This window comes from Streptomyces flavidovirens DSM 40150, from assembly GCF_000429085.1.
Lineage (GTDB): Bacteria > Actinomycetota > Actinomycetes > Streptomycetales > Streptomycetaceae > Streptomyces > Streptomyces flavidovirens.
Map to the genome: position 1 here is coordinate 227,809 of NZ_AUBE01000003.1, position 57,671 is coordinate 285,479.

General features: G+C 71.1%; 48 protein-coding genes and 1 pseudogene (2 of these 49 only partly in view). 21 read left to right on the forward strand and 28 right to left on the reverse strand.

The features are described 5' to 3' along the window. The 5 genes and pseudogenes from G412_RS0106295 to G412_RS0106315 all read left to right on the forward strand — a co-directional run. Window positions 1-405: the 3' end of a glycoside hydrolase family 13 protein gene (locus tag G412_RS0106295; RefSeq protein ID WP_028811321.1), read on the forward strand. Its footprint begins 1,275 nt before the window's first position; 405 of the gene's 1,680 nt are visible here — the last part of the coding sequence; the start codon falls outside the window, past its left edge; it ends in the stop codon at window positions 403-405. Further along, window positions 390-1,427 (forward strand): LacI family DNA-binding transcriptional regulator, encoded by a 1,038-nt coding sequence (locus tag G412_RS0106300; RefSeq protein WP_028811322.1) that lies wholly within the window; start codon window positions 390-392, stop codon window positions 1,425-1,427. The genes G412_RS0106295 and G412_RS0106300 overlap by 16 nt, the downstream gene beginning before the upstream one ends. 410 nt (window positions 1,428-1,837) lie before the next feature. Beyond that, window positions 1,838-3,220: pseudogene (locus G412_RS33520) on the forward strand (alpha-amylase); the annotation flags it as partial. 151 nt (window positions 3,221-3,371) lie between these two features. Further along, window positions 3,372-8,693, forward strand: coding sequence for a pullulanase-type alpha-1,6-glucosidase (gene pulA, locus G412_RS0106310; protein ID WP_028811323.1), 5,322 nt, complete (start codon window positions 3,372-3,374; stop codon window positions 8,691-8,693). A gap of 197 nt (window positions 8,694-8,890) precedes the next feature. Then, window positions 8,891-9,604 (forward strand): DUF4230 domain-containing protein, encoded by a 714-nt coding sequence (locus G412_RS0106315; RefSeq protein ID WP_028811324.1) that lies wholly within the window; start codon window positions 8,891-8,893, stop codon window positions 9,602-9,604. Here G412_RS0106315 and G412_RS0106320 read toward each other — a convergent pair. The 5 genes from G412_RS0106320 to G412_RS0106340 form a co-directional block, all read right to left on the reverse strand. Next, the gene (locus G412_RS0106320; RefSeq protein WP_028811325.1) at window positions 9,577-10,329 is read right to left on the reverse strand and encodes a TetR/AcrR family transcriptional regulator; all 753 of its coding nucleotides are present in this window, start codon (window positions 10,327-10,329) and stop codon (window positions 9,577-9,579) included. The genes G412_RS0106315 and G412_RS0106320 overlap by 28 nt on opposite strands. Before the next feature lie 26 nt (window positions 10,330-10,355). Then, the gene (locus G412_RS0106325) at window positions 10,356-11,429 is read right to left on the reverse strand and encodes a PDR/VanB family oxidoreductase (RefSeq protein ID WP_028811326.1); all 1,074 of its coding nucleotides are present in this window, start codon (window positions 11,427-11,429) and stop codon (window positions 10,356-10,358) included. 1 nt (window position 11,430) lies between these two features. Then, complete coding sequence (locus tag G412_RS0106330) at window positions 11,431-12,348, reverse strand: metal-dependent hydrolase (RefSeq protein ID WP_028811327.1); 918 nt, start codon at window positions 12,346-12,348, stop codon at window positions 11,431-11,433. Between the two features lie 193 nt (window positions 12,349-12,541). Beyond that, window positions 12,542-14,488 carry a hypothetical protein gene (locus tag G412_RS0106335; protein ID WP_028811328.1) on the reverse strand — a complete coding sequence of 649 codons (1,947 nt, stop codon included), beginning with the start codon at window positions 14,486-14,488 and terminating at the stop codon, window positions 12,542-12,544. Between the two features lie 159 nt (window positions 14,489-14,647). Then, window positions 14,648-17,821 (reverse strand): alpha-N-acetylglucosaminidase, encoded by a 3,174-nt coding sequence (locus tag G412_RS0106340; protein ID WP_028811329.1) that lies wholly within the window; start codon window positions 17,819-17,821, stop codon window positions 14,648-14,650. Between the two features lie 165 nt (window positions 17,822-17,986). On the opposite strand from G412_RS0106340, the gene G412_RS0106345 reads away from it, so the two are divergent. Further along, window positions 17,987-18,454: a hypothetical protein gene (locus G412_RS0106345; RefSeq protein ID WP_051338173.1), complete on the forward strand. Its 468-nt coding sequence runs from the start codon at window positions 17,987-17,989 to the stop codon at window positions 18,452-18,454. Window positions 18,455-18,518: 64 nt separating this feature from the next. Here G412_RS0106345 and G412_RS0106350 read toward each other — a convergent pair whose 3' ends face one another. From G412_RS0106350 to G412_RS0106360, 3 genes are all read right to left on the reverse strand, one after another. After that, window positions 18,519-20,006 carry a DUF1996 domain-containing protein gene (locus G412_RS0106350; RefSeq protein ID WP_028811331.1) on the reverse strand — a complete coding sequence of 496 codons (1,488 nt, stop codon included), beginning with the start codon at window positions 20,004-20,006 and terminating at the stop codon, window positions 18,519-18,521. Between the two features lie 164 nt (window positions 20,007-20,170). Beyond that, window positions 20,171-20,509, reverse strand: coding sequence for a glyoxalase superfamily protein (locus tag G412_RS0106355; protein WP_028811332.1), 339 nt, complete (start codon window positions 20,507-20,509; stop codon window positions 20,171-20,173). A gap of 40 nt (window positions 20,510-20,549) precedes the next feature. Continuing rightward, window positions 20,550-21,047 (reverse strand): carboxymuconolactone decarboxylase family protein, encoded by a 498-nt coding sequence (locus G412_RS0106360; protein ID WP_051338188.1) that lies wholly within the window; start codon window positions 21,045-21,047, stop codon window positions 20,550-20,552. Between the two features lie 132 nt (window positions 21,048-21,179). Between G412_RS0106360 and G412_RS0106365 the strand changes: the two genes are divergently transcribed. The 4 genes from G412_RS0106365 (at window position 21,180) to G412_RS0106380 (ending at window position 25,434) form a co-directional block, all read left to right on the forward strand. Further along, window positions 21,180-21,638, forward strand: coding sequence for a MarR family winged helix-turn-helix transcriptional regulator (locus G412_RS0106365; RefSeq protein WP_037647888.1), 459 nt, complete (start codon window positions 21,180-21,182; stop codon window positions 21,636-21,638). Window positions 21,639-21,994: 356 nt separating this feature from the next. After that, complete coding sequence (locus G412_RS0106370; RefSeq protein WP_167546445.1) at window positions 21,995-22,567, forward strand: hypothetical protein; 573 nt, start codon at window positions 21,995-21,997, stop codon at window positions 22,565-22,567. Window positions 22,568-22,666: 99 nt separating this feature from the next. Continuing rightward, window positions 22,667-24,124: a PepSY-associated TM helix domain-containing protein gene (locus G412_RS0106375; RefSeq protein ID WP_028811336.1), complete on the forward strand. Its 1,458-nt coding sequence runs from the start codon at window positions 22,667-22,669 to the stop codon at window positions 24,122-24,124. Between the two features lie 203 nt (window positions 24,125-24,327). Next, window positions 24,328-25,434, forward strand: coding sequence for a mechanosensitive ion channel family protein (locus G412_RS0106380; RefSeq protein ID WP_028811337.1), 1,107 nt, complete (start codon window positions 24,328-24,330; stop codon window positions 25,432-25,434). A gap of 95 nt (window positions 25,435-25,529) precedes the next feature. Here the strand turns inward: G412_RS0106380 and glnII are convergent, their stop codons facing one another. Next, window positions 25,530-26,549, reverse strand: coding sequence for a glutamine synthetase (gene glnII / locus G412_RS0106385; protein WP_028811338.1), 1,020 nt, complete (start codon window positions 26,547-26,549; stop codon window positions 25,530-25,532). Between the two features lie 204 nt (window positions 26,550-26,753). Between glnII and G412_RS0106390 the strand changes: the two genes are divergently transcribed. Further along, on the forward strand, window positions 26,754-27,653 hold the full coding sequence (locus G412_RS0106390) for a Gfo/Idh/MocA family protein (protein ID WP_028811339.1): 900 nt from the start codon (window positions 26,754-26,756) through the stop codon (window positions 27,651-27,653). Between the two features lie 79 nt (window positions 27,654-27,732). Here the strand turns inward: G412_RS0106390 and G412_RS0106395 are convergent, their stop codons facing one another. Beyond that, a complete protein-coding gene (locus G412_RS0106395) occupies window positions 27,733-28,401 on the reverse strand; it encodes an RlpA-like double-psi beta-barrel domain-containing protein (protein WP_028811340.1) in 669 nt (222 codons plus the stop codon). Between the two features lie 110 nt (window positions 28,402-28,511). After that, window positions 28,512-29,939, reverse strand: a complete 1,428-nt coding sequence (gene pdxR / locus G412_RS0106400) for a MocR-like pyridoxine biosynthesis transcription factor PdxR (protein ID WP_028811341.1) — start codon at window positions 29,937-29,939, stop codon at window positions 28,512-28,514. Between the two features lie 47 nt (window positions 29,940-29,986). On the opposite strand from pdxR, the gene G412_RS0106405 reads away from it, so the two are divergent. Then, window positions 29,987-30,475 carry a carboxymuconolactone decarboxylase family protein gene (locus tag G412_RS0106405; RefSeq protein WP_028811342.1) on the forward strand — a complete coding sequence of 163 codons (489 nt, stop codon included), beginning with the start codon at window positions 29,987-29,989 and terminating at the stop codon, window positions 30,473-30,475. A gap of 28 nt (window positions 30,476-30,503) precedes the next feature. On the opposite strand, the gene G412_RS33525 is transcribed toward G412_RS0106405, so the two are convergent. Together G412_RS33525 and G412_RS0106415 are read right to left on the reverse strand one after the other, a co-directional pair. Continuing rightward, window positions 30,504-31,139, reverse strand: a complete 636-nt coding sequence (locus G412_RS33525) for a hypothetical protein (protein WP_157839066.1) — start codon at window positions 31,137-31,139, stop codon at window positions 30,504-30,506. Window positions 31,140-31,222: 83 nt separating this feature from the next. Beyond that, the gene (locus tag G412_RS0106415) at window positions 31,223-31,582 is read right to left on the reverse strand and encodes an arsenate reductase family protein (protein ID WP_028811343.1); all 360 of its coding nucleotides are present in this window, start codon (window positions 31,580-31,582) and stop codon (window positions 31,223-31,225) included. A gap of 119 nt (window positions 31,583-31,701) precedes the next feature. On the opposite strand from G412_RS0106415, the gene G412_RS0106420 reads away from it, so the two are divergent. Further along, complete coding sequence (locus tag G412_RS0106420) at window positions 31,702-31,968, forward strand: hypothetical protein (RefSeq protein WP_028811344.1); 267 nt, start codon at window positions 31,702-31,704, stop codon at window positions 31,966-31,968. 84 nt (window positions 31,969-32,052) lie between these two features. Here G412_RS0106420 and glnA read toward each other — a convergent pair whose 3' ends face one another. After that, window positions 32,053-33,462, reverse strand: a complete 1,410-nt coding sequence (gene glnA, locus G412_RS0106425) for a type I glutamate--ammonia ligase (protein ID WP_028811345.1) — start codon at window positions 33,460-33,462, stop codon at window positions 32,053-32,055. Window positions 33,463-33,671: 209 nt separating this feature from the next. Here glnA and G412_RS0106430 point away from each other — a divergent pair, with 209 nt between their 5' ends. Then, the gene (locus G412_RS0106430) at window positions 33,672-34,139 is read left to right on the forward strand and encodes an RDD family protein (protein WP_037647890.1); all 468 of its coding nucleotides are present in this window, start codon (window positions 33,672-33,674) and stop codon (window positions 34,137-34,139) included. Window positions 34,140-34,240: 101 nt separating this feature from the next. Here G412_RS0106430 and G412_RS0106435 read toward each other — a convergent pair whose 3' ends face one another. From G412_RS0106435 to lipB, 4 genes are all read right to left on the reverse strand, one after another. Next, window positions 34,241-34,945: a DUF4191 domain-containing protein gene (locus tag G412_RS0106435; protein WP_028811347.1), complete on the reverse strand. Its 705-nt coding sequence runs from the start codon at window positions 34,943-34,945 to the stop codon at window positions 34,241-34,243. Window positions 34,946-34,955: 10 nt separating this feature from the next. Continuing rightward, entirely contained in the window at window positions 34,956-35,168 is a 213-nt protein-coding gene (locus G412_RS0106440) for an SCO2195 family GlnR-regulated protein (RefSeq protein WP_028811348.1), read from the reverse strand. Window positions 35,169-35,412: 244 nt separating this feature from the next. Beyond that, on the reverse strand, window positions 35,413-36,378 hold the full coding sequence (lipA, locus tag G412_RS0106445; protein WP_028811349.1) for a lipoyl synthase: 966 nt from the start codon (window positions 36,376-36,378) through the stop codon (window positions 35,413-35,415). 109 nt (window positions 36,379-36,487) lie between these two features. Continuing rightward, window positions 36,488-37,291 carry a lipoyl(octanoyl) transferase LipB gene (lipB, locus tag G412_RS0106450; RefSeq protein WP_028811350.1) on the reverse strand — a complete coding sequence of 268 codons (804 nt, stop codon included), beginning with the start codon at window positions 37,289-37,291 and terminating at the stop codon, window positions 36,488-36,490. A gap of 234 nt (window positions 37,292-37,525) precedes the next feature. Between lipB and G412_RS0106455 the strand changes: the two genes are divergently transcribed. Continuing rightward, window positions 37,526-39,043 carry an NsdA family TPR-like regulatory protein gene (locus tag G412_RS0106455; protein ID WP_028811351.1) on the forward strand — a complete coding sequence of 506 codons (1,518 nt, stop codon included), beginning with the start codon at window positions 37,526-37,528 and terminating at the stop codon, window positions 39,041-39,043. A gap of 301 nt (window positions 39,044-39,344) precedes the next feature. On the opposite strand, the gene G412_RS0106460 is transcribed toward G412_RS0106455, so the two are convergent. Then, entirely contained in the window at window positions 39,345-40,664 is a 1,320-nt protein-coding gene (locus G412_RS0106460; RefSeq protein WP_028811352.1) for an NAD(P)/FAD-dependent oxidoreductase, read from the reverse strand. A gap of 208 nt (window positions 40,665-40,872) precedes the next feature. Continuing rightward, window positions 40,873-41,778, reverse strand: coding sequence for a TIGR01777 family oxidoreductase (locus G412_RS0106465; RefSeq protein ID WP_028811353.1), 906 nt, complete (start codon window positions 41,776-41,778; stop codon window positions 40,873-40,875). 47 nt (window positions 41,779-41,825) lie between these two features. Between G412_RS0106465 and G412_RS0106470 the strand changes: the two genes are divergently transcribed. After that, window positions 41,826-42,353 (forward strand): GNAT family N-acetyltransferase, encoded by a 528-nt coding sequence (locus G412_RS0106470; protein WP_028811354.1) that lies wholly within the window; start codon window positions 41,826-41,828, stop codon window positions 42,351-42,353. Between the two features lie 75 nt (window positions 42,354-42,428). Further along, window positions 42,429-43,577 carry a PP2C family protein-serine/threonine phosphatase gene (locus G412_RS33530; RefSeq protein ID WP_051338175.1) on the forward strand — a complete coding sequence of 383 codons (1,149 nt, stop codon included), beginning with the start codon at window positions 42,429-42,431 and terminating at the stop codon, window positions 43,575-43,577. Between the two features lie 65 nt (window positions 43,578-43,642). On the opposite strand, the gene G412_RS0106480 is transcribed toward G412_RS33530, so the two are convergent. Further along, entirely contained in the window at window positions 43,643-44,161 is a 519-nt protein-coding gene (locus G412_RS0106480) for a DUF4240 domain-containing protein (RefSeq protein ID WP_028811355.1), read from the reverse strand. 162 nt (window positions 44,162-44,323) lie between these two features. Between G412_RS0106480 and G412_RS0106485 the strand changes: the two genes are divergently transcribed. Continuing rightward, window positions 44,324-45,250 carry an SDR family oxidoreductase gene (locus G412_RS0106485; RefSeq protein ID WP_028811356.1) on the forward strand — a complete coding sequence of 309 codons (927 nt, stop codon included), beginning with the start codon at window positions 44,324-44,326 and terminating at the stop codon, window positions 45,248-45,250. A gap of 43 nt (window positions 45,251-45,293) precedes the next feature. On the opposite strand, the gene G412_RS0106490 is transcribed toward G412_RS0106485, so the two are convergent. Then, window positions 45,294-45,560 (reverse strand): hypothetical protein, encoded by a 267-nt coding sequence (locus G412_RS0106490; protein ID WP_028811357.1) that lies wholly within the window; start codon window positions 45,558-45,560, stop codon window positions 45,294-45,296. A 26-nt stretch (window positions 45,561-45,586) separates the two neighbouring features. Beyond that, on the reverse strand, window positions 45,587-46,405 hold the full coding sequence (locus G412_RS0106495) for a phytanoyl-CoA dioxygenase family protein (RefSeq protein WP_028811358.1): 819 nt from the start codon (window positions 46,403-46,405) through the stop codon (window positions 45,587-45,589). Between the two features lie 70 nt (window positions 46,406-46,475). Here G412_RS0106495 and G412_RS0106500 point away from each other — a divergent pair, with 70 nt between their 5' ends. Beyond that, window positions 46,476-47,246, forward strand: a complete 771-nt coding sequence (locus tag G412_RS0106500) for a helix-turn-helix domain-containing protein (RefSeq protein WP_028811359.1) — start codon at window positions 46,476-46,478, stop codon at window positions 47,244-47,246. Here the strand turns inward: G412_RS0106500 and G412_RS0106505 are convergent. The 3 genes from G412_RS0106505 to G412_RS0106515 form a co-directional block, all read right to left on the reverse strand. After that, complete coding sequence (locus tag G412_RS0106505) at window positions 47,243-48,214, reverse strand: helix-turn-helix transcriptional regulator (RefSeq protein ID WP_028811360.1); 972 nt, start codon at window positions 48,212-48,214, stop codon at window positions 47,243-47,245. The genes G412_RS0106500 and G412_RS0106505 overlap by 4 nt on opposite strands. Window positions 48,215-48,640: 426 nt before the next feature. Next, window positions 48,641-51,310 (reverse strand): pyruvate dehydrogenase (acetyl-transferring), homodimeric type, encoded by a 2,670-nt coding sequence (aceE, locus tag G412_RS0106510; protein WP_028811361.1) that lies wholly within the window; start codon window positions 51,308-51,310, stop codon window positions 48,641-48,643. A 250-nt stretch (window positions 51,311-51,560) separates the two neighbouring features. Further along, window positions 51,561-52,208 (reverse strand): GntR family transcriptional regulator, encoded by a 648-nt coding sequence (locus tag G412_RS0106515; RefSeq protein ID WP_028811362.1) that lies wholly within the window; start codon window positions 52,206-52,208, stop codon window positions 51,561-51,563. 203 nt (window positions 52,209-52,411) lie between these two features. Between G412_RS0106515 and G412_RS0106520 the strand changes: the two genes are divergently transcribed. Continuing rightward, window positions 52,412-53,467 carry a hypothetical protein gene (locus tag G412_RS0106520; protein WP_157839067.1) on the forward strand — a complete coding sequence of 352 codons (1,056 nt, stop codon included), beginning with the start codon at window positions 52,412-52,414 and terminating at the stop codon, window positions 53,465-53,467. Further along, entirely contained in the window at window positions 53,464-55,062 is a 1,599-nt protein-coding gene (locus G412_RS33535; protein ID WP_078606826.1) for a type 1 periplasmic-binding domain-containing protein, read from the forward strand. The genes G412_RS0106520 and G412_RS33535 overlap by 4 nt, the downstream gene beginning before the upstream one ends. Window positions 55,063-55,149: 87 nt before the next feature. Here the strand turns inward: G412_RS33535 and sucB are convergent, their stop codons facing one another. Beyond that, a complete protein-coding gene (gene sucB, locus G412_RS0106530; protein WP_028811364.1) occupies window positions 55,150-57,027 on the reverse strand; it encodes a 2-oxoglutarate dehydrogenase, E2 component, dihydrolipoamide succinyltransferase in 1,878 nt (625 codons plus the stop codon). A gap of 53 nt (window positions 57,028-57,080) precedes the next feature. Then, on the reverse strand, window positions 57,081-57,671 hold the 3' portion of the coding sequence (gene lpdA / locus G412_RS0106535; RefSeq protein ID WP_028811365.1) for a dihydrolipoyl dehydrogenase. It continues 798 nt past the right edge of the window; 591 of the gene's 1,389 nt are visible here — the last part of the coding sequence; its start codon lies off the right edge, out of view; the stop codon is at window positions 57,081-57,083.

Genomic DNA, 57,671 nt, shown 5'->3' on the forward strand with positions numbered 1-57,671 from the left:
GGCTTCCGCGACGGGTGCAGGGTGCCGATCCCGTGGACGGCCGGGGGGCCGTCGCACGGTTTCGGCGCGGGCGGTAGCTGGCTGCCGCAGCCGGCCGGCTGGGGCGAGCTGAGCGTCGAGACACAGACCGGCGACCCGGAGTCGACCCTGGAGCTGTACCGCTCCGCACTGGCCGTACGCCGTGAACACCCCGGCCTCGGGGCGGGCACGGACGTGGCCTGGCTGGACGCGCCCGACGGCGTCGTCGCCTTCGCCCGCGAGGGTTTCGTCTGCACGGTCAACACGACGGGCGCGCCGGTACGCATCCCCGCCCCCGGCCGCATCCTGCTCGCCAGCGGCGAAGTCACGTACACCGACGGCGACTTCGACCTCCCCGCCGACACCACGGTGTGGTGGACGGTGTGACCGTCCCCGCGCCGCGGCTGGCGCACATCGCGGAGCACGCCCGCGTCAGTGAGGCCACCGTGAGCCGGGTACTGAACGGCAAGCCGGGCGTCGCGGACACCACGCGCCAGCGGGTGCTCGCGGCGCTCGACGTCCTCGGGTACGAACGCCCCGTGCGGCTGCGGCGGCGCAGCGCGGGCCTGATCGGTCTGGTGACGCCGGAACTGACCAACCCCATCTTTCCGGCGTTCGCCCAGGTCGTCGAGCAGGTCCTGGCAGGGCACGGCTACACACCGGTGCTCTGCACCCAGCTTCCCGGCGGGGTCACCGAGGACGAACTCGTCGAGCAGCTCGTGGAGCGCGGGGTCGGCGGCATCGTCTTCCTGTCCGGCCTGCACGCCGACCTGTCGGCGGACCCCGCGCGCTACGCCGAGCTGGCGGCGCGCGGGGTCCCGTACGTCCTCATCAACGGTTACAACGAGGCGATCAGCGCGCCCTTCGTCTCACCGGACGACCACGCCGCGATGCGGATGGCCGTGGGGCACCTCACCGAACTCGGCCACGAGCGGATCGGCCTCGCGGTCGGCCCGCAGCGGTACGTCCCGTCGCGCCGCAAGCGCGAAGGATTCGTCGACGCGCTCGGCAGCACCCTGCGGACGTCGCGGGGCGAGGCGGAACTCCTCGTCGAGCACACCCTGTTCAGCGTAGAGGGCGGCCAGGTCGCGGCCGGAGCGCTGCTCGACAAGGGGTGTACGGGCATCGTCTGCGGCAGCGACATGATGGCGCTGGGCGTGGTGCGGGCGGTGCGCGAGCGCGGCCTGGACGTCCCGGACGACGTGTCGGTGGTGGGCTTCGACGACTCGCAGTTGATCGCGTTCACCAACCCGCCGCTGACCACGGTGCGCCAGCCGGTGCAGGCGATGGCGACGGCGGCGGTGGGCGCGCTGCTGGAGGAGCTGGGCAAAAGCCCGGTGCGGCGTACGGAATTCGTGTTCCAGCCGGAGCTGGTGGTGCGGGGCTCCACGGCGCAGAAGCGCGCGTAGCGGAACGCGCCGCCGGCGGGCGGGGCGGCAGGGGGAGCCCCCGGCCTGCCCAGGTAGGGCCGCGGGGATTCGATCGTCCGGGGAGGGTCCCCCTGCCGTACCGACCCGGCCGGTCGGGCGCGTGGGGCCCGGACGTACCGGGACCCCCGGCCGGCCGGGCCGGAGTCGAGGAGAACGTAGCAGCTTCGCAAGTGCTTGCGAAAGAGATTGCAAGAAGAAATCTGGCAGGTTTCCTGCAGGTTAGCGGAGTGCGTCACAAGGGTTGACCGCGCAGGTGAGGGCTCGTACGGTCTGCCCCGCGGCAAGATTTCAACTATTGCTGCAAGAACATTCAAGCCTTGAGGGCAAGGCGCGTTGCCGCGCGAGGCTGCACCGTCGCACCCGCACCTCCCCCCATGCAGGAGGAAAGAATGGCTCGCAGACCTTTCTCTGCCGCGCTCGCCCTCGCCCTCACGGCCGGTACGGCCGTCCTGGCAGCGCCCGCCGGGACGGCGCAGGCCGCCCCGCCGGGCACCAAGGACGTCACCGCCGTCCTGTTCGAGTGGAAGTTCGACTCGATCGCCAAGGAGTGCACGCGGACCCTCGGACCGGCCGGTTACGGCTTCGTCCAGGTATCCCCTCCGCAGGAGCACATCCAGGGCGGCCAGTGGTGGACCTCGTACCAGCCCGTCAGCTACAAGATCGCCGGACGGCTCGGTGACCGCGCCGCGTTCGCGAACATGGTCAACGCCTGCCACGGGGCGGGCGTGAAGGTCATCGCCGACAGCGTCATCAACCACCTGGCGGCCGGCAACGGAACCGGTACCGGGGGCTCGTCGTACGAGAAGTACAACTACCCCGGCACGTACTCCGGCGCGGACCTGGACGACTGCCGCTCCGAGACAAGCAACTACGGCGACCGGGGGAACGTACAGAACTGCGAGCTGGTCGGGCTCGCCGACCTGGACACCGGCGAGGACTACGTGCGCGGCCGGATCGCGGCGTACCTGAACGATCTGCTCTCACTGGGCGTCGACGGCTTCCGCATCGACGCGGCCAAGCACATGCCGGCCACGGATCTCGCGAACATCAAGTCCCGGCTGAGCAATCCGGGCGTGTACTGGAAGCACGAGGCGATCCACGGGGCGGGCGAGGCGGTCTCGCCGAGCGAGTACCTGGGCTCGGGCGACGTACAGGAGTTCCGGTACGCGCGTGATCTCAAGCGGGTCTTCAACAACGAGAACCTGGCCTACCTGAAGAACTACGGGGAGGGCTGGGGCTACATGGAGAGCGGCAAGTCCGCCGTCTTCGTGGACAACCACGACACCGAGCGCGGCGGCGACACCCTCAGCTACAAGGACGGCGCGAACTACACGCTGGCGAACGTCTTCATGCTGGCCTGGCCCTATGGTGCCCCGGATGTCCACTCCGGCTACGAGTGGTCGGACAGGGACGCCGGGCCGCCCAACGGCGGGACGGTCAACGCGTGCTGGAGCGACGGGTGGAAGTGCCAGCACAACTGGCCGGAGATCAGGAGCATGGTCGGCTTCCGGAACGCGGCGCGCGGGGAAAGCGTCACGAACTGGTGGGACAACGGCGGCGACCAGATCGCGTTCGGGCGGGGCGGCAAGGCGTACCTGGCGATCAACCATGAGGCCGGGTCGCTGACCCGGACCTTCCAGACGTCGCTGGCGGCCGGAACGTACTGCGACGTGCAGAAGAACACGGCGGTGACGGTCAACGCGTCCGGCCAGTTCACGGCCACGCTCGGCCCGAACACGGCGCTGGCGCTGCACGCGAACGCCCGCACCTGCGGCTGAGGCGTCCGAACTGGGGCGCTGCCCCAGACCCCGCTCCTCAAACGCTGGAGGGGCTGGATTTGGTTGCGGCAATCATTCAGCCCGTCCGGCGTTTGAGGACACGCCCGTAGGGCGTCCGGAACTTCCGACAAAGGAGAGCACGTCAATGTCCAGCAGAGCCGGCGCAGCCCTCGCGCTCGCCCTCTTCGCGGCGCTGATACCCGCGCCCCCCGCCGCCGCCGCGGCGAAACCACCCGCCCCGCCCTCCGACAAGGCCCTCGCCGCCGCCCCCGCCCGGCACGACCTGACCAGGGAGCAGTTCTACTTCGTACTGCCCGACCGGTTCGCGAACGGCGACACGGCCAATGACCGCGGCGGGCTCACCGGCTCACGCCTCGAAACGGGCTACGACCCCACCGACAAGGGCTTCTACCAGGGCGGCGACCTCAAGGGCCTCACCCAGAAGCTCGACTACATCAAGAACCTCGGCACGACCTCCATCTGGCTGGCGCCGATCTTCAAGAACCGGCCCGTGCAGGGCACCGGCAAGGACGCCTCGGCCGGCTATCACGGTTACTGGATCACCGACTTCACCCGGGTCGACCCCCACTTCGGTACCAACGCCGACCTGGAGAAGCTGATCGACAAGGCCCACGACAAGGGCATGAAGGTCTTCTTCGACGTCATCACCAACCACACTGCCGACACCGTCGACTACGCCGAGAAGAAGTACGGCTACCGCCCCAAGGGCGCGTACCCCTACCTCGACAGGTCCGGCCGTCCCTTCGACGACCGCGAGGGCGTGGCGCGGCGTGACGTCGACGCCGATTCCTTCCCGTACACGCCGATGCAGCAGCCCACGGCCGGGACCGGCAAGAAGGTACCGTCCTGGCTCAACGACCCCACCATGTACCACAACCGGGGCGACTCGACCTTCGCCGGCGAAAGCTCCGAGTACGGTGACTTCGCCGGCCTCGACGACCTGTGGACCGAGCGTCCCGAGGTCGTCGACGGCATGGCGGAGATCTACCAGAAGTGGGTCCGCGACTTCGACATCGACGGCTTCCGCATCGACACGGTCAAGCACGTCGACCTGGACTTCTGGACCCAGTGGGCGACCGCGCTCGACACGTACGCGAAGAAGCAGGGCCGTGACGACTTCTTCATGTTCGGCGAGGTCTACTCCGCCGACACCGAGGTCACTTCCCCTTACGTGACGCGCGGCCGCCTCGACTCGACCTTCGACTTCCCGCTCCAGGACGCGACACGCTCGTACGCCTCCCGGGGCGCGTCGGCCGGCAAGCTCGCCAAGGTCTTCGGTGAGGACTTCCGCTACACCACGGACAAGGCCAACGCCTACGAGCAGGTCTCCTTCACCGGAAACCACGACATGGGCCGCATCGGGGCCTTCCTGAAGCAGGACAACCCGAAGGCCGACGACGCCGAGCTGCTGAAGCGTGCGCGTCTCGCCAACGAGCTGATGTTCCTCTCGCGCGGCAACCCCGTCATCTACTACGGCGACGAGCAGGGCTTCACGGGCGCGGGCGGCGACAAGGACGCCCGCCAGACCCTCTTCGCGTCCAAGACCGCCGATTACCTGGACGACGACCAGCTCGGCACGGACCGCACGCACGCCTCCGACGCGTACGACACCACGCACCCCGTATACAGATCAATCGCCGAGCTCTCGAAGCTGACGAAGGCCCACCCGGCACTGCGTGACGGCGTACAGCAGGAGCTGTACGCCAAGGGCCCGGTCTACGCCTTCTCCCGTACGGACGCCAAGCGCGCCACCGAGTACGTCGTCGCCACCAACAACAGCGCCGGGCCGAAGACCGTCGAGCTGACGGTCGCCACGGCCGGCGCCGACTTCCGTCCCGTGTACGGCGGTTCCGAAGCGGTACGCGGGGACGCAGGCCGGAAGCTGACCGTCACCGTGCCCGCGCTGTCGTCCGTCGTACTCCGCGCGGCCGAGCCCCTCCCCGCCCCGGCGGCCAAGCCGGCCATCACCCTCAAGACCCCTGCGGCCGGAGCCACCGGCACCGTCGAGATCAGCGCGGACGTCGACGGCGGGCAGCTCAACCGCGTGGTCTTCGCCGCCCAGACCGGCAACGGCAAGTGGCGCACACTCGGCTCCGCCGACCACGCCCCGTACAAGGTCACCCAGTACCCGGGCCGCGACGTAGCGGCCGGAACCCCCCTCCGCTACAAGGCAGTCGTGGTCGACAGCGCCGGACGCACCGCGAGCGCCCTCGCCTCGACGACAGCCGGCCAGACCCCCGCCCCCGGCAAGCCGACGGCGGTGGAGCGTGACTACGCCGTCGTCCACTACAAGCGCACCGACGGCGACTACGACGGATACCAGCTCAAGTCCGGTGACAGTTCAGCCCCCTTCACGGGCCGCGACGCCTACGGTGCCTTCGCGTGGATCAAGCTCGCCCAGGGCGCCTCGTCGCTCCCGTACACCGTCGAGAAGAACGGCACGGCGGACGGTCCGCAGCGCACCATGGACCTCGGCCGTACCGGTGAGGTCTGGATCGAGCAGGGCAAGGACGGCCAGGCCACCAAGGCCCCCGACGGCGCCTACCCGCCCCAGGACAGGACCAAGGCCGTACTCCACTACCAGCGCGCCGACGGCGACTACGACGGCTGGGGTCTGCACACCTGGACAGGCGCCAAGGACCCCACCGACTGGTCCAAGCCACTGCTCCCGGTGAAGAAGACCGCATATGGCGTGACCTTCGAGGTCCCGCTCGCCACAGGAGCCACGTCCCTCTCCTACATCCTCCACAAGGGTGACGAGAAGGACCTCCCCAGCGACCAGTCCCTCGACCTCGCCACGTACGGCCATGAGGTGTGGATGCTGGCCGGGCAGCCGAAGTACCTGCTGCCGCAGACCGCCGGAGCCGCCTCGCTCGACCTCACCAAGGCCGAGGCGCAGTGGATCGACAAGGACACGGTCGTCTGGAAGGTCAAGGCCACCGAGGCCACCAGCCAGCAGCTCGTGTACGCACGGGGCGGCGGCATCTCCGTCGTCGACGGGGCGCTCTCCGACGAGGGCCGCTGGCTGCGGCTTTCCTCCTCCGCCCTCACCGACGCGCAGAAGGCGAAGTACCCGCACCTCAAGGACTACCCGGCGTTCACCGTCGACCCGCGCGACCGCGACAGGTTCCGCGAGTCGCTGCGCGGCCAGATCATCGCCACCCAGCGGGCCGCCAACGGCGCCCTGCTCGCCGCTACCGGCGTGCAGGTGCCGGGCGTACTCGACGACACCTACAGCCCGGCCGCCGCAAAGGCAGCACTCGGCCCCGTCTTCCACAAGGGCCGCCCGGCCCTCTCCCTCTGGGCCCCGACCGCCCAGCACGTAGCCCTCGAACTCGACGGCAGGACGGTCCCGATGCGGCGCGACGACCGCAGCGGCGTCTGGTCCGTCACCGGCACCAGGGCCTGGGCGGGCAAGCCGTACCGGTACGTCGTGAAGGTCTGGGCGCCCAGCGTCCAGAAGGTCGTCACCAACAAGGTCACCGACCCCTACTCGACCGCGCTCACCGCCGACTCGGCCCGCAGCCTGGTCGTCGACCTCACCGATCCCGAGCTGGCCCCGAAGGGCTGGTCGACGCTCAAGAAGCCGGCCGCGACCCCGCTGCGTGACGCGCAGATCCAGGAGCTGCACGTCAGGGACTTCTCCGTCGCCGACCGCACAGCGAAGCATCCGGGGCAGTACCTGGCCTTCACCGACCGCGGCTCGAAGGGCATGCAGCACCTGGACGAACTGGCCAAGGCCGGCACCTCCTACGTCCACCTCCTCCCCGTCTTCGACATCGGCACCATCCCCGAGAAGAAGGCCGGCCAACAGCGCCCGGCCTGCGACCTGTCCGTGTACGCGCCCGACTCCGACGAGCAGCAGGCGTGCGCGGCGAAGGCGGCGGCGAAGGACGCGTACAACTGGGGCTACGACCCGCTGCACTACACCGTCCCCGAAGGCTCGTACGCCAGTGACCCCGACGGCACCCGTCGCACGGTGGAGTTCCGTCAGATGGTCCAGGGACTGAACAACTCGGGCCTGCGCACCGTCATGGACGTCGTCTACAACCACACGGTCGCGTCCGGCCAGGCGGACAAGTCGGTACTCGACAAGATCGTCCCCGGCTATTACCAGCGCCTGCTGGCCGACGGCAGCGTGGCGACGTCCACCTGCTGCGCGAACACGGCACCCGAGAACACCATGATGGGCAAACTCGTCGTGGACTCCATGGTCACCTGGGCACGTGAGTACAAGGTCGACGGTTTCCGCTTCGACCTCATGGGCCACCACCCGAAGGCGAACATCCTGGCCGTCCGCAAGGCCCTCGACGAGCTGACCCCCGCCCGCGACGGCGTGGACGGCAAGAAGATCATCCTGTACGGCGAAGGCTGGAACTTCGGCGAGATCGCCGACGACGCCCGCTTCGAACAGGCCACCCAGAAGAACATGGCCGGCACGGGCATCGCGACCTTCTCCGACCGTGCGCGTGACGCGGTGCGCGGCGGCGGCCCCTTCGACGACGACCCGGGCGTGCAGGGCTTCGCCTCGGGCCTCTACACCGACCCCAACCCCTCGGCCGCGAACGGCACCCCGGCCGAGCAGAAGGCCCGCCTCCTGCACTACCAGGACCTGATCAAGGTGGGCCTCACGGGCAACCTGGCGGCGTACACCTTCATCGACACCACCGGCCGTACGGTCAAGGGCTCCGAGGTCGACTACAACGGCGCACCGGCCGGATACGCCTCTGCCCCCGGCGAAGCCCTGGCCTACGCCGACGCCCACGACAACGAAACCCTCTACGACGCCCTCGCCTTCAAGCTGCCGCGCGGGACGTCCGCCGCCGACCGCTCACGCATGCAGGTACTGGCGATGGCGACGGCGGCGCTCTCGCAGGGCCCGGCGCTGTCCCAGTCGGGAACGGACCTCCTGCGCTCCAAGTCCCTCGACCGCAACTCCTACGACAGCGGTGACTGGTTCAACGCGATCCACTGGGACTGCCGTGACGGCAACGGCTTCGGCCGGGGCCTGCCGCCCGCAGCCGACAACAAGCCCAAGTGGCCGTACGCAAAGCCGCTGCTGACGACCCCCTCGCTGACACCGGACTGCCGGAACATCGAGGGCGCGTCGGCGGCGTACGAGGACCTGCTGAAGATCCGTACGACGGAGAAGACCTTCAGCCTCGCGTCGGCGGACCAGGTCCAGAAGGCGGTCTCCTTCCCCCTCTCGGGCAAGGAGGAGACACCCGGCGTGATCACCATGCGAGCGGGCGACCTGGTCGTGATCTTCAACGCGACCCCGTCCGAGCAGCAGCAGCGGCTCACCGGCCCGGCGGACACGCCGTACGCCTTGCACCCGGTCCAGGCGTCCGGCGCCGACGCGACGGTCAAGAAGTCCACGTACGACCCGGCCACAGCCACCTTCACGGTCCCGGCCCGCACGGTCGCCGTGTTCACCCGGCGGTAGCCCCGAAGAGGCCACCGACACACGGCACAGCACCACCACGGCGGGGCCCCGAAACTGCTTCTCGGGGCCCCGCCCCGCAGTAGTCGGAGAGGCCGACCAGGGCGGCCGCGTCGTCGCCGTCCGCGATACGGACGCGACCTCGAAGCGTCGTACCGCAAACGCTGAGTGACCAAGAGGTACGGGGGAATCCGTACCGTATGACTCTCACGGACCCCGATTCCGGCCCCGCCCAGCGGCGGCCCGGCACATCCCCGCGCCGCACCCGACTCCCCTGGTGGGTCAAGGTGACGGGCGTGCTCGCGGTGCTTTTGGCGCTGGTGCTCGCCGGCAGCCGGCTGAGTCTCCTGCCCGGCCTCGACGACGTCTTCGGCGAGGAGACCCACGACCGGTCCGGCCCGGCGCTCCTGAAGTCCATCCAGGACATGAGCCGTTACGAGGCCGCCAGCGGCAACTTCCAGGTCGTCGTCGACCTGGAGAAGGACGCCAAGTATCTCCCCGACGCCATCCGCGGCACCCGCACGCTGTACGTCGGCGCCGGCACCGTCGGCGCGTACGTCGACCTCGGGAAGGTCGGGGAGGGGCAGGTCACCGTGAACGAGGACCGCACCGCCGCCACCCTGCTCCTGCCGCACGCGCGGCTCGGCAAGCCGGCCCTGGACCCGGACCGTTCGTACGCCGTGTCCAAGGAGCGCGGGCTGCTCGACCGGCTCGGGGACCTCTTCTCCGACAACCCGGCCGACGAGCGCGCCGTCAACCGCCTCGCCGCCCGTCACATCGGCGAGGCCGCCGAGGAGAGCGAACTGGCCGTACGCGCCGAGAAGAACACCACCAGCATGCTCCAGGGCCTGCTGCGCTCACTCGGCTTCAAGGAGGTCACCGTCCACTACGGCGAGGGCGACGGCGGACGCTGACCGGGCACGGTCGCGGGAGCGGGAGCAGCGGACGGAGCCGGGGCCAGCGCGCCCAGCCGTACGACGAGTTCCGCGAACAGCCCGTCGGGCGGCTCCAGCGCGAGGATGTCCAGCAGGATCCGCGCCATCTCCTCGTCGTACGCCGCGCTCACCGCCGCCAGCGCCGCGAAGTCGTGCACCAGTTGCAGCTCCAGCTCGGCGCGCGGGATCTCCCGCCCGTCCAGCCAGATCAGCGCGGTCGACTCGGCGAGCGACACCCACGACCGTACGACCAACGCCAGCCTCGCCGGGGGATCGGTGATCCCGAGGTGCGCGAGTATCTGCTCGTACGCCGCCTGGCGCACCTCGTCGATCATGGCGTTCGCCGTCGACGAACCGACGGCCGGCCCACCCCGCATCAGTGCGGAGAAGCCCGGCCCGTGGTCGTCGACGAAGTCGAAGAAGCGGCCCATCACGCGCAGCAGCCGCACACCCAGCGGCCCTTCGCGGGGCTCGGCGAACCGCCCGGCCAGCTCGTCGGCCGCCCGCCGCAGCGCGGCCTCGTACAGGCTCTGCTTGCCGGGGAAGTAGTGATAGACGAGCGGCCGGGAGATACCGGCGGCCGCCGCGATCTCGTCGATCGACACATCTTCGGGCGAGCGGTGGCTGAACAGCTCCAGCGCGACGCCGATGAGCTGCTGCCTGCGTTCCTCGACGCCCATTCTTCGGCGCACCCCGCTCGTCATACGAGCAGCGTAACCGCCGGTGTCGGTCAGAGATCCAGGACCAGGCGGTCTCCGTACGCCCGCGACACGCAGATGAGCATGGAGTCCGCGCGCTCGGAGTCCGTCAGCAGCTCGTCGCGGTGGTCGATCTCGCCCTCCAGGACGCGCTGTTGGCACGTACCGCAGAAGCCCTGCTCGCAGGAGTACGAGACGCCCGGAACCTCCGGGCGGACCGCCGCCAGGACGGTGCCGTCGGCCGGGACGCTCACGGTGCGGCCGGTGCGCCGGAGTTCGACCTCGAAGGCACCGGCGGCGCCGGAGGGGGCGCCCGGCGTGAAGCGCTCCAGGTGGAGGGTGCGGCCGGCGGGGAGGGCCTCGGTGACGGCGGCCATCAGGGGCTCGGGGCCGCAGCAGTACACGGCCGTGCCTTCGGCCGCGTCCGCGAGGGCGGCCGCCACGTCGGGGCGGCCGGCCTCGTCCTCGGCGACGATCGTCACCCGCTCCGGCGCGGCCAGCTTCCCGATCTCCTCGACGTACGGCATCGAGGCGCGGCTGCGCCCGCCGTACAGGAGCTTCCAGTCGGCCCCGGCGGCCTCGGCGGCGCGCAGCATCGGGAGTACGGGCGTGATGCCGATGCCACCCGCGACGAAGAGGTAGGAGGGCGCCTCGGTGAGGGGGAAGCGGTTGCGGGGGCCTCGGACCTCCACCTCCGCACCCTCGTGGAGCTGTTCGTGCACCTCGCGCGAGCCGCCCCTGCCGTCCTCGATGAGGCGGGTGGCAAGGATGTACGTACTCCGGTCGGCCGGGTCGCCGCACAGCGAGTACTGACGTATCAGGCCGGAGGGCAGGACCAGGTCGACGTGCGCGCCGGGCGTCCAGGCGGGCAGGTCGGCCGTGTCGAGCGCCTCCAGACGCAGTTCGACGACACCCTCGGCCGGCGTGGTGCGGCCGGTGACGAGGAGGCGGAGGGAGGAGGGGGACCGGGAGGCGCGGGTGCCGGAGACGGGGTTCTCCAGGGCGGGCATCGGCCACAGCGGGGAGCGCGAGATGCGGCGGCGCATCGCCCGCCGCGCCAGCAGGGCGACGCCGGCGGCGAGGACGATCGTGCGTACGCGGGGCATGTCAGGAACCTCCGGTGGTGGCGGCCGTCCGGCCGGTGGCGGCCGGTGAGTTCGCGAGGTAGGCCACGGCCTGGGCGGTGCTGGCCTCCTGGGAGGGGTGGTACGTACGGCTGAGATAGCGGGGGACGGAACGGATGATGTCCCCGGTCGCGGGCAGCACGCCCTGCCGCCCGCTGCGCACGAGGTCCTTGAAGGTGGCCCTGCCTTCGAGGAGGGTCGGGTCGTTCTCCATGAAGAACCGCGAACCGCGCTGCCAGAGGAAGACCAGCGCGGTGAAGGCGGTCGCCCAGGTCCGCACCCGCCGCCGGTAGCTGCCGTCGACGTGCATGAACAGTTCGAACGCGACGGAGCGGTGCTCGACCTCCTCAGCGCCGTGCCAGCGCAGCAGATCGAGCATCGTGGGGTCGGCGCCGCGCCGGTCGAGTTCGTCGGCGTTGAGCACCCAGTCGCCGAGGAAGGCGGTGTAGTGCTCGATGGCCGCGATGATGGCGACCCGCTCCATCAGCCACCACCTGCGGGCCCTGCCCGGCGGCAGGGTGCGGTCGCCGAGGAGCTTCTCGAAGAGCCAGTCGACCTGCGCGGTGTACGGCGTCGGGTCGAGCCCGAGCTTCTTCAGGTGCGGCAGTACGTCGTCGTGGGCCTGGGAGTGCATGGCCTCCTGGCCGATGAATCCGATGACGTCCTCGCGCAGGCGGTCGTCGTGGATGTACGGCAGCACCTGCTTGTAGACGTGCACGAACCAGCGCTCGCCCGCCGGGAGCAGCAGGTGCAGCACGTTGATGGTGTGCGTGGTGAACGGGTCGCCCGGGACCCAGTGAAGGGGGGTGCCGTCCCACTCGAAGGAGACCTTGCGGGCCTTGAGCGGCGTCCGCTCGGACGTGATCGCGGCCGGTTCGCGCCCCTGCTGCGTATTAGACATGGCGTCAATGTACTGACGGGTAAGACTTTGGCAACAGGGTCGTGCGGCGGTTTTCTTGGGGTGCCCGCCATAGCCGCGCCCCACGGACCCAGCTCCTCAAACGCCGGAAGGGCCGGACGGCGCCGCTGAGCGGCTGTGCCCACTGAGCGGCCTGCCCAGGGGGCGCCTCGCCCGGCCCCCGGCCGACGCCCGCCTACCGCAGCACCCCCACCCGCGCCCCGCTCTCCACCCGCCCTTCCAGGTCCGCCTGCGCGCCCGCCTTCGCCCGTACCGCCAGCAGATTGCCGCGCGCCGTGCCCTGCACACCGCCCGATGTGGTGACCGACGTGAACTGCCCGCTTCCCGCCGCCAGTACGTACCAGTTCCCGCCCCGCGACTTCCACAGCACGCCCGCCAGCACCCGCGGATCCCGCGCCCCGCACGCCGGCGAGTGCTCGGCGCGCGCCGCGATCGCACCCGGCGTCCCCTTCTTCGGGGACGGCGCCTGGAACTGGGCGAGCACCCTGCTGCCCGTGCCCCGCCACGTCTCCGCGCGGGTGCAGAGCCAGGTGGCGGTGCCGTTGCCCTCGGGGAGGGACTGCTGGGCGTACGCCCACGAGTTCACGCTGCGCACACCGTTCGACCGCACCGCGGGCAGCAGGCACGCCGTACGGGCCCAGCGCGCCCGCTCCTCCTCGCCGCTCACATCGCGCGGCGCCGACGGCGGGCCCGACGTCAGCCGGGCGGGGGCCAGCTCGCCGAGGTCGGTCATCAGCCGGGGCCCCGCGTCGTCGCGCAGTTCGAGAGCGTCCCACGCGCGGCAGTCGCGTGCCTGCGCGGGGCTCACGAGCGGGTCCGTCACACCGTGCCGGGTGCGCTTCAGCGGAGCCGGGACCCCGGCCGGATCGAGCAGGTCCCGTACGGACGCCGTCCGTACCCAAGGAGCCGTCAGATAGCGGACATTGCCATCGGTACGGCCCACCACCAGCGCGTTCGCCGCCGCCGCGTCCGCGCCGTCCACGCGCGCGAAGTCGAGCGCCGCGCCCGCCGTGCCGTCACGCGGCTCGGCGTACCGGACGACGCGCAGGCCGTCGTACAGCAGCACCACCCGCGCCTGGTCGACGTCGCCCGCGAAGAGCAGCTGCGGCGGGCCCATCGGGGGACCCACCGCGGTGGCGGGCGTCGCGGAGGTCTGCACGGAGGGGCCCGGCCTGGCCCAGACGGCGAGGGCACGGCGCAGCAGGGCGTTGTCGTCGGTGAGGTTGCCACGGGCCGGCCAGACGGAGAAGTCGGTACGGGAGGACCGCTTCCACACCCCGGCGGCGACCCGGACCGTCTTCGACGGGTCGAGCGCGCGCTCGGACGCCGGGTTACGGGCATACGCCGGCGCGGCCGCACCGTCGGGCCCCCACCCCTCGCCCGGCAGCCCGAGCAGCGCCCCGCACACCACCGCGGCGGCCGCGGCGGCGAGTGCGGCCTTCGCGTGCTGCCTGCGCCGCATCAGGTCGGTCGGCCTCGCCTGGAGGGAGCACGGGTCGAACTCCCCGGACGCCAGCAACGCCGCCGCGCTCACCCCGCCCGGCGACTCGACCCCGTCCGCCTCCGCGAGCGCCGCCCGCGGGTCGGCGGCCCCGGCGCCGGCGAGCGCCCGCACCACCTCCTCGTCCTGCATACGCTCCAGGCCGCGCAGTACGTACGCCGCCCGGCCGGGGCCGCTGAGCACCGAAAGCCGCTGGTCGAGGGCGAGTTCGTCGGCCCCGCCGGAGCGCGGGAACAGCCGCAGCCCCCATACCTGCGGCAGCAGCGGCGGTAGCTGCGCCCGCTTCGGCCAGGCCTTGCGGCGCAACGGCAGCCCGGCCTCCAGGGCCTGGCGCAGCACCCGCTGCCGGACATACGCGTAGCCCGGATCGGCCGAGGCGCCGCCGGGGCGGCGCGGCAGCGGGAGGTCGGCGGCGACGCCCGGCGTGCGGCTGCGCGGGAGCGAGCGCTGAACGAGCGAATGGGCGGTCAGGACGCGGCGGTTGCGGCCGAGACGCGGCGGGAGCACCAGGTACGCCAGCCGCACGAGCCGCGGATAGTGTTCGACGAGCGCGGCCTCGGCCTGCTCGACGTCGATGGGGTCGGGGACAGGGCGGCTGTTGACAACATCCTGTGGGCGCACGTTCAGCAAAACGAGCGAATGGTCGGATGGTCACCTCACCCGGTGCCCCCTCGCGTGCGCACGCGGCTCACTCCGCGATCAGACGCCCGCGGATGCGCTCGACGCTCCCGCCGGACACGCCGAGCCCTTCCGCACACGCCCCGGCCCCGCCTCCCGGCCTCAGGACGTACTCCACCCACTGAACTCGACCGTCCCCCGGTCCCCGCTCCCCCCATGCCCCGCGCTCATGAACATCCCCGCGTCCTGGACGTCGGCGGCTCCCGGCACGGCCGCCCTTCCGACCGTTCGCCACGTCGCCCCGCCGTCCGTCGAGCACGCACCCGTATACGACCCGCCCGCCCGCGAAAGCCGCAGCAGCACCGGTGTCGTGACCCCGGTGACGCGCTGGTAGGTGTCCACGGTGCCGTCGCCGTTCGTGTCGTACGACAGCACCACACCGTTCGCCGGAGTCACCGCGAGGTTGAGGAAGCCGGGTGACCCCGGCGCCGCCATGCTGTTGCGCACCGCGATACCGGCGCGCGCCCACGCCCCCGTCACCTCCTGCGCGTCCACCCGCACAGTGACGCGACCGCCGTCCCGCAGTGCCCCCTCCCGGTACAGCGCGCCGAACTCCGCTGTGGCCTTCCACAGGTCCTGGCCACCGCCGTTGATCGCGTACCGGGCCAGGACAAGGGCGAGCGCCGGGTCCTGGCCCTTGCCCTCCAGCTGCCCGAAGACCGCGCCATTGTTCGTGTACGTCCGCCAGCCCTCGGCCGGCGGCCCGGCGACGTACAGGCTGCCCCGCTGGACCGTGGTGACGCGGGCCTCGCCCTCCGGGCCGTACGCCGTCCTCAGTTCGTAGGGCATCGGCTTCAGCGGGACGGTGAGCGGTCCGGCCGGCGCCTTCGCGCGCCAGGACACGCTCCCCGAGCCCGCCGCGGGGACCGACGCCAGCGACCCCGGCCCCTCGGGCTCGGCGTCGAGGCCCGTGAGTGTGAAGTCGACGCGGCCGGTCGCCCGCAGGCCGTTCGCGTTGCGGAAAGCGGCCGTGACCAGCGCCGAACCGCCGGGCGCGACAGCGGCGGGGGCGGCGGTGACCGTGACCGTGCCCTGGTAGGGTGCGCGGGCCAGCACCTCGTGCACGCGCCGGGCCGTGCGGTACGCGTCGTTCGGCGGGCGCAGGGGATAGACCCTCCGCTCACGCGTCCACGGCTCCTCGACCGCGTACCAGTCGAAGGACTTCGGGGCGCGGTTCGCCGCCAGCGCGTCCTCCAGCTCCTCCAGGTACGCCTGCCACTGCGGAAGGTGGAAGTCGCCGATGAGGCCCTGCCAGTCGCGGTTGGCGTAGTTGGCGAGGCGTCCGCCGTCCGCCGTCGGCCGGCCGGCCCACGTCGTGACCAGGACGCGCGCCGTGCGCTCCAGTTGCTCCGACTCGGCGGGGGAGGACGCCAGGCGCTTCGCGTCCTCGATCCACGGACCCAGCAGGAACGCCCGGTGCGCCCCCGCCATCTCCTCACTCAGCCGCATCAGCTTGAGCCAGAGGGCGGACAGGGCGCGGAAGGTGGGCAGGTCCCCGCGCCCGTACGCGGCCCTGAGCTGCGGCAGCAGTTGCCAGGAGCGGTTGGCGAGCGCCTGGCGGCCCAGGTCGGTCAGGTCGTAGCGGTACGCCTCGGAGCGGCGCAGTGGTTCCCGTACGGCCAGGAGCGCGGCGAAGGCCTTGTCGAAGTCCGCCGGGTCGAAGGCGGGTGTGTGCGTCGCGTAGTGCGTTCCCGACGCGGCGGACAGGCTGGGGCGGGAGGCGAACACCGAGTCGTGCGGGCGGCCGTCGCGGCTGGTGATGCGGTACGCCGTCTCGCGCAGCGCGGCGAACGCGGCGCGGGCCTGCGCGTCCCGGCCGCCGTACCGGAGATCGGCGTACTCCTCGAACCACTTCTCGCGGTCCACCGCCTCCCGCCGCCATGCCAGCTCCGAGAACAGTTCCAGCGCCGCCGGGTCGCGCTCGGCGGCCTCCGGCATGTACGCGGTGCCGACGAGAGCGGACCCCGGACGGTCGCGCCATGTGGTGAAACGCTCCGTCCACAGGTGCGTCTTGGCGCCGATCGTCGTACGGCCGCCGAAGTTGGGGATGGTCCCGAAGGCGTACGGGGCGCCGCCCCAGTCCTTCTCGCGGTCGGTGACGGTGTCCAGGTCGGACAGGCCGTCGACGACCAGGAGGTGGTTCTTGTCGAGCGCGTCGAGCAGGTCGCGGCGCGGGTTCCCCTGCCAGCCGAGGATCACCCAGGTGGCGCCGGGGCGGGAGGTCCGCAGGGCCGTCTCGACCGCCCGGGCGGCCTCGGGGACGGGTACGTCGCCCGGCGAGCCGCCCTCGTGGAGGAGGTCCATCTTGAAGTGGCGGACCGGGCCGAAGAGTTCGTGCTGGTGCCGGTAGAAGGCGGCGGCGACCTTGCGGAAGGCGGTGGTGCGCGGGTCGAGCCAGTCGGGGCGCCGCAGGCCTGCCCAGTCACCCTGCGGGACGGTGCGGGCGCCGGGGTTGCGGGCGGCGAAGCCGTCGGGGACGGTGCCGAAGTAACCGGGGAGGACCGGGGCCATACCGAGCTCGCGCAGCCGGTCGGTGATGTGCCGGCCGAGGGCGGCGCGTTTCGCGATGAGCTCCGGGGAGAGCGGGCCGCCGTACGCGCTCATGTTCTGCAGGAGCCACCACGGCTGGTGGGAGGGCGCGGGCAGCCAGGTCCGGGCCTCGGTGTCGGAGTAACCGAAGTCCTTGAGGAGGCGGTGGTAGACGGCTTCCTGGCCGGTCGTCACCAGCACCTCGTTGCAGCCGTGCAGGGCCAGTACGTCGATCATCCGCTCCCAGCGCGGCCAGTCGGCGTACGGCGCGGTGTAGCCGTCGTGGGTGTCGTTGAGCGCGAAGCGGTGCGCGACGGTGGCCGAGTGTTCCAGAGGTGCGCGGGGCGCGGGCAGTCGCCGGGGGAGGTCGAGCTGGGTGCCCGACCAGGAGATGTGCGCCCCGCAGACGTACTTCAGGTACCAGTGGACGCCGGTGAGCGCGGCGGCGGGACTCGTGCCCGCGACCTCGATGCGGCCGGTGGTGCCTTCGACACCTTCGACGCCTTCGACCCTGAAACGGTCGTGGCCGCCGCCGCTCTTGAGGGTGGTGAGGCGGAACTGGGCGGCGTGGTCGGGCAGCAGCCGTTCCAGGGCGGCGCGGGCGGGGGCGGTGGCGTCGGTGGCGGGGCGGGCTCGCTGTGCGGCCATGGCTGTGGTGTGCCCTGGGGTGTGCCCTCCCACCGCGGCTGTGACGCCGAGGGCTCCGGCGGTGCCCAGCAGCGTACGTCGCGACAGACGGTCGGTCATCGGGGCGCTCCTCGGTGGGGCGGTGGGATGAGGGGTACGGCGGGACGGTGGACACGACACGGATGTACCGAGCGCACGTTAATGACGGCGCGGGGGCGCATCAATGGGGCGTGCGATGTGTTCGTATCCACCCCACCGTGTGGCCCAACGGGGCACGATGGGCGGATGCGCAACCAACGCCGACGTACATCACGTACAGCAAATGTCGCCTCAGCCATAGCCGTTCTCGCCCTGCTCGCCACGGGCTGCGGCGGCTCGGGAGACGACGAGGAGAAGCCGGTGCCGGAGACGGCGCGGGGCAGCCTGGAGCAGCTCGCGAAGAAGATCGCGTGCGAGCCGAACATCCAGACGGACGCGACGGAGCTGCGTCAGGCGAACTGCGAGACCGGCGACGGCCGCTACGTGCTGGCCACCTTCGCGACCGACCGCGGACAGCGCGAGTGGATCAACGAGGCCAAGGACTACGGCGGGGCTTACCTGGTCGGCAGGAAGTGGGTCGCGGTGGGCGACCAGAAGGTGCTGACAGCACTGCGCGGCCGGCTCGGCGGGACGGTGGAGACTTCCTCGCACCACTCCGGGGGCAGTGGCGGTGGGGGGAACGAGGAGAAGCACTCCGGTCACCACGGGAGCTGACCGCGCAGGCTGAGAGGGCGGCCGGTGGGGGGCGGCCGCCCTGGGGCCTGGCCCTAGACGGGGGTCAGGTGCACTGGCGTCCTTCGTTCACGCAGAACACCACCTTCTTCATCAGCCGGCTGTTGAAGACGTTGATGAAGTCCCCGTGGTCGGTGCCCGGCTTGTGGAGCTGCTCGGGGAAGGAGTCGACCGCGAACCCGGGGCCCGGCGGGACGTCGTACACGATCCGCTGCACGAGCTGCGGGATGGCACGGAATCCGTTCGGGCACGCGCCGTTCTCGTCCGCGAACGCGACATGCGTGCGGTGATTGGCGCTGTCGGTGTTCTGTCCGTCCCAGCAGCTCTGGAAGTTGAACGTACGGACGACCTGGCTGCCTTCCGGGCAGATCGGGTATTTGTCCTTGAGCTGGCGGTCCTCGAATCCGGTGCAGCTCCAGGACGCGTTGGCATTGGCGTCACCATTGGTGAATGCCTTGGCGTCACCGGTGATGATCCGCAGGAAGCGCGGCATCGCGGTGACCTTGCTGACGGGGCTTCCGACGAATTTCAGCGAGACCTCGGCAGGAGTCTGGATTTCTCCCACGTTGCTGTCCTTGCCTCCGCCGTCGGCATTGGCGTCGTTCTCGTTCTGGCCGTTCTGCAGGCGCAGGACGGGCCAGTAGTACGTCGACCTGTCGCCCTGGTTCCGGCAGGTGGTCTGACCGCGGGCCAGGTCGTCGTCGCTCGCGAAGGCGTCATTGGCCTGGTTGCCGACGTAATCGTGCATATGGTGTGCGCCGTTGCTCACACCTGGTGCGACGATGACATTGTCCGGGTTGAACTTTCCGTTCTGGTTCCGGCCGCAGTCGGTGGTGAATACGCCGCGGGACGCGCCGCGCTGCTGCTGCGGCTGCTGGACGTTCGGCTGGACGGACTGGATGTCGACGAAGTCGGCGGCGTTGGGTCCGTTGCCGGCCTGCCCGCCGTTGCCGTTGCTGTTGCCGCCGCCCTGATCACCACCCTGGTCACCACCTTGGCCACCGCCGTTCTGGTCTCCGCCGCCCTGCCCGTCCCCGCCGGCCCCTCCGTTGTCGTCGGCGCGCAGCGTGCAGGGTGCGAGAGCTTCGAGCCCCTGGGGGCGTTCGGCCTGACGGCCGATGGCGGTGGCGATACGGCTGATGGCAGCCAGTCGCTTGTCCTTCAGCGGTCCCAGAATGGCGTTCCGCGCGAAGTTCTGGTCCTGGGAAATCTGCTGCTGGGAATCGGCGAACCGCTTGTACGCCTCCGTGATCTGGGAGTCGAGATTCGCGAGCTCGCGGTCGACTTCCTGGCGCACCGAATCAGGTACTTCGTTGGGCAGGTCGTTCGCCACCTCTGGACAGTCGATGGTCGACATCTGCTGACTGGTGTTCTGAATCTGACCGGACTGAGCCGAGTCCGGGCCGGACCAGCCTTCACCTGCGGATGCGTAGACATTTACCGCGAGCAGTCCACCCCCGCCCAGGATCAGAGCGGCCGATGCGGCAATCGCCCGGTTCGCCAGCGTGGAACGTTTTCTAGATGCGCGTCGCATGGAACTCCTCTGCTTCGTCGCCGGGTGAAGTTAAGGGGGGTCCCGGCAGTGGAGAAGCGCTCCGTTCCATACGGTCGCGGTTCGCGCCGTGTTCAAACCCCCTCCGAATTCGTAGCTATCTCCATCCGCAAACAGGGACGGAACCCGACGTACAGGGTGAGCCCTCAGCCGGTCCCGGCCGGCGTACCCACCCGGAGCCGGTTGTCGTCCGGGTCCCGCAACTCGACCTCACGCGCCCACGGCAGTTCCTCCACCGTTACGCCGAACTCCGCGGCCACCGCGTCCACGTCACGTACCCGCAGATACACCAGCGTCCCCGGCCGGGCGTCTCCTTCGTGCTCCGAGAGGAACAGCCGCACGGGACCGCGCGCGACCTCCACGAACGCGGGGAAGCCCGGCTCGAAGCGGTGCTCCCACTCCTTGGTGAAGCCGAGGCGGTCGTACCAGGTGACCGCCACGCCGGCGTCCTTGACGCGCAGGATCGGAATGACTTCCTCGTTCATGGCCATGCGACCATCCTCTTCCCCACCCCCTCCCGTCCCGTCACTCCACCCAGGCGAACGGGGCGAGCTGCTCGTCGAGAGGAGCGCCGGTCATCCGGTTCGCCAGGGTCGACATCGTGTAGGCACCGATGCCGAGCACGACCTCCAGCGCGTTCTGCGGCGTGTGGCCGTGGGCGAGGAAGCGCCGCAGCGTGGCGTCGTCGACCGCGCCCGAAGCCGCGACAACCTCCAGCGTGAACCGGCGTACGGCTTCGAGACGTGCGTCGCTGAGCGGCACCGCGACCGGCTCGCGCAGTGCCGCGATCAGGCCGGCGTCCGCACCCAGTGCGGTCAGTTTCGCGGTGTGCATAGCGACGCAGACATGGCAGCCGTTGCGGGTCGCGATCGTCATGATCACGACCTCGCGGGAGAGCGGGTCCAGGGTCGTCGACTCGAAGATGGCGCTGATCTTCAGGAAGCCGTCGAGCAGTTGTGGAGAGGTGGCCAGGCGGGCGACGGGGGCCGGCAGGTAGCCCAGGCGCCTGGTGGTCGCCTCCATGGATCGGCGGGCGGGGGCGGGGGCGGACTCTGTGGTGTGGTCGGGAAACAGCGCCGTGGTCAAGGGGGCTCCTCGGAGGTAAACTAGTCAACGTGATTGACGAAAAGGTAAACCACGTTGACGAGTGCCGCAATGGCTGAGGGGTACGAGCTTCCGCTGCTGCTCTTCGCGGGTTTCCGGTCGTTCATCGACGAGTTGCACGCTGAACTGGCCGAACAGGGCCACCCCGACGTCCGCCCCGCGTACGGCTTCGCCCTCCAGGCGGTCGGCCGTGACGGTGTGACGCCGGGCGAGCTGGGCCGACGGCTGGGTGTCTCCAAGCAGGCCGCGGGCAAGACCGTCGAGCGGCTGGAGCGGCTCGGTTACGTCGAACGGGCCGACGACCCCGGCGACGGGCGGCGCAAGCTGGTCAGGCTGACGCCCCGCGGAGTTGACGTACTGACGCGGTCGGCCATGATCTTCGACCGGCTGCGGGAGCGGTGGGTCGAGACCCTCGGCGCGGAGCGAGTGAGTGACCTGGAGGGGGCGCTGCGGGCCATGGTCCCTGGGAACGGTTGGCGCCTGGACGCGGCGAGCTGGTTCGGCTCCTAGCGAGCGACGCGGCGGGCTTCTCGGTCGTGGGCAGGGCCTCAGTCCCCGGACGCCCTGCCGACGTGTCCTCACGACGCCGGACGGGCCGGCTTTCCGCCGGCAGCTCTCCGTCGGCCCCGACTCGAACCGAGCCGCGTCGCGCGTTCCTCCCCGCGCGGCGTTCGAGGGCCGGGGGCCGGGAGGAGAGGGCGCAGTCCTGCGTGTGCCGCGCACTGGTACAACCACATGCCACACCAAGGGCGCCGGGATGGCAGCATGTGCGGACCATGACGAACGCCCGGTCGCCCCTGCGCGCACTGCGAGCCGCACTTTTCGCGGCGGTGTGCATCATTGCGGCGGCTGTGGGGCATTCGTCCATGTCCGGGCATGAAGTTCCGGTTTCGGGGCTGTTCGCGGCCTTCGCGGTGACGGGTGGCCTCGCGTGGACCGTGGGGCACCGGAGGCGCGGCGTACTGGCCGTCGGCGGCGGGCTCCTCGCCGTACAGGGAGTACTGCACCTCATCTTCGGTACGGCGCAGGGGCCGGGCCCCGGCCACCAGGGAATGCCCGTCGCGCACCAGCCGGTCATGGACCCCGGAACCATGGCGACCGCCGCGTCCGCCTCCACCCATGCCCACGGTTCGTCGTCGCTGGCGATGACCGCCGCCCACCTGGCCGCAGCGCTCGTCTGCGGCCTGTGGCTGGCGCGCGGTGAGGCGGCCTTCTTCCGGCTGGCGCGGGCCGTCGGCGCGCTGGCCTTCACGCCGCTGCGGCTGCTGCTCGCCTTCGTACGGGCCCCTGGACTGCTGCCGGACCCGGTACGTCCCGGCGGGCCCCGCACCACGCGCCGCCACGGTCACGGCGTCATCCTCGCGCACACGCTGTCGCGGCGCGGGCCGCCGCGGGTCCCGACCACCCGCGCCACGGCCCCCGCATTTCCCACCGTCTGACCGGTCCGGTCACTGTCCGACCGCTGTCCGACCGCGTGACCAGGGGGCCGCTTCCCACGCCCGTGACCCACGTCACCAGTCGACATTCCGAGGACAGTCATGGCCATTGACGACCCCGTACAACCCGCGCACGAAACGCAAGCCGATCCGGAGACTCCGGCCGCCGCCGGCGAACGCGGCACCACCTGGAGCGCCCTGCGCCCCCTCGTCCTGCGCATCCACTTCTACGCGGGCCTGCTGATAGCCCCGCTCCTGCTGGTCGCCGCCACCAGCGGACTGCTCTACGCCCTCTCCTTCCAGGCGGAGAAGTTCCTCTACAGCAACGAACTCGAAGTCCCGGTCGGCGACCGCTCCCTGCCCGTCGGCGACCAGCTCGCGGCCGCCCGCAAGGCCCACCCCGAGGGCACGGTGACCGCCGTCTGGCCCTCCGCCGAGGACGGCGCGACGACCAGGGTGCTGATGACGACACCCGAGGTCGAGGAGGGCAAGTCGCTGGCCGTCTTCGTCGATCCGTACACCGCGGAAGTACGGGGCGAACTGGCCAGTTACGGCAGCTCCGGCGCCCTGCCGCTGCGCACCTGGCTCGACGAACTCCACCGCGACCTGCACCTCGGCGACCTCGGCCGCCACTACAGCGAACTCGCCGCCAGCTGGCTGTGGGTGGTCGCCCTCGGCGGCCTGCTGCTGTGGCTCGGACGCAGACGTACGGCCAGGCGCGACCTGATCGTCCCCGAACGCGGGGCGAAGGGCCGGCGCAAGACGCTGTCCTGGCACGGCACCGTCGGCATGTGGGCGGTGCTCGGACTCGTCCTCCTCTCGGCGACCGGCCTCACCTGGTCCCGGTACGCGGGCGAGAACATCGGCGCCGTACAGGACCAGCTCGGCGGCGCCACGCCGGTCGTCTCCGCCGCGCTGACCGAGGGCGCAGGTGACGGCGGCGACGGACACGAGGGTCACGGCGACGGCCACGGAGGCGGAGGCTCCCACGAGGGCATGGCCGGCATGGACATCGGCATCGACAACGCGCTCGCCGCCGCCCGCCAGGCCGGGATCGAGGGCAAGCTCTCGGTGATCCTGCCGAGCGAGGGCAGCGGTTACGTCGTCAAGGAGACCGACACCCAGTTCCCGGTCCACCTGGACTCGGTCGCCGTCGACCCCGCCGACGGCAGGGTCATCGACGAACTGCGCTTCGCCGACTACCCGCTGCTCGCCAAGCTCACCCGCTTCGGCATCGACGCCCACACCGGCGTCTTCCTCGGACTCGCCAACCAACTGGCCCTGGCAGCGCTCGCGTTCGCCCTCATCATGCTGACCGTCTGGGGCTACCGGATGTGGTGGCTGCGCAGGCCGACGAAGGAACGCAGGCTGAGCGCGGGCCGCCCGATGCCGCGCGGCGCCTGGCGCAAGGCGCCGGTAACGGCCCTGCTGCCGCTGGCCGCGCTCACCGCGCTCGCGGGCTGGTTCGTACCGCTGCTCGGCATCAGCCTGCTGGTGTTCCTCGCGGTGGATCTGGTGCTGGGGCTGGTGGCGAGGATCCGCACCCGTACGGCGGCCTGAGCCGGGGGAGGCCCGCCCGTAATGGACACGGTCCGGTACGGGCGGGCCACCACACGTAGTCATCTGCGCTCAGGCGCTTCTGAGTCCGTGTCAGGACTCGACAAGCTGGCGAAGATCCCAGGTGGGGGCAGCTCGGGCCCGGCAAGCCGCATGCGGCAGGATGACGATCCGCGCATCCCTCGGACCACGGGAGAGAATCACTGATGTACCGGGCCCTCACACTGCACGACGTGATCGTCGCCGGAATCGCGGTGGCCGTCGGCATCGCGGCAGGACTGCTCCTGAGAGCGACCCTGCGGTGGCTGGGAGAACGGGCCCGCAGGACGCGGTGGAGCGGGGACGACGTGATCGTCGACGCCCTGCGGACCTTGATCCCGTGGGCGGCGATCGCGGCCGGCGCGGCGGCTGCCGCGGCGGCGCTTCCGCTGACCCCCACGACCGGGCGCAACGTCACCATGACGCTGACCGCCCTGCTCATCCTGGCCGGTACCCTCACGGCGGCCAGGGTGATCGCCAATCTGGTGCGGTCCGTGGCGCAGTCCAGGTCGGGAGTGGCCGGTTCGGCCACCATATTCGTCAACATCACGCGCGTCGTGGTGCTCGCGATGGGTTTCCTCGTCGTACTGCAGACCCTCGGCGTCTCCATCGCACCGCTGCTCACGGCGCTGGGCGTGGGCGGTCTGGCGGTCGCTCTCGCGCTGCAGGACACCCTGGCCAACCTGTTCGCGGGCGTGCACATCCTCGCCGCGAAGACGGTGCAGCCCGGCGACTACATCCGCCTCAGCAGCGGCGAAGAGGGCTATGTCGTCGACATCAACTGGCGCAACACCGTGGTGCGCAACCTGTCGAACAACTTGGTCATCATCCCGAACGCACAGCTCGCCGGCACCAACATGACCAACTTCAGCCAGCCGGAACAGCAGCTTTCGATCATGGTCCAGGTGGGAGTCGGTTACGACAGCGACCTGGAGCACGTCGAGCGCGTGACGACCGAGGTCGTCGAGAACGTGATGACCGAGATCACCGGCGCCGTCCCCGACCACGAACCAGCCGTGCGTTTCCACACGTTCGGAGATTCCAGGATCGGCTTCACGGTGATCCTGGGGGTCGGCGAGTTCAGCGACCAGTACCGGATCAAGCACGAGTTCATCAAGCGCCTGCACCAGCGCTACCGGGCCGAGGGCATCGCGGTCCCCGCGCCCAAGCGGACCGTGACGGTGCAACAGGGCCTGGTTGCGGTGCAACAGGGAGAGGTTCCGGTGCCGATGGCGATCCCGCACCAGCGCGAGGCGACCGAGCCGGTGCTCTAGCGCCCGCCCCCCAGCCGGGCGGACGGCCCAGGAAGTCAGCGCCGCGGGGGCGCCCGCCGGTCCGGCGGGCGCCCCCAGTTGCCTGTGGTGCGGGATCAGACCTGGCCGGCCTTCTCCAGCGCGGTGCAGCAGGTGTCGACGATCAGACGCGTGACGACGTACGGGTCGACGTTCGCGTTCGGGCGGCGGTCCTCGATGTAGCCCTTCTGCTCCTGGCCGACCTGCCACGGGATACGGACCGAGGCGCCACGGTCCGAGACGCCGTAGCTGTACTCGTTCCACGGGGCGGTCTCGTGCAGACCGGTGAGGCGGTCGTCGATGCCCGCGCCGTAGTTCTTGACGTGGTCCATCGGCTTCGAGCCCTCGCCCAGCGACTCGCACGCGGTGATGATCGCGTCGTAACCCTCGCGCATCGCCTTCGTCGAGAAGTTGGTGTGCGCGCCCGCACCGTTCCAGTCGCCCTTGACCGGCTTGGGGTCGAGGGTCGCGGAGACGTTGAAGTCTTCGGCGGTGCGGTAGAGCAGCCAGCGGGCGACCCACAGCTGGTCGGCGACCTCCAGCGGCGCCAGCGGGCCGACCTGGAACTCCCACTGGCCGGGCATGACCTCGGCGTTGATGCCGGAGATGCCCAGGCCGGCGGCGAGGCAGTGGTCGAGGTGCTTCTCGACGATCTCGCGGCCGAAGATCTCGTCCGCGCCGACGCCGCAGTAGTAACCGCCCTGTGCGGCCGGGAAACCGCCCACCGGGAAGCCGAGCGGGCGCGAGCCGTCGAAGAAGGTGTACTCCTGCTCGATGCCGAAGATCGGCTCCTGGCCGGCGAACTGCTCGGCGACCGGACGCAGCAGCGCACGCGTGTTGGACTCGTGCGGCGTCATGTCGATGTTCAGGACCTCGCACATGACGAGGACGTTGTCACCGCCGCGGATCGGGTCCGGGCAGGAGAACACGGGGTTCAGCACGCGGTCGGACGAGTGACCCACGGCCTGGTTGGTGCTGGATCCGTCGAAGCCCCAGATGGGCAGCTCGGCGCCATCGGCCAGTATCTTCGTCTTCGAGCGAAGCTTGGCGGTCGGCTCGGTGCCGTCGATCCAGATGTACTCGGCCTTGAAGGTCACGGACGCCATCCTTTGCGGGTGCTGCTGCGGTGCTGCGGCTTGTGAGGGCAGCTTCGCAAGCGCTGATTTCCCGACCGTTGCCCGATTGTGAACCCCGTGTTACTCAGGTTTCCCGCGCATCACAGGCCCCGAAGCCGGGGTCGTACGGGGCCGTCGAGCCGAGCCGGGGTGCCCGCCGTCGTGTACAACGGCACACTGGCGGACATGACCGAATCGCTGATCAGGCCACGCGTCGGACTTCTCGGCACCGGCCCCTGGGCGGCCGGCACCCAGGCACCGGCGCTCGCGGCGCACCCCGGCGTCGACTTCGCCGGTGTCTGGGGCCGCAGGCCCGAGGCGGCCGCCGCGCTCGCCGCCGCCCACGGCACCACGCCGTACGACGACGTCGACACCCTCTTCGCGGCGTGCGACGCGGTCGCGATCGCACTGCCGCCGGACGTCCAGGCCCCGCTGGCGGTACGGGCGGCGGAGGCCGGGTGCCACCTGCTGCTGGACAAGCCGCTGGCGACGACGGTGACGGGGGCACGGGAGGTCGTCCGGGCGGCCGAGAAGGCGGGCGTGGCGTCGGTGATCTTCTGCACGCTGCGTTTCGCGACGGGCACGACGCAGTGGATCGCCGAACAGGCCGCGGCGGACGGCTGGTTCACGGCGCACGCGCGGTGGCTCGGCGCGCTGTACGCGCCCGGTGCGGACAGTCCGTACGCCGCATCCCCGTGGCGCGGCGAGAAGGGCGCGCTGTGGGACGTGGGGCCGCACGCCCTGTCCGTACTCCTGCCGGTGCTCGGCGACGTTACGTCGACGACCGCGGCGGCGGGCCCCGGAGACACCGCCCACCTCGTACTGCGGCACACCTCGGGCGCGACGAGCACGGTGACGCTCAGCCTGAGCGCCCCGGCGGCCTCGGCGGGTGCGACGGTCGAACTGCGGGGCACGGCGGGCGTGGCCGAACTGCCCGCGTGGGGCGGCGCGGCCGAGTCCTTCGGCGCGGCCGTGGACGCCCTGCTGCACGCCGTACGCACCGGCGAATCCCACCCGTGCGACGCGGCCTTCGGCCTGAGGCTCACCGAGATCCTGGCCGAAGCGGAGTCACAACTGAGCCGCTGAGCCGGCACTGAGCCGCTGAGCCGGCCGGCGTACGCGAAACCTCCCCGCGTACGCCGGCACTGAGCACCCGCTCGGCCTCCTACCCGACGCGCTCGATCCGCGCGTTGCGGATCAGGAACTTGCCGGGCTCCCGCACCTGCTCGAAGGCCGCGTTGTTGAGCAGCGCACAGCTCCCGGACGCCGAAGTCACCTCAACGGTGGTCGACTTGGAGTTGTCGAGGTTCGTGACCCTGAGCTGGGTGCCGACAGGGAACTCCCCGCTGGAGGCGGCAGGCGCCCCGCCCTCACCGGACAGCGTGACGGTGGACCCGGCACACACGACCTCACCGGCCGGCGCCGCGTCACCCGGATCCTGAGCCGGCGGCCGGGTGGCGGCCCCTCCGTCGCCGCCACCCGCTCCCGCATCCGCATCACCACCTTCCTCCGGCGGGGCCGTCACGTCCGCAGGCGGCGCCGCCCCGGCGTCGGGCGGGGCCGCCTCGCCGCACCCGGACGCCGCCTGCTTACGTTTGATCTCCTCGATGACCGCCTCCCGGTTGGCGATCCGCGCGGCCGACTGCGCGTCGGGATGGGCACGCTGCCCGGCGATGAACTGCTCGTTGTTGCTCAGCGCGGTGGCCAGCCCGTCGCAGGCGACCGAGGCCTGACTGGTGCCGGTCATCACCACGGCGGTTCCCGCGACCAGTGCGGCCGCGCCCGCGAGCAGAGCGAGCTTCTTCTTGCGGCTGAGGGTTTTCCTGCGCGACACGTGTGACTCCTGTCCCCGGCCGTGTGCGCCACGACCGCATGGGTTCCGTGTGCCGTTACGTACGAGTAGCAACCCCGTCCGTCTCAATCACCCGAGCAACAACTTCCGCATCAGGCAGGCGGCAACGCCCGGCACAGCGCGTCCAGCGCGCCCGCGTACGCGTGCTCGGCAGGCGTCGAGTACCCCACGACCAGCCCGTCCCGCTCCCCACCACCCGGCCCCCCGCCCCCACTCCCGCTGTCCGGATGCCGGTAATCGGACAGCCCCTCCACCGCCAGCCCCTGCCACGCCGCCGCCTTCACCACCGCCCGCTCGGTGCCGGGCGGCAGTTCCAGCACGGCGTGCAGCCCCGCCGCGATGCCCGTCACGCGCACGTGCGGCGCTCGCTCGGCCAGCACCTCGACCAACCGGTCACGCCTGCGCCGGTGGCGCTGTCGCATCCGGCGCACATGGCGGTCGTACGCACCCGACTCGACGAAGTCCGCCAGCGTCAGCTGCTCCGTCGCGCTCGACCACTGCTCGCGCTCGCCCTTCGCCTCCACGACGCCGTCCATGAGCCGCTCCGGCAGCACCAGCCAGCCGATCCGCAGCGTCGGCGACAGGCTCTTGCTCACCGACCCGATCAGCACCACATGCTCCGGGTCGAGCCCCTGCACCGCACCCACCGGCTGCCGGTCGTAACGGAACTCGCCGTCGTAATCGTCCTCCAGGACCAGCCCGCCCGTCGCCCGCGCCCAGTCCACGACGGCCGCCCGCCGCTCGGGATGCAGCGGCCCCCCGGTCGGGAACTGGTGCGCGGGAGTGAGCAGTACGGTCCCCGGCCCGGCCAGCTCGCCCACCCTGGCCCCGTCCTCGTCGACCCCGACCGGCACGGTACGTACACCTTCGTCCGCCAGCAGCGCGCGGTGGAACGGCAGCCCGTACGCCTCCACCGCCCACGTCCCGCCCACCACCCGGGCCAGCAGCCGCAGCGCGTGCGCGGCACCCGAGCACAGCACGATCCGCCCGGCGTCCGCCCGTACCCCACGCACCCGCGCGAGATACTCCGCGAGCGCCTGCCGCAGCTCCGCCCTGCCCCGCGGATCGCCGGGCCCGAACGCGTCGTGGGGCGCGGCCGTCAGTGCCCGGCGGGCCGAGGCGAGCCAGGCGCCGCGCGGAAAGGCGGCGGGGTCGGGCCTGCCCTGGACGAGGTCGTACGCCGGACGGGAGTCCCGTGCGGGGGTGCGGGGCCGGGGCGCGGGCACGGCCGGAGCGGCCCGCTGGGCGACGCGCGTACCCGACCCCTGCCTGGCCGTCAGCCAGCCCTCCGCGACCAGTTCGGCGTACGCGTCGGCGACCGTATTGCGGGCGAGCCCGAGGTCGGCGGCGAGGGAACGGTACGGAGGCAACCGCGTCCCCGGCGCGAGCCGCCCGCCGCGGATCGCCTCACGCAGCGCCCGCATGAGCACGGCGCGCCGGCTGCCGCCGCCGACGGCGCCGAGCTCCAGATGCAGATCGCTGCCGAGCCCCTCCGCAGAATTGACCCAGGATTCCGCCACTCAAATGCACCCCTTCTCCGGTCGCCTGCGCGGATAAATTCGTACCCATGACGACGACAGAGATCAAGCAGACGCCCGCCACTTCCCCCCGCCTCAACTTCGCCAAGGCCGCCCCCAAGGCGTTCAAGGCCGTGATCGGCCTCGACGCCGCCGCGCGCGAGGGCCTCGACCCGACGCTGGTCGAGCTGGTCCAGACCCGCGCCTCGCACCTCAACCGCTGCGCGTACTGCCTGCACATGCACACCTCCGACGCACGCAAGGCGGGCGAGAGCGAGGAGCGGCTGCACATGGTCGCGGTGTGGAAAGAGGCAGCACACTTCTTCTCCGCCAAGGAGCAGGCGGCCCTGGCCCTCACGGACGCGGTGACACTGGTGGCTGACGCCGGCGTTCCGGACGACGTGTACGCGCGGGCGTCGGCCCACTTCGACGACGAGGAACTGGCCCGGCTCCTCGCCCTGATCTTCGCGATCAACACCTGGAACCGCATCGCACTGGCGACCAGGAAGACGGCGGGCGAGGACGAACGAGTGTCCTGACCTGGAGTGCCCTGACCCGCAACCGCCATCACCCGGAGCCGGTCGACGCCTTCCCCTTCCCCTTCCCCTTCCCCTTCCTCTTGCCCTCCTCGTAGGCCACGACGTTCCCGTTGACGTACGTCAGGAGTTCGGTGGCCTGCTCGGTGAGTTCCGCCTCGCGGGTCTCGGAGCCGTCCGCCCACTGCGCGTTGGAGAAGACCACCGACCGGACCGTCATCAGCCGCCGGAACACCCCGGCGGAACCTGGCGGTACGGTCGGCAGGCCGGCCTCGGGCGGCGGATCGAGCGAGACGACCTGGTAGGTGACCGGGTCCATCGAGACCATCCCGAAGACCGACGCCGCGTCCTCGGCCCGCTTGAGGCTGAGTACGCCCACCGTCACCTGCGAGCGGCGCTCGGCGTCGGTGAACAGCGCGGACGTCAGCTGCAGACAGCCACCGCCCTGCGCGATGATCCCGGCGAGTTCCTGGGACATGCCACGCTCGCACTCGGTGGTGGTGGCCTTGCCGACGTACAGCACCGCACCCACCGCCACGGCGGAGACCACGGCCAGCGCGCCCACCGCGCCGCCGGCTATGAGCCAGGTCCGTCGCCGGGGCGGCGGGGGCGGGGGAGGAAACGGGGGCGGGTAGGAACCGTACGGGCCATGATCACCAAGAGTCATGGCCGCGGAGGGTAGCAGCGAAGTCCCCCCAAGGTCTCGCCGGGCGACAAACGACCCATACCACCCCTCGGACTCCGGTTTCGTCACCGCGACATGGCGTCCCGCACCGCCTCGTCCGTACGCGCCACCACAGCCGTACCGTCCTCAGCGGTGATGATCGGCCGCTGGATCAGCTTCGGATGCTCGGCGAGCGCCGCCACCCACCGGTCCCGCGAACCGGCGTCCCGCGCCCAGTCCTTGAGCCCCAGCTCCTTCGCCGCTGCCTCCTGCGTACGCGTGATGTCCCACGGTTCGAGCCCGAGCCGCTCCAGCACCGCACGGATCTCGTCCTCGGTCGGTACGTCCTCCAGGTAGCGGCGCACGGTGTAGTCGGCGCCCTCCTCGTCCAGCAGCCGCAGCGCGCTGCGGCACTTGGAACACGCGGGATTGATCCAGATCTCCATGGCCACAACCGTACCTCCAGCCACCCGCCAAACACCCGCTGGCCAGGGCCGATTGTCAGTGGCGACCACTAAAATCGAAGGAGTCAAAGAGGGTTCCCGACCGCCCCAGGAGGACGCCCGTGGCCGCAGCCGCACTGCTCTCGATCGCTCCCCAGCCCCTGCCGAAGACCCCACTGCCGGCCGGGCGGCCGCGCGCGTGGTACGAGACGCACAACCGCCGCCTCAAGGCCATGCGCCTGGCCATAGCCCTGCTCGACACCGGCGTGTACCACCCGTCCCAGGCCCCCGACCGCAAGATCCGCACCATCGCCGAGCGCATCGGCATCCACCCCCCGTCGGACACAACCTGCCGCATGGTCCGCACCCTGATCCGCTACGGCCGCTGAACGTAGGCAGCGCGCCGCTGCCCGCAACGGCGAGGGCCGCCCCCCGAATCCCGGATGGCGGCCCTCACGCTGCTGTCGCACGATTTAGAGGTCGAAGTACAGCTCGAACTCGTGCGGGTGCGGGCGGAGCTGGATGGGGGCGATCTCGTTGACGCGCTTGTAGTCGATCCACGTCTCGATCAGGTCGGGGGTGAAGACACCGCCGGCCAGCAGGTAGTCGTGGTCCGCCTCCAGGGCGTCGAGGACGGCCGGGAGCGAGGTCGGGACCTGCTGGACGTTCGCGTGCTCCTCGGGAGCCAGCTCGTACAGGTCCTTGTCGATCGGCTCGGCCGGCTCGATCTTGTTCTTCACGCCGTCCAGGCCGGCCATCAGGAGCGCCGAGAACGCGAGGTACGGGTTCGAGGACGGGTCCGGCGCGCGGAACTCGACGCGCTTGGCCTTCGGGTTCGAGCCCGTGATCGGGATACGCATGGCCGCCGAGCGGTTGCGCTGCGAGTAGACCATGTTGACCGGGGCCTCGAAGCCGGGGACCAGGCGGTGGTACGAGTTCACCGTCGGGTTGGTGAAGGCCAGGAGCGACGGGGCGTGCTTCAGGATGCCGCCGATGTAGTACCGGGCGATGTCCGAGAGGCCCGCGTAGCCCTGCTCGTCGTAGAAGAGCGGGTTGCCGCCGGACCACAGGGACTGGTGGACGTGCATGCCCGAGCCGTTGTCACCGAAGATCGGCTTCGGCATGAAGGTCGCGGTCTTGCCGTTGCGCCAGGCGACGTTCTTCACGACGTACTTGAAGAGCATCAGGTCGTCGGCCGCGGCGAGCAGCGTGTTGAACTTGTAGTTGATCTCGGCCTGGCCGGCCGTGCCGACCTCGTGGTGCTGACGCTCGACCTGGAGGCCGTTCTTGTCCAGCTCCAGGGAGATCTCGGCACGCAGGTCGGCGAAGTGGTCGACCGGCGGGGTGGGGAAGTAGCCACCCTTGTAGCGGACCTTGTAGCCACGGTTGTTCTCGACCGCACCGGTGTTCCAGGCGCCGGCCTCGGAGTCGATGTGGTAGAAGGACTCGTTCGCGGAGGTCTGGAAGCGCACGTTGTCGAACACGTAGAACTCGGCCTCGGGGCCGAAGTACGCCGTGTCGGCGATGCCGGTGGACGTCAGGTACGCCTCGGCCTTCTTCGCCACGTTCCGCGGGTCACGGCTGTACTGCTCGCCCGTGATCGGGTCGTGGATGAAGAAGTTGATGTTGACCGTCTTGTCCTTGCGGAACGGGTCGACGCGGGCGGTCGACAGGTCCGCGCGGAGCGCCATGTCGGACTCGTGGATCGCCTGGAAGCCGCGGATCGAGGACCCGTCGAAGGCCAGCTCCTCGTTCGGGTCGAACGCCGCGGCCGGGATCGTGAAGTGCTGCATCACTCCGGGCAGGTCGCAGAACCGGACGTCGACGAACTTGACGTCTTCGTCGGCGATGAACTTCTTCGCGTCGTCGGCGTTCTGGAACATCCAACTCCTCCTACTCCCACCCGGTGGGGATGGGGTTGCAGCTCTCCGTGCGGCCAGTGCGGTGGCACACGCTGGACCCGACCATAGGCAGACCGGATTTCTCAAGCATGACCCATTTGTTTCGCACAAGTTAACCGGACCGGCTCCGACGCGAGCTCGGAAGGGGCCCGACCTCCAGGGTACGAAAGCGGGCGCAGTACCTTGTACGGGTGGACAACAGGCAAGCAATCGGATCGTGGCTCTCCGGGCCGGGCGAAGCCGCCAAGGAGATGGGTGCCGACACCGGGTACCGGGGCGAGCGGCTCGGACTGCCCGAGCAGGGGCCGGGCGCCATCGCCCCGCCCGGCCGGCGCTTCGGCGCCCTTTTCACCGACTGGGCTCTGTGCATGCTCATCGCATACGGGCTGCTCACGGGTGGTAACTGGCAGGCGTCGGGCAACTGGGCGCTGGGCGTTCTGCTCGTACTGAGCGTGCTCACCGTCGGCACCGTCGGCTCCACTCCGGGCAAGCGCCTCTTCGGCCTGCGCGTCATCGCGGAGAACGGCGGCCGTCTCGGCTTCTTCCGCGTGTTCGTCCGCAGCGTCCTGCTGTGCCTCGCGATCCCGGCGCTGGTCTGGGACCGCGACGGCCGCGGCCTGCACGACCGCCTCGCACGCGCCGTCCAGGTCAGGATCTGACCGTACGGGTGACATGACAGAAGGGCGGTCCGCAACCTCTCGGTTCCGGACCGCCCTTCGACGTGATTCGACGCATATCGTACGAGGTGGAAGGTGGAGGGTCAGCGCATCTTTCCGCCGCGCGGCATCCGCCCGCCCTTGGGCATCGGGCCCTTCGGCAGCGGCATGTTCGACATCAGGTCGCCCATCGCGCGCAACCGGTCGTTGGTCGTCGTCACCTGCGGGCCCGCGAGGACGCGCGGCAGCTTGAGCATCGTCGTGCGCAGCTTCTTCAGCGGCACCTGACCCTCGTCGTTGCCGATGATGATGTCGTGGACCGGTACGTCCACCACGATCCGCGCCATCTTCTTCTTCTCGGACGCCAGCAGCGTCTTGAGCCGGTTCGGGTTGCCCTCGGCCACCAGAACGATGCCGGCCTTGCCGACCGCGCGGTGTACGACGTCCTGGTTGCGGTTCATCGCCACTGCCGGAGTCGTCGACCAGCCGCGGCCCACGTTCTGCAGTACGGAGGCAGCAGCACCCGGCTGTCCCTCCATCTGCCCGAAGGCCGCTCGCTCGGCGCGGCGTCCGAAGACGATCGCCATCGCGAGGAAGGCCAGCAGGAAGCCCAGAATGCCCAGGTAGACCGGGTGATCGATCAAGAAGCCGATCGCGAGGAAGACACCGAAGGTGACGATGCCCACACCCGCGAGAACGAGACCGATCTTCGAGTCGGCCCGCCGGGTCATCTTGTAGGTCAGGGCAATCTGCTTGAGTCGCCCCGGGTTCGCAGTGTCCGCGTTGTCTGCGCGTTCCTTCCTCGCCATGCTGTGAAGTTTACGTTGCCCGCGAGGCCCGTCCGGCCACGGCCTCCAGTACGTGCTGCGCCTCGACCCGGTCCTTGGCCCTGCGCCGGTCTTCGAGCACCGAGGTCCAGGCGTTGCGGCGTGCGGTGCGCTGTCCGCCGCGCATGAGGATGGACTCGACGGCGCGCAGAGCGTCGGTGACGGACGGGATGGCGGTAGCGCGGACGGGCGTCGGGGCCTGCATGGTGTGGGTCCCCCCTTGGAGTGATGACTCGCGAACGGACGGGTGCTGCCGGAGTGCTGCTGTGTGTAAACCCATGGTCACTGATTGGTGTTACCAGCGCATGACCGACCGGTCAAACACCCATGAACCCTTAACGCGTACGGCCGAAACAGCGACGCGGCCCGTACGGGCCCCCTCACCTGCGGGGACTGTACGAGCCGCGTCGTCCAGGCCATTACTGCCCGGTAATCACTTGTGCTGGGATTCACACAGTCGGTGCGGCCGCCAGCTCCTCGCGCCGCTCCATCGCCTGGCCGAACAGCCGGCCCGCGCGGTACGACGAACGGACCAGCGGCCCGGACATCACGCCGGAGTAGCCGATCTCCTCGGCCTCCTCCTTCAGCTCCACGAACTCGTGCGGCTTCACCCAGCGCTCGACGGGGTGGTGGCGCGGCGAGGGGCGCAGGTACTGCGTGATCGTGATGAGCTCGCAACCGGCGTCGTACAGATCCTGGAGCGCCTGGCTGACCTCTTCGCGCTCCTCACCCATGCCCAGGATGAGGTTCGACTTGGTGACCAGACCGGCCTCGCGGGCGCGCGTGATCACTTCGAGGGAACGCTCGTAGCGGAAACCGGGGCGGATGCGCTTGAAGATGCGCGGCACCGTCTCGACGTTGTGGGCCAGGACCTCCGGGCGGGACGAGAAGACCTCGGCCAGCTGCTCGGGGACCGCGTTGAAGTCGGGGATGAGGAGCTCGACCTTCGTACGGCCGGCCTCGCGCTCCGCCGTCATCGCGTGGATCTGGCGCACGGTCTCCGCGTACAGCCAGGCGCCGCCGTCCTCCAGGTCGTCGCGCGCGACGCCCGTGATGGTGGCGTAGTTCAGGTCCATCGTGACGACGGACTCACCCACACGGCGCGGCTCGTCCAGGTCGAGCGCGGCGGGCTTGCCGGTGTCGATCTGGCAGAAGTCGCAGCGCCGGGTGCACTGGTCACCGCCGATGAGGAAGGTGGCCTCGCGGTCCTCCCAGCATTCGTAGATGTTCGGACAGCCGGCCTCCTGGCACACCGTGTGCAGCCCTTCGCCCTTCACGAGCGCCTGCATCTTGGTGTACTCGGGGCCCATCTTCGCCCGGGTCTTGATCCACTCGGGCTTGCGCTCGATGGGGGTCTGGCTGTTCCGGACCTCCAGGCGCAGCATCTTGCGTCCGTCGGGTGCGACTGCGGACACGTCCGGCTCCCTACGACTTCGATTCTTCGGCGCCCACCAGGGTACGCCTGATATTTGTATGGGGATTACGTCTCGCCAACCCATGGCCAGCGGTCCGCATTCCCCGGCGCTAGACGGCGGCCTTCTCGACGGGGCGAGGGGCCGGGTCCGCGTTCTCCAGTACGTCCCGCAGGTGCTTCTCGACGACCGGCAGTACCTCGTCGATGGTCACGTCACGGCCCAGCTCGCCCGCGAGCGAGGCGACGCCCGCGTCGCGGATGCCGCACGGCACGATCCGGTCGAACCAGGTGTTGTCCGGGTTCACGTTCAGCGCGAAGCCGTGCATCGTGACGCCCTTGGCGACGCGGATGCCGATGGCGGCGAGCTTGCGGTCCTCGCGGCGCTGGCCGGCGTTGGACGGGGCGTACTCGGGGCCGTTCATCCGCGGGTCGAACTCCTCGTCCCGCAGTCGCGGGTCGAAGTCCAGGGAGAGCCCGCCGGCCGAAACCGACGGGCGCTGCTCCACGGGATCGCCCAGTACCCAGACGCCGCTGCGGCCCTCTACCCGGCTCGTCTCCACGCCGAAGTCGGCGCAGGTATGGATCAGGGCGTCCTCCAGGCGGCGTACGTGCGCCACCACGTCGACCGGGCGCGGCAGCTTCATGATCGGGTAGCCGACGAGCTGACCGGGTCCGTGCCAGGTGATCTTGCCGCCGCGGTCCACGTCCACGACCGGGGTGCCGTCCAGTGGGCGCTCGCTGTCCTGCGTACGCCGCCCGGCCGTGTAGACCGGCGGGTGCTCAAGGAGCAGACAGGTGTCCGGGACCTCGTCGGCGAACCGTGCCGCGTGCACCTCGCGCTGCTTCTGCCACGCCTCCTGGTACTCGACCGCTTCCTCGCCGAACCCCAGTCGGACAAACCGCAGCTCACTCACGGCAACGCCTCCCTAGAACCAACACCCTGCGCGTTGTGCGCGCCTCAGCCACTGTACGGCCGCGGCGATGGAGGCCACCGGGCAGGTCGTTTTCGTCAGCGTCCCCATAAATCCTCACACGATCGGATGAATGCGGCTCGAAGGTGCCGAGGCGGGCGCCAGGTGTCGCTAAATTCGCGCCGTTCCATGAGGGCTGCTGCCCGGGCGCCCAGAAGGCAGGAGACCGCACAGCTGATGACGGAACGACCCCCGCAGCGCAAGCCCAACCGCCAGCTCGCCGCGCTCATCGCCGAAGCGGGATTCTCCAACGCCGGCCTTGCCCGACGGGTGGACCAGCTCGGCCTGGAGCACGGACTGGATCTGCGGTACGACAAGACCTCGGTGACCCGCTGGCTGCGCGGCCAGCAGCCGCGCGGCACCACGCCGGCGCTGATCGCCGAGGTCTTCACCCGTCGCCTCGGACGGCGGCTGACCGCCCAGGACCTGGGGCTCGACGCCTGCGCGCCCGTCTACGCGGGGCTGGAATACGCCGCCACCCCGGAAGAGGCCGTGGACATCGTCAGCGGGCTGTGGCGCAAGGACGCCGGCAGCCACGCCGAACTGCGCAAGATCGCCTTCACCCCGGCCGGGCTCGTCGTCCCGAGCCGGGACTGGCTGATCGGGCGGGCCGACGACCGGGTCGCCCGCGGTGACCCGCCGCTGATCGGTGTGGGTGCGGGTGTGGGTGTGGGTGTGGGTGCGGGTGCTGGTGGTGGTGCCGGTGCTGGTGCCGGGTCAGGGGTGCGGGTGCCCGCCCAGGGCCGGCCTTCCACCGTGCCCCGCCAGCGGCAGACCGACCGCGGCCCCGGACAACGCGTGTCGTCGGGGGACATCGCGGCGCTGCGCTCGGTCGGCGAGCTGTTCCGGACCCTGGACGACGCCTACGGCGGCGGGCACGCCCGGCAGGCCCTGGTGCGCTATCTGGAGCACGAGACGGAGCCGATGCTGCGGGGTACGTACGGGGAGGCGACGGGCCGGCGGCTCTTCGCGGCCGCCGCCGACCTGACCCGGCTGGCGGGCTGGACGTCGTACGACATCGCCGCGCACGGCCTCGCCCAGCGGTACTTCGTCCAGGCGCTGCGGCTGGCACAGGCGGCGGCCGACCGGCCGTACGGCTCGTACGTGCTGGCCACCATGAGCCGGCAGGCCGTCCATCTGGGGCACGGCCGGGAGGCGGTGCAACTGGCGCGGGTCGCGCAGCAGGGCGTGGGGAGCACGGCGCCGGCCGTCGTGCAGGCGCTGCTGCACTCGGTCGAGGCGCGCGGGCACGGGGTGCTGGGTGAGGTCCGGGCGTGCACGGCCTCGCTCGTACGGGCGGAGCGGGCGATGGAGTCGGCGCGGCCGGGGGACGAGCTGCCGCACTGGGCGCGCTTCTTCGACGAGGCGCAGCTTGCGGACGAGTTCGGGCACTGCCACCGGGACCTTCAGCAGTACCGGGCGGCGGCGCAGCACGCGGAGCGGTCGCTGCAGTTGCGGGCGCCCGGCTATGCGCGCAGCCGGCTGTTCTGCCGGGTGGTGCTGGCGACCGCGCGGCTGGGGCTGGGGGAGCTGGACCAGGCGTGTGCGCTGGGGGCGGAGTCGGCGCAGCAGGCTGCGGAGATGCGGTCGGCTCGGGCGCTGGAGTATGTACGGGACTTCGAGAAACGGCTCGAGCCGTATCGCGATGCGGCTGCGGTTCGCAATTACCGGGACCGGGTGGCGGCCCTGAGCTGAGCCGGGCCCTGGCGGGCGTGGGGGGTGGGTGCGGGTGTGGGTGCGGGTGCGGGTGCCTGCGGCGCCTTTCCCCACCCCGCCCCTTCCCGGCTGTGACATTTGCGGCTCCGCCGCGTGGGGGGGCAAGCCCCCAGACCCCCGGACGCCCTTCGGGCGTGTCCTCAAACGCCGGACGGGCTGGATGCTGGGCGCATTCAGCCCCTCCGGCGTTTGAGGAGCGGGGTCTGGGCGGAGCCCCGCGCGCGGCGGGCCGCGCTGTGTCACAGGGGGAAGGGGCGGGGTGGGGCAAGGCCCGCAGGGGTTACGCGGCCTCGCGTGCTGTTCCGGTTGCGTAACCGGGGTGGATGCCGAAGTCCAGGAGGATCTCGTGCGCGGCCCGGCGGCCCGAGTGGAGCGCGCCCTGGACCGTGCTCGTCCCACGGTGGTCGCCGCACACGTACAGACCCGAGAGGAGCCGTACGGGACGGCGCAGGTCGTGCGGCGCCGGCATGGCCGGGACCGCTTCCCGGTCGTGGTGGACCGCGAGGAGCTCCCAGTCGTCGGTGGGTACGCCGTAGAGCCTGGCCAGGTGGGCGCGTACCGCGCGGTCGGGGCCCGGCGGGGGCGTGCCGAGGACGGTGGAGGAGATCAGCGTCCGGCCGCGTGGCGCGCGCGACGGGTCGACCGCGCTGAGCACGGCGGTGTGCGAGACCGGGCCGCCGCGGTCGGCGTCGAGCAGCAGGGCGGGGTCCGTGAGCGGGGAGGTGGGCGCGGCGTGGTGCAGGACGGTCACCTGGTGGAAGGGCGGCACCCGCAGTCCTGGCAGCAGGCCGGCCGCAGCCCTTGCGCCGGTGGCCAGCAGCAGGGAGCGGCAGCCGAATTCGCCGTGTTCCTCGGTGGCGACCGAGGTGGTGCAAGTGGCGGTCACCCGTACTCCGGTACGCACCGTTCCCGGCGGCAGCGTGGCCGCCAGCAGCTCGGGCAGCGCGGAGGCGCCGCCTTCGGGCACGCACAGCCTGCCGCGAGCGAAGCCGCGCAGCGCCAGATCGGCGCACCGGCTGGAGGTGCTGAGCTCCGGGTCGCTGAGCAGTGCCGAGAGCAGCGGGCGCAGGAAACCGTCGACCGTACGAGGCGGCAGTCCGCGCCCGGACAGGGCTTCGGCGGCGGGCCGTTCGGGGCGGGCCATCAGCCGCTGCACCGGTGTGGCCGCCAACCGCCCGAGGGCCGCGGCGAGCCGGGCCTGGTCGAGCGCGCCCCCGAACGGCGGGCGGAAGGAGCCCGGCCGGGGAGCCCCTGCCAGGGCGCGCGCGGCGCTCAGCGCGCCCCGCGCGCTCCCGGCCTCCCCCGCGCGGTAGTGCCGGCCCTCGCTGTGCACGAGGACGCCGGGCGAGAAGGTGCGCAGTGCCAGCCCTTCGAGACCCGGCGTGCGCAGCAGTTCCGGATACGCGGTGCTGAGGACCTGGCCGATGCGGTCGAGCCGGAAGCCGTCGACCTCCTCGGTGGCCATCCTCCCGCCGACGCGAGGGGCTGCCTCCAGGACGCGCACGGTTACTCCGGCGCTGGTCAGTTGATGGGCGGCGGAGAGACCGGCGACCCCGGCCCCCACTATGACGACGTCCGCGTGGTGTGCGGTGGTGAGCACGTGCCCCTCCCCGAGGTCGGCGCGACTGTGGGGGTCTCTTGCCCTCAACAGGTTCACGGAATGCCCGAGTTCGGGTTGCAGCGTAGAAGCGGATGTGGGCGGGCACAGTCGCGCACCGACCGGGGCATCGGAGCACAACCGGAGCACAACGGTCGTACGACGGACAGAAATCGATCAGAATCGGTCAATCGGTTTCATGTGGTCCTGGTCAGCAGCGCAGCGCCGCCCGCAGTGTGTCCTCGATCTCCGGGAACGCGAACGAGAAGCCCGACTCCTCCAACTGCCGCGGCAGCACCCGCTGGCTGCCCAGCACGTCCGAGGAGAACTCGCCCAGCGCGAGCCGCAGCGCCGGCGCGGGGACCGTGAGGAACGTCGGCCGCTTCAGGACCCGCCCCATCGCCTCCGTGAGCTCACGGTTCGTCACCGGCCGCGGCGCCGTGAGGTTCACGGGACCCGAGAGCGACTCGGTGTCGATCAGGTGGCGCAGCGCCGCGATCTGGTCGTGCATCGCGATGTAGCTCTGGTACTGGCGGCCGGACCCCAGCCGCCCGCCGAGCCCCGCCCTGAAGAGAGGGAAGAGCCTTCTTCCCCAGGCCCCGCCCTCGCCTGCCACCACGAGTCCCGTACGGGCGAACACCGTCCGTACGCCCGCTTCCCGCGCCGGAGCGGCGGCCTCCTCCCACTCCACACACACGGACGGCAGGAAACCGTCGCCGGGCGGCGCTTCCTCGTCCACCGCGCGTTCCCCGGTGTCGCCGTAGAAGCCGATCGCCGAACCGCACACGAGAACCTTCGGCGGCGCGTCCAGGGAAGCGACGGCTTCGGCGATCGCGGCCGTACCGAGGACCCTGCTCTCGCGGATCTCCTTCTTGTACGTCTCGGTCCAGCGGTGGTCACCGACGCCCGCCCCCGCGAGGTGGACGACCGCCTCGCACCCGGCGAGCCCGCCCGCATCGACGTACTGCCGCTTCGGATCCCACGTCACCTCCTCCCGGCCGCTCGCGGCGCGCCGCACGAGGCGCACCACCTCGTGTCCGTCCGCGCGCAGCGAGCGCACGAGCGCCGTACCGATGAGACCGGTCGAGCCGGTGACCGCGATCCGCATGCCCCCCATCCTGCCCCGCATTCCCGCTCGCGGTGACCGGATGGCACAGTGGCAGCATGCCGGAGCCCACCACCGCGCCCGTGATACGTCCCGCCACGGCGGCCGACGAAAAGGAGCTGGCCGAGCTCGACCGGGAGACCTGGTCGCCGGTGCACTCCGTACAGCCGAGGCCGCAGCCGCCGTACGGTCCGTTCTTCGACGAAGGGCACCGGCCCGAGGACATCCTGGTGGCCGAGCTGGACGGAGCGATCGCCGGGTACATCCGGATCGTCCCGCCCACCCCGCTCCCCAGCAACGCGCACGTCCGGCAGATCCAGGGCCTGGCCGTGGCGGAACGGGCGCGCGGACGCGGGATCGGGCGCGCGCTGCTGCGCGCGTCCTTCGACGCGGCGCGCGGGCAGGGCGCCGTGCGCATGACGCTGCGGGTGCTTGGTCACAACGTGCCCGCGCGTGCGCTGTACGAGGCCGAGGGGTTCGTCGTCGAGGGTGTGCTGCCGGGCGAGTTCCACCTTCATGGCAGGTACGTCGACGACGTGTTCATGGGGCGTGTGCTGAGGGGCGTGCGGCAACTCCCTGAGTCATAGTGGGAGGGGTATGAAGAAGCTCCGTATGCCGCCCACGTCAGCGACCCGCGCGATGAGCCGCGGGCCCTTCGTCCGATGAGTTCGGCGCGGGCCAGGGGTGCGGAAGAGGCTCCCGGCTGGCTCCACGGCACGCCGCAGCCGCGCTGGCTCAGGGCCCTGCCCGCCGTGATCCTCGCCGCCCTCACCTTCGCTCAGATCGTCACGCCGCAGACCCTCCAGCTCGGCTACTTCGTCGTCGCCGTGACACCCGTCGCGGCCCTCGCCTACGGCCCGCTGAGCGTCGCGGTGCTCGGCAGCCTCACCCTCCTGACGCTGAGCCTGCCGTACGGCCGCCGGATCTGGGACGTCGAGACCCCGGACCTCCTCGCGGTGGTGGTCGTCGTCGTGCTCAGTGTGGTCATCGCGTGGGTACGCACGCGACGCGAGCAGCAGTTGGTGACGGTCCGCACGGTGGCGGAGGCCGCCCAGCTCGCCGTGCTGCCGCCGCTGCCCGCCGCCGTCGGCCGGGTGCGGTGCGCGGGGCTGTACCGGTCCGCGCAGCGCGGGCTGCTGGTGGGCGGGGACCTGTACGACGTACGCGAGGGTCCCCACGGCGTACGGGCACTGGTCGCCGACGTACAGGGGCACGGTCTGGAGGCCGTCGCGACGGTCGCCGCGCTGCTGGGCGCCTTCCGCGAAGCCGTGCTGGACGAGGAGGACCTGGCGCGGGTCGCCGCGCGGCTCGACCGGCGGCTGGTCGTCGACTCCCTCGCCGACGAGCACGCGGAGCTCTTCGCCACCGCCGTGGTGCTGGAGTTCCCGCCGGGCGAAGCCGTCGTACGGGTGGTGAGCTGCGGCCACCCGCCGCCACTTCTGCTGCGGGGCGGGAACACGCACGAGATCGCCGTGGACCCGGCGCCGCCGCTGGGGCTCGGCCTGGCCGGGGCGGTCCCGGTCGCGGTGGCCTCCGTACCGCTGGAGAGCGGGGACCGGATCCTGGCCCACACGGACGGGGTGACAGAGGCGCGGGACGCGGCGGGCGACTTCTACCCGCTCGCACAGCGGCTGTCCGCGCTGGCCGCTTCGGTCCCGCAGGAGGACCTGATGGCCCTCAACGAGGCCGTACGCGAGGACCTCGTCCGCTTCGCGGGCAAGGCGGAGAACGTGCACGACGACGTGGCCCTGCTCGCGCTCGGGCCCGGAGAGGTCAGTGACCGGGAGCCGGCAGCCGCATCCCGCCCATGAGTGCGTTCAGGCAGCGCGCGGCGGTTCGGCGGGGGAGCCGGGGCCGGAGATGGCGGCGCCGCGGGTCACTTGCCGAAGCGCTCCCACAGCCGGGGGAAGCGGTCGGCCAGGGCTGCTTCGTCCTCCAGGTCGAACGTCGTGCCCTCCGGCTCCGGGGCCTGCGCCGGGACCCCCAGGTCCGGAGTGACCCCGCCGGTGAGCTGTTCGTACGCCTCGTCCGCCGCGTACCCCAGCTCCTCGCCGTCGCCGTCGACCTCCTCGTCGAACTCGTCGAGGAGGTCGGCCAGATTGTCCGGGTCGTGCAGCGCGCCCTCGAAGACCTCCCGGCCCTGGCCGATCAGCCAGCAGCGGAAGAAGTCGAACGCGTCATCGCTCGCACCGCCGAGCAGCACGGCCGCCGCGCCCCACAAGTCCCAGCGGTACGCGCGGTTGTAGCGGACCTCGAAGTGTCTGGCGAAGTCGAGCACGGACTCGGGGTCGAGCTGGAGCAACGCGTCGACCAGCAGGTCCGCGTGATCCTCGGGGTCGCCCTCGGCGGCCTCACGGGTGTGGTCGATGATCTCCCAGAATTCCGTCTCGTCCATCACGGGACAAGCATCGGCCTTGCCGCAGGCCCACGCACGCGGAGTACCCCGGATGCGGCTGTGTCGTTACGGGGCGCGCTACGCGCCCCGTAAAACACGACAGGAGGTGTCGGCTTTGGGTGCCAGTGTCGTGTCGTACGGCACACGAGGTGAGGAGCAGGTATGAGCGAGCAGGACGCACCACTCAAAGGCAGGATCGCGCTGGTGGCCGGGGCCACCAGGGGCGCGGGGCGGGCGATCGCCGTGCAGCTTGGCGCGGCCGGAGCGACCGTGTACGTCACCGGGCGCACCACCCGTGAGCGGGTCAGCGAGGTCGGGCGGCCCGGCGAGACCATCGAGCAGACGGCCGAAATCATCAACGACGCGGGCGGCGAAGCCATCGCCGTACCCACCGATCACCTCCAAGAGGACCAGGTCAGGGCGCTTGTCGAGCGGATCGACCGGGAGCACGGCCGGCTGGACATCCTGGTCAACAGCCTCTGGGGCGGTGACCACCTGCTCGAATTCGGCAAGAAGATGTGGGACATCGAGCTCTCGCGCGGACTGCGGATGCTGGAGCTCGGCGTGAAGACCCACGCCATCACCCTCAGCTTCGCGCTCCCCCTGCTGGTGCGGAACCGTGGCGGACTGGTGGTGGAAATGACCGACGGGACGGACGAGTACAACCGAACCCGCTTCCGGGAGAACTTCTACTTCGACCTCGCCAAGAACGCGCCGATCCGCATCGCGTTCAACCTCGCCCACGACCTGAAGGACGTGGGCTGCACGGCGGTCGCCGTCACTCCGGGCTTCCTCCGCTCGGAGGAGATGCTGGACGCCTTCGGCGTCACCGAGGAGAACTGGCGCGACGCGATCGCCAAGGTCCCCGACTTCGTGATCGCCGAGTCGCCGGTGTACGTCGGCCGGGCGGTCGCGGCCATCGCCGCCGACCCCGGGCGGGCGCGCTGGAACGGGCAGTCGCTGTCCAGCGGACAGCTCGCGAAGGAGTACGGCTTCACGGACACGGACGGCAGCCGGCCGGACGCCTGGCCGTACATCATGGAGGTTTCACAGGGCGGCAAGGACGCCCCGGCGAGCGACTACCGGTAGCCCCCCGGCGCCCCCGCCTGGCTGCCGGCCTGGACGCACTCGGCTAGAGGGCGACGAGCTTCTCGAAAAGGAACTCGTGCTTCAGGAACGACACGTCGTACTCATGCCCCGGACAGGGCGGGATGAGCTGGGCCGCCTGGATCAGGCGCCAGCCGTCCCGCAGTGCGGCGACGCCCGACTGGTACGGAGGCTCGTCGCTGTCACCGGTGGTGGGTGAGGTGCGGCCCGTGCCGTCGTACACGGGCCAGCCGACGACCGGTGAGTCGAGCCCGGAAGTCTCCAGGTAAAGCACGAGGACCTGCTGTCGCAGGTCGGCGGCCGGGTTGTGGGCGGCGGTCACGCGGGCACCTCCTGCGGGCGATTGGAGACGCGGGTCACCCAGTGGTCGAGGTCGAACGAGTCGTCGCCGGTCAGCGCGCGCCACAGCAGCACGCGGTTGTAGCGCTCCAGCCGGCCGGTCGCGTGCTCGTACCAGGGGAAGGTGGTGTCCAGTTCCCGTGCCACGCGCCGGTCCGCGAGGTCCGACGTGTCCCACAGCCGGCGCTGCCGGACGGTCGGATTGAAGCGGATCTTGAACATGTAGCGGACGGTGTCGCTGTCGTTGCGACGGCCGCCGTGCCACAGCCCGTGGTGCAGAAACACCACGGTGCCCGCCGGGCACACCAGCCGGTCCTGCCCGCGCAGGTTCTGGTAGCGGCCGGTGTCGGACTCGTTCGTGCGCCGCAGGTGACTGCCGGGCACGCTGAGGGTTCCGCCCATCTCCAGCGTCACGTCCTGCGGGTAGTACATGAGCTGCACGTCGAAGGCGTCGCGCCGTACGTCGATGATCGCGTCACCGTGCAGCGGCTGCGCCTGCCCCTCGCGGGGCAGGCGGACGTGCACCGCGTGGTGGTCGATGTCCGGCTCCGGCCCGACCAGGCTCCGCAGCGCGCCCGCCACCGCCGGCAGCTCCAGGAGCCGCCGCGGGAAGGACCCCTGCGGGTACGCCTCGGACAGTGGTGTCCCGTACGGCACGCCGGGGACCCCGTCGCCCAGCACCTCAAGCGCCTCGGCGTTCATCTCCGCCGGCACCACCGCGTCCATGCGCAGCGATCCGTACGCCACGAAACGCGCCATCTGGACCGAGTTCAGCAAATGTTCCCTGGCTGCTGTCATGGTGCAACGCTAAGGACCCGGCCTCGCTCGGCGCGTGGGCGCCGCTCAACCGGTACTGGTAATTCTCACCATGGAGACGGTCGAAGTCCACTTGGACGAGCCACCGTTCGTCGCGAACGTCGGAGTCGGGGTGCACGGCCCGGCGGGCCACACCGACGTCTTCCACCTCCCCGACCTGTGGCAGCTCCACCTCTACCGGTACGCGGCCGAACTCACCGTCGGCGGGACGCCGCACGCCGTCCACCCCGGCCGGATCAGCCTCGTACCGCCCGCCACGACCGTCCGCTACCGGTACCGGGGCCGCTCCGAGCACCTGTACGCCCACCTGCGACTGCCGGCCACCGGCCGGCCGCGCGCCCTGCCCGTGATGCAGGACGCCGGCCGTGAACTGGCCGCCCTGTCCGCACTGATGCTCTCGGCCGTCGCCGCCTGGCCCAGCACCCCCGCACGGGCCACCGCGGAGGTCTGGACCGTCCTGTGGCGGGTGGCCCACCTCGCCCCGCCCGCGCATGAGGCAGGTCCGCATCCGGCAGTCACCGCCGCCATCGCGCACATCGAGTCACACCTTGCCGATCCCCTCACCGTGCCCGCTGTCGCCCGCGCCGCCGGGGTCTCCCACAACCACCTCACACGCCTGTTCCGTGTGGCCACCGGCGACACGGTGGTCGCCTACATCCGTCGCCGCCGCCTGGAGCGCGCCCGGCACCTGCTGCGCGAGTCCACCCTCTCCATCCCGGCGATCGCGGCCTCGGTGGGCATCCCCGACCTTCAGGCACTCAACAAGGCGTGCCGCCGCGAACTCGGCGCCTCCCCGCGCGCGGTTCGCGCCGGCGGCGCCTAGTAGTCGTAGAGCCGTGCGGTACGGGCCGCCGCCTCCGCGAAACGTTCGCGCAGGTCGGGCGGCTGCAGGACCTCCAGATCCGGGCCGAGGGAGAAGAGCTGGCCGAAGGCGACGTCGTACGACTCGACCGGCAGCGTCACGGTGATACGCCCCAGCTCGTCCGGCGGCCCGGCCACCGCCAGCGCCTCGGTCGCCGCGGCGCGGTCCACGGCGTACGGCAGCTGCCGCGCGCCCGCCTCCGAGAGCCGCACCACCACCTCGGAACGCAGGATCGAGCGGGCGAAATCCGCTGCGCGCTCCTCCCAGAACTCCGGCAGTACGAAGCTCTCGTCCCGCACGAAGCGCTCCTCGGACACGACCACGGAGGCGAAGCGATCGATCCGGTACACCCGGAAGTCCCCGCCGGAGCGGGCGCACAGGTACCAAACCCCGGCCTTGAGCACGAGGCCGTAGGGGGCCAGCTCCCGCTCCACCTCGCGGTCGTGACCACGCCGGTAGCGGCCGGTGATCATCCGGTCGTCCCAGACCGCCTCCGCGATCGTCGGCAGCAGCTCGGGCGTCTTGGGCTCCTGGTACCAGCCGGGTGCGTCGAGATGGAACCGCTGCGCGGCGGTGTCGGACGCGTCCCGGAGGGACGGGAGCAGGGCCGCAGAAACCTTCAGCCGCGCCGCCGACGCCGCGTCGTCGAGCCCCATCTCCCGGAGCGCGCCGGGCAGTCCGGACAGGAACAGCGCTTCGGCCTCGCTGCGGGCGAGGCCGGTCAGGCGGGTGCGGTACCCGCCGATCAGGCGGTAGCCCCCGCTCCGGCCTCGGTCGGCGTACACCGGAACGCCCGCCTCGGAAAGCGCCTGCGCGTCCCGCGTGATGGTGCGCTCGGAGACCTCCAGCTCACGGGCCAGTTCGGCGGCGGTCATGGAGGGGCGGGACTGGAGCAGGAGCACCATTTTGATGAGGCGGGCTGCGCGCATGGCGGCCATTGTGCCGGGTGCGGTGCGGCGTCGGTACGGGTGCGGCCGGGTGGGCCGCTGCGGGGGGCCTTTCCCGACCCTGTGACACTGTGCGGCTCCGCCGCACGAGGGGCTCAGCCCCGGACCCCGGTCCTCAAAACGCCGGACGGGCTGGAGAGGTCGCCGGAGGCGACAAGCTGGGGCTCCGCCCCAGACCCCGGTCCTCAAGCGCCGTACGGGCTGGAAGGTGCCGGGGGTGACTAAAGGCGCCAGGGGGCGACCAGTTGGGCTGCGCCCCCAGGCCCCGTGCTCAAGCGTCGGGCGGGCTGGAAGGTGGCAGGGGGTGACTGGCTGGGGCTGGGCCCCAGGCCCAGCCGCCCGCTGTCGCCGGAGGGCTCCGAAGAGCCCCTCCGGCGACAGCGGAGCGGGGTCAGCAGCAGGTACGGCTCACAGGCCGTAGCGCTCCCGTGCCTCCTTGACCGCCGAGGCGGGGACCTCGCCGCGGCGGGTCAGCTGGGCCAGGGCGGCGACCACGATCGACTGGGCGTCGACGCCGAAGTGGCGGCGGGCCGCCTCGCGGGTGTCCGAGAGGCCGAAACCGTCCGTACCGAGCGAGGAGTAGTCCTGCTCGACCCACTGGCTGATCTGGTCGGGGACCTGACGCATCCAGTCGCTCACCGCGAGGACGGGACCCGGCGCGCCTTCGAGCGCACGCGTGACGTACGGCGTGCGCGTCTCGCCGCGCAGCAGCGCCTCGTCGCACTCCAGCGCCTCACGGCGCAGCTCGCCCCACGAGGTGGCGGACCAGACGTCGGCCGCGACGCCCCAGTCGGCGGCGAGGAGTTCCTGCGCCTCCAGGGCCCAGTGGATCGCCGTGCCCGAGCCGAGCAGCTGGATGCGCGGGGTCTCGGCGGTGGCGTTCGCCGCTTCCTTGAAGCGGTAGAGGCCCTTGACGATGCCCTCCTCGACACCTTCCGGCATCGCGGGCTGCGGCTTCGGCTCGTTGTAGACGGTCAGGTAGTAGAAGACGTTCTCGGCCTCGGGGCCGTACATCCTGCGCAGGCCGTCCTTGACGATGACCGCGATCTCGTACGCGAACGCCGGGTCGTAGTTGAGCGACGCCGGGTTCGTGGACGCGATCAGGTGCGAGTGGCCGTCCGCGTGCTGGAGGCCCTCACCCGTCAGGGTCGTACGGCCGGCGGTCGCGCCGACGATGAAGCCGCGGCCGAGCTGGTCGCCGAGCTGCCACATCTGGTCGGCGGTGCGCTGCCAGCCGAACATCGAGTAGAAGATGTAGAAGGGGATCATCGGCTCGCCGTGCGTCGCGTACGACGTCGAGGCGGCGATGAAGTCGGCCATGGCGCCGGCCTCGGTGATCCCCTCGTTGAGGATCTGGCCGTTCTTGGCTTCCTTGTAGTACATGAGCTGGTCGCGGTCGACCGGCTCGTACGTCTGGCCGAGCGGCGAGTAGATGCCGGCCGACGGGAACAGCGACTCCATGCCGAACGTGCGCGCCTCGTCGGGGACGATCGGCACCCAGCGCTTTCCGGTCTCCTTGTCCCGCATCAGCTCCTTGGCCAGGCGCACGAACGCCATGGTGGTGGCCATCTCCTGCTTGCCCGACCCCTTGAGCAGGGCACTGAACGCGCGCTCGGAGGGCTCGGGCAGGGCCACCGCGTGCACCCGGCGGGCAGGGGCGGGGCCACCGAGGGCGGCGCGGCGCTCCTGGAGGTAGCGGACCTCGGGGGAGTCGGCGCCGGGGTGCCCGTACGGTACGAGCTCCTCGTCCAGCTTCGCGTCCGGGATCGGCAGGTCCAGCAGGTCCCGCATGGCGCGGAACTCCTTGCCGGAGAGCTTCTTCATCTGGTGGTTGGCGTTCTTCGACTCGAAGCCCGGACCGAGGGTGTAGCCCTTGACGGTCTGCGCGAGGATCACCGTCGGCGCGCCCTTGAACTCCACGGCCGCCTTGTACGCCGCGTACACCTTGCGGGCCTCGTGGCCGCCGCGCGAGGTGTGGAAGCACTCGGCGATCTTCGCGTCGGTGAGCAGCCTGCCCAGCTCGGCCAGCGCGGGCTCGGCCCCGAAGAAGTGCTCGCGGATGTACGCCACGTCACGGGTCGCGTACGTCTGGAACTGCGCGTCCGGCACCGCGCGCAGCCGGCGTACCAGCGCGCCCTGGGTGTCGAGCTGGAACAGCTCGTCCCAGGCGGAGCCCCACAGCGTCTTGATGACGTTCCAGCCGGCGCCGCGGAACTGGGCCTCCAGCTCCTGCACGACGCGGAAGTTGGCGCGGACCGGACCGTCGAGGCGCTGGAGGTTGCAGTTGATGACGAAGGTCAGGTTGTCGAGCTGCTCGCGGGCGGCGAGGGTGATCGCGGTGGTCGACTCGGGCTCGTCCATCTCGCCGTCACCGAGGAACGCCCAGACGTGGGAGTTCGAGGTGTCCTTGATGTCGCGGTTCTGCAGGTAGCGGTTGAAGCGCGCCTGGTAGATCGCGGAGAGCGGGCCGAGGCCCATGGACACGGTCGGGAACTCCCACAGCCAGGGCAGGCGCCGCGGGTGCGGGTACGACGGCAGGCCGTCGCCGCCGGACTCCTGGCGGAAGCGGTCGAGCTGGCCCTCGCTGAGGCGGCCGTCGAGGAAGGCGCGGGCGTAGATGCCGGGGGAGGCGTGGCCCTGGATGTAGAGCTGGTCGCCGGAGCCGTCGCCCTCCTTGCCGCGGAAGAAGTGGTTGAAGCCGGTCTCGTACAGCCAGGCGGCGGAGGCGAAGGTGGCGATGTGGCCGCCGACACCGAAGCGGGAGCCACGGGTGACCATGGCGGCCGCGTTCCAGCGGTTCCAGGCGGTGATACGGGCTTCCATCGCCTCGTCGCCGTCGAAGGCGGGCTCGGCGGAGGTCGGGATGGTGTTGACGTAGTCCGTCTCCAGGAGCTTCGGCAGCGCGATGCCGGCGCCTTCGGCGTGCTGGAGCGTGCGGCGCATCAGGTAGGCCGCCCGCTGCGGGCCTGCGGCCTTGGTGACGGCGTCGAGGGAGGCCGCCCACTCGGCGGTCTCCTCGGTGTCACGGTCCGGGAGCTGGTCGAGCTCGCTCGGAGAAATGCCTACGGGGTCGGTCATGATGGCCGCCTTCCGGAGAGGAGGGGGGTGAAGAAAAAGGGGGGCCTTGTCTGGCAGGACAGGGCGGTGGGGTCGGTGGACCCGCCGACGACTGTAAGTCCCTGATCGATGATCGATCAAAGCCTGGAGGCGAAAAACTTCTCCGTACAGCGAAATTGGCATTCCGTGCCGCGAAATGGGGCACGGGGTGCCGAGGCTTATGCGGCATTTCGGACGCGGGGCGGGGTGCCCGCGTCCGCTGCTCTCGGCGTCAGGCCCTCGGCGCGCAGCCCAGGACGTGGGACTTCACCAGGGTGCCGATGTCCGGATCGCGGCGGCGGAAGGCCTGCACCAGCGCCTCGTGTTCCTCCGCGTACGACTTCTGCACCGTGCCCAGCCAGCGGATGGACAGGGCCGTGAACACCTCGATGCCCAGGCCCTCCCACGTGTGGAGCAGGACGCTGTTGTTCGCCGCGCGCACCAGCTCACGGTGGAAGGCCACCGTGTGGCGCACCTGCGCCGTCCCGTCCGCCGTGCGGTCCGCCTCGTACAGGGCCGCCACGTGCGGCTCCAGCGCCGAGCAGTCCTCCGCCAGGGCCGACGCCGCCAGCTCGGCCGCGATCTGCTCCAGGCCGGCCCGCACCGGATAGCTCTCTTCCAGGTCGGCCGCCGTGAGATTGCGTACGCGTACGCCCTTGTTCGGCGCCGACTCGATCAGGCGCAGCGACTCCAGCTCGCGCAGAGCCTCCCGTACGGGCGTCTGGCTGACCTCCAGCTCCGTCGCGATCCGGCGCTCCACGATCCGCTCGCCCGGCTTCCAGCGCCCGCTGACGATCCCCTCCACGATGTGCTCGCGGATCTGCTCGCGCAGCGAGTGGACGACGGGCGGGGTGGGCGCCGGCCGGGGGATCGGACTCATCGGAAGGAACTCCTTGTGCGGATGCGTGCCTCGACGATACGGCGTCGGTCCTGACCGTGGCACGCGCGGATGGCCGAGAACCCACCCGTAAATCCCAACTCACCTATGGCCACAGGTGCTTGGTGGTACGTATATTCGCTCACCACCTCGCGGGCACCCGCGGGAACAGCCGGCGGAACCGCGAATGGGGGGCGGGGAAGACCGTGTCCAGATACCAGGTGCTGCTGACGCACATCGTGCCCGAGCTGGTGATGGAGCGCAGGATCCGGCGCAGTGCGGGCAGCCGGCTGCGCAAGAGGGGCGGGCCGCCCGTCATAGTCGTCGCCGGGCTCGATGCCGCGGAACAGGCCGAGGTGCTGCGCCGGCTGCACCACCGCTACCGGCGGGTCCTGCCCGTCAACGACAGCCAGGTGCCGCTCGACCAGCGCGAGGTCATCGACTTCCTGCTGCGCCTGTCGACCAGGGCGTACGGCCTCGGCGGCTACGCCTGGTTCCGGAAGCCGATGAGCTTTCCGCGCTTCACGCTGGGGATGCTCGCGTACAGCTGGGCCGACGAGCACCGGCCCGACCTGCGGGCGATCGCCGAGGGCCACACCTGGCTGAGACATCAGCTGCGGACGGCCCGCGACGCCGACGAGGGGCATCAGGCCAGGGCCCGGCTGCGCGCCGAACTGGCGCCGTATCTCGCCGGAGCCGGAGCCGGCCGTACGGGGATCGCGGTCGGCCTTCTCTTCACCCTGCTGGGACACCAGGCGCCGCGCCCGGACAAGACCGCGCTGCGGTGGTGGGGAAGGCTGTGGAACGTACCCAGAGGTGCGTTCTCCTGGCAGGACGCGGTCGCCACGGAGCTGTTCACGGTGTTCCACGCGGGCCGGGACGAGGACGGGCACACGGTGGAGCATCTGCTGACCGCGGCGCTCCTCGCGGACATCGACGCGTACTACGGCCGCTACCGCCGGTTCAACCGCGCCAGACCGCCGCTCCTGCTGGTGCCCGAGGCGCATACGCAGGCCGGGACGACGTTCCTGAGCGCGCTCGCCACGGCGTACGACATCACGTGGCGCGCATCGAGACACACAGGGACCCGTCCCGTTGTCATCGCGGTCGGGGGCGACAGCGACATCGCGCTGGGGCGGCCGGCGCTGGGAAGGCTGGAGCACGAGCTCAACGAGTGGAGCAGACGGCCGGCGGACGGGCCGCAGGCGCGGTGGCTGCTCGCGGTACGGGTGGGCGCCGACGGTGACGGGGAGGGGCAGTGACACAGCTTCAGGACAGCCCTCCGCGGGCCAGACCCGGCGTGGGCCCGCTGACCCTCGTCGTATCCCTGCTCGTCCTCGCCGGACTGGGGTTCCTCCTGCGCGAACCGCTCGGCGACGCCTGGCCCGACGGCTGCGGCGAGCGGCTGGAGAAGCTCGGTGGCGAGTGCGTGGGTGTCACCGACGGCAGCCATGTCTTCATGGACGAACTGGCCCAGGTGTCGGCCCGTATCAAGGAGGAGAACCAGCGCGTCGAGAAGAAACCTCACGTCACCATCGCGCTGATGATCCCCATGGCCTCCGACCACCCGGAGGTGCGCAAGATGATCCTGCACGAGGTGCAGGGCGCGTACATCGCGCAGTACCGGGCGAACAACGACCCGGACGAGAGCGGCGACCCGCCCGCGATCCGCATGGTGCTGGCCCACCCCGGCAAGACACGCGAAAAATGGCAGCCCGTCACCGAAGAGCTGGCGAGGATGGCGAAGTCCCCCGAGGACAATCTCCGCGTCGTCTTCGGCTTCGACCTCAGCGTCCAGGCCACGAAGGACGCCATCGACGACCTGACGAACAACAAGGGCATCCCCGTCGTGGGCGGGGCGCTCACGGGCGGCATCGGAAACCCCGACATCGATCACATCCGCTACAAGGGGTTCGCCCGTGTGGTCCCCGACAACGCGGAACAGGCCGAGGCCCTCGCGCTCTACGACAAGAAGCGTGACCCCAAGCGCGCCATCCTGGTCGAGGACCGCCGTGAGAAGGACGACTACGTGCGCTCGCTGCGGGATGCGTTCGAGCGCAGGCTGCGCGGTTCACCGCGTGATCCACTGAGTTTCGTCTCCCAGGGGCCGGACGACGAGAGTGGTCTGTCCGCCGAGTTCCGGCGGATGACGACCAATATCTGTGCGACCACCCCGCCGGTCGACACCGTCTACTTTGCCGGACGGCCCGTCCATCTGCGGCAGTTCGTCAACGCGCTCGCCGTGCACCGTCCTTGCGCTGACCGCGACTTCACCGTGGTCAGCGGCTCGGGCGCGTCCACGCTGTACGCCGACGAAAAACTGGACTGGGAGGCGCTGCGCGGCGACACATCGACCGGACGGCGCCAGGTCGTGGTCCAGTACACCTCGGTCGCGCACCCCGACAGCTGGGTTTCGAAGAAGGCTCCGGCGACCGGCGGATCGGCCGGGCCGGTCCAGAAGTTGCGGCGGTGCCTGGAAGGGAAGCCGCCGTGCGCCGAAGCCGTACCCATGGGCCCGGCGGACATCAGTGATTCGCGGACCATTTCCGCCCACGACTCGGCCTGGACGGCGATCAGGGGAATCCGTATCCACGCCGAGGGAACGGACGGCCTGCCGAGCCTCCGGGACATCCGCAACGACTGGGACGGCCTGCAGGGCGTGGACAAGGTGGAGGGCGCCAGCGGCTGGATCTGCCTGGACGGAGCCGGGAATCCGTACAACAAGGCGGTGGCCGTCGTCCGGCTCAACCCGTTCGAGAAGAAGCCGCAGTTCGTGGACCTGGCGTGGCCTCGCGGCACACCGCCCGCCAAAGACCCCCGGAATACCGGCGCCTGCCAGATCCCCAGGCAGCGGTGATACGAAGGCCGCCGCGGCCGTACGCAGGCGCCCCCGCCCGGATCACTCCGGACGGGGGCGCCTTCGTACGACGTACCGCTGTGCGTGTTACAGGCCGAGCTCGACCTCGAACTCGCCGGCCTCCAGGATCGCCTTGACGGCCGTCAGGTAACGGGCCGCGTCGGCACCGTCCACCAGACGGTGGTCGTAGGAGAGAGCCAGGTAGGTCATGTCGCGGACCGCGATGGTCTCGCCGAGGTCCGGGTGGTTGATGACCACCGGGCGCTTGACGGTGGCACCGATGCCCAGGATGGCGACCTGGTTCGGCGGCACGATGACCGTGTCGAACAGCGCACCGCGCGAGCCGGTGTTGCTGATCGTGAAGGTCGCGCCGGACATCTCGTCCGGGCTGATCTTGCCGGAGCGGGCCTTGCCGGCCAGCTCGGCGGTCTTCTTGGAGATACCGGCGAGGTTGAGGTCGCCCGCTCCCTTGATGACCGGGGTCATCAGACCCTTTTCGGCGTCCACCGCGATACCGATGTTCTCGGTGTCGAAGTAGGTGATCGTGCCCTCGTCCTCGTTGATCCGGGCGTTGACGACCGGGTAGGCCTTCAGCGCCTGGGCCGCGGCCTTGACGAAGAACGGCATCGGGGACAGCTTGACGCCCTCGCGGGCGGCGAACGCGTCCTTCGCCTTGTTGCGCAGCTTCATCAGCTTCGTGATGTCGACCTCGACGACCGAGGTCAGCTGGGCCTGCGTGTGCAGGGCCTTCATCATGTTGTCGCCGATGACCTTGCGCATGCGCGTCATCTTGACCGTCTGGCCGCGCAGCGGGGACACCTCGAGGGACGGAGCCTTCGCGGTCGCCGCATGGCCTCCGGCAGTCACAGCAGCGGCGGGAGCCGGGGCAGCGGCGGCGGCCTTGGCGGCCTCCGCGGCGGCCACGACGTCCTGCTTGCGGATACGGCCACCGACGCCGGTGCCCTTGACCGTGCTGAGGTCGACGCTGTTCTCGGCGGCGAGCTTACGGACGAGCGGAGTGACGTACGCGCCCTCCGCCTCGGCCGCGGAAGGCGCGACGGGGGCGGGAGCGGCCGGAGCAGCAGCGGCCGGAGCCGGGGCGGCGGGAGCCGGAGCGGCAGCGGCGGGAGCCGGCTGGACCGGAGCCGGAGCCTCGACAGCGGCCTCGGCCGGAGCCGGCGCGGGGGCCGGAGCCGGCGCAGCCTCCGGCTCAGGAGCCGGAGCGGCGGCGGGCGCCGGAGCGGCGGCCGGGGCCGGGGCCTCCTGCGCCGGGGCGGCGGCCGGGGCCGGGGCCTCCTGCGTCGGGGCGGCGGCCGGGGCCGCGCCCGCGGCACCGATGACGGCGAGCTTCGCGCCGACCTCGGCGGTCTCGTCCTCGCCGACCAGGATCTCCAGCAGCGTGCCGGCGGCCGGGGAGGGGATCTCGGTGTCGACCTTGTCGGTCGAGACCTCGAGCAGCGGCTCGTCCTCCGCGACCTCCTCGCCGACCTCCTTCAGCCAGCGGGTGACGGTGCCCTCGGTGACCGACTCGCCCAGTGCGGGCAGTACGACGTCAGTACCGGAGGCGCCACCGGCCGGAGCGGCGGCGGGAGCCTCGGCGGCCGGTGCCGGGGCCGGAGCGGCCTCGGGCTGCGGCTGGGCGGCGGCCGGGGCCGGAGCCTCAGCGGCGGGCGCCTCGGCAGGTGCCTCGGCGGCAGCCGGGGCGGGCTCGGCAGCGGGCTCACCCGTGCCGTCGTCGATGACGGCCAGCTCGGCGCCGACCTCCACCGTCTCGTCCTCGGCGACCTTGATGGACGAGAGGATGCCGGCCGCGGGGGCCGGGATCTCGGTGTCGACCTTGTCGGTCGAGACCTCGAGCAGCGGCTCGTCGGCCTCGACGCGTTCACCCTCGGCCTTGAGCCAACGGGTGACAGTTCCCTCGGTGACGCTCTCGCCGAGCGCCGGAAGGGTTACGGAAACCGGCATGGTTTCTGTTGCTCCTTACGAATTGCGGAAGTGGTCGTCGCGCCCGGACTGAATCAGTCGTGGGAGTGGAGAGGCTTCCCGGCCAGCGCCAGGTGGGCTTCGCCCATCGCCTCGTTCTGCGTCGGGTGGGCGTGGATGAGCTGCGCGACCTCGGCCGGCAGCGCCTCCCAGTTGTAGATCAGCTGAGCCTCGCCGACCTGCTCGCCCATACGGTCACCGACCATGTGGACGCCGACCACGGCACCGTCCTTGACCTGGACGAGCTTGATCTCGCCCGCGGTCTTCAGGATCTTGCTCCTGCCGTTGCCCGCGAGGTTGTACTTCAGAGCGACGACCTTGTCCGCGCCGTAGATCTCCTTGGCCCTGGCCTCGGTGATGCCGACGGATGCGACCTCGGGGTGGCAGTACGTCACGCGCGGCACACCGTCGTAGTCGACCGGCACGGTCTTCAGACCGGCCAGACGCTCCGCCACCAGCATGCCCTCCGCGAAGCCGACGTGCGCGAGCTGAAGGGTGGGGACGAGGTCACCGACGGCCGAGATGGTGGGCACGTTGGTCTGCATGTACTCGTCGACGAGGACGTAGCCGCGGTCCATCGCGACGCCCTGCTCCTCGTACCCCAGGCCCTGCGACACGGGGCCGCG

Bases quoted from the DNA above. Each gene is read 5' to 3' on its own strand.
- G412_RS0106320 (WP_028811325.1), bottom strand. From the start codon at position 10,329: ATGACGAGCGGGGTGCGCCGAAGAATGGGCGTCGAGGAACGCAGGCAG.
- G412_RS0106365 (WP_037647888.1), top strand. From the start codon at position 21,180: ATGGCTGAGGGGTACGAGCTTCCGCTGCTGCTCTTCGCGGGTTTCCGG.
- G412_RS0106390 (WP_028811339.1), top strand. From the start codon at position 26,754: ATGACCGAATCGCTGATCAGGCCACGCGTCGGACTTCTCGGCACCGGC.
- G412_RS0106355 (WP_028811332.1), bottom strand. From the start codon at position 20,509: ATGAACGAGGAAGTCATTCCGATCCTGCGCGTCAAGGACGCCGGCGTG.
- pulA (WP_028811323.1), top strand. From the start codon at position 3,372: ATGTCCAGCAGAGCCGGCGCAGCCCTCGCGCTCGCCCTCTTCGCGGCG.
- G412_RS0106380 (WP_028811337.1), top strand. From the start codon at position 24,328: ATGTACCGGGCCCTCACACTGCACGACGTGATCGTCGCCGGAATCGCG.
- G412_RS0106500 (WP_028811359.1), top strand. From the start codon at position 46,476: ATGGAGACGGTCGAAGTCCACTTGGACGAGCCACCGTTCGTCGCGAAC.
- sucB (WP_028811364.1), bottom strand. From the start codon at position 57,027: ATGCCGGTTTCCGTAACCCTTCCGGCGCTCGGCGAGAGCGTCACCGAG.
- G412_RS0106330 (WP_028811327.1), bottom strand. From the start codon at position 12,348: ATGTCTAATACGCAGCAGGGGCGCGAACCGGCCGCGATCACGTCCGAG.
- G412_RS33525 (WP_157839066.1), bottom strand. From the start codon at position 31,139: ATGACTCTTGGTGATCATGGCCCGTACGGTTCCTACCCGCCCCCGTTT.
- G412_RS0106515 (WP_028811362.1), bottom strand. From the start codon at position 52,208: ATGAGTCCGATCCCCCGGCCGGCGCCCACCCCGCCCGTCGTCCACTCG.
- G412_RS33530 (WP_051338175.1), top strand. From the start codon at position 42,429: ATGAGTTCGGCGCGGGCCAGGGGTGCGGAAGAGGCTCCCGGCTGGCTC.
- G412_RS0106350 (WP_028811331.1), bottom strand. From the start codon at position 20,006: ATGCGACGCGCATCTAGAAAACGTTCCACGCTGGCGAACCGGGCGATT.
- G412_RS0106505 (WP_028811360.1), bottom strand. From the start codon at position 48,214: ATGCGCGCAGCCCGCCTCATCAAAATGGTGCTCCTGCTCCAGTCCCGC.
- glnA (WP_028811345.1), bottom strand. From the start codon at position 33,462: ATGTTCCAGAACGCCGACGACGCGAAGAAGTTCATCGCCGACGAAGAC.
- G412_RS0106435 (WP_028811347.1), bottom strand. From the start codon at position 34,945: ATGGCGAGGAAGGAACGCGCAGACAACGCGGACACTGCGAACCCGGGG.
- G412_RS0106495 (WP_028811358.1), bottom strand. From the start codon at position 46,405: ATGACAGCAGCCAGGGAACATTTGCTGAACTCGGTCCAGATGGCGCGT.
- G412_RS0106405 (WP_028811342.1), top strand. From the start codon at position 29,987: ATGACGACGACAGAGATCAAGCAGACGCCCGCCACTTCCCCCCGCCTC.
- G412_RS0106315 (WP_028811324.1), top strand. From the start codon at position 8,891: ATGACTCTCACGGACCCCGATTCCGGCCCCGCCCAGCGGCGGCCCGGC.
- G412_RS0106480 (WP_028811355.1), bottom strand. From the start codon at position 44,161: ATGGACGAGACGGAATTCTGGGAGATCATCGACCACACCCGTGAGGCC.
- G412_RS0106485 (WP_028811356.1), top strand. From the start codon at position 44,324: ATGAGCGAGCAGGACGCACCACTCAAAGGCAGGATCGCGCTGGTGGCC.
- G412_RS0106455 (WP_028811351.1), top strand. From the start codon at position 37,526: ATGACGGAACGACCCCCGCAGCGCAAGCCCAACCGCCAGCTCGCCGCG.
- G412_RS0106360 (WP_051338188.1), bottom strand. From the start codon at position 21,047: ATGGAGGCGACCACCAGGCGCCTGGGCTACCTGCCGGCCCCCGTCGCC.
- G412_RS0106440 (WP_028811348.1), bottom strand. From the start codon at position 35,168: ATGCAGGCCCCGACGCCCGTCCGCGCTACCGCCATCCCGTCCGTCACC.
- G412_RS0106340 (WP_028811329.1), bottom strand. From the start codon at position 17,821: ATGACCGACCGTCTGTCGCGACGTACGCTGCTGGGCACCGCCGGAGCC.
- aceE (WP_028811361.1), bottom strand. From the start codon at position 51,310: ATGACCGACCCCGTAGGCATTTCTCCGAGCGAGCTCGACCAGCTCCCG.
- G412_RS0106470 (WP_028811354.1), top strand. From the start codon at position 41,826: ATGCCGGAGCCCACCACCGCGCCCGTGATACGTCCCGCCACGGCGGCC.
- G412_RS0106465 (WP_028811353.1), bottom strand. From the start codon at position 41,778: ATGGGGGGCATGCGGATCGCGGTCACCGGCTCGACCGGTCTCATCGGT.
- G412_RS0106375 (WP_028811336.1), top strand. From the start codon at position 22,667: ATGGCCATTGACGACCCCGTACAACCCGCGCACGAAACGCAAGCCGAT.
- G412_RS0106325 (WP_028811326.1), bottom strand. From the start codon at position 11,429: ATGCCCCGCGTACGCACGATCGTCCTCGCCGCCGGCGTCGCCCTGCTG.
- G412_RS0106345 (WP_051338173.1), top strand. From the start codon at position 17,987: ATGCGCAACCAACGCCGACGTACATCACGTACAGCAAATGTCGCCTCA.
- G412_RS0106415 (WP_028811343.1), bottom strand. From the start codon at position 31,582: ATGGAGATCTGGATCAATCCCGCGTGTTCCAAGTGCCGCAGCGCGCTG.
- G412_RS0106370 (WP_167546445.1), top strand. From the start codon at position 21,995: ATGTCCGGGCATGAAGTTCCGGTTTCGGGGCTGTTCGCGGCCTTCGCG.